The sequence below is a fragment of the Streptomyces hyaluromycini genome (assembly GCF_002217755.1).
GTDB classification, from domain to species: Bacteria; Actinomycetota; Actinomycetes; order Streptomycetales; family Streptomycetaceae; genus Streptomyces; species Streptomyces hyaluromycini.
Map to the genome: position 1 here is coordinate 322090 of NZ_BCFL01000024.1, position 57671 is coordinate 379760.

Consider the following 57671-nt stretch of genomic DNA (forward strand, 5'->3'; position numbering starts at 1 on the left):
GACGTCGACGGACGCCTCGGTCGGGCCGTAGAGGTTGTGGAGTTCGGCGTCGAGCACCTCGTGGAAGCGGCGGGTGAGGGCGGCCGGGAGCGCCTCGCCGCTGCACAGCACGCGGCGCAGGCCGGTGCGGCCGGCGGCCGTCGGCTCCTCCAGGAAGAGCCGCAGCATGGACGGCACGAAGTGGACGGTGGTGACGTCCTGTTCGCGGATCAGCGCGGCCAGGTAGGCGGGGTCGCGGTGGCCCTCGGGCCGGGCGACGACCAGCGTGGCGCCGGTGATCAGCGGCCAGAAGAACTCCCACACCGACACGTCGAAGCTGGACGGCGTCTTCTGCAGCACCCGGTCGTGCGCGCCGAGGCGGTAGGTGTCCTGCATCCACAGCAGGCGGTTGACGATGCCCTCGTGCGGGACGACCACGCCCTTGGGGCGGCCGGTGGAGCCGGAGGTGTAGATGACGTACGCCGGATGCCGGGGGTCGTACGACGTCGGCAGCTCGCCCTGCGGGCCGGTGGGCAGGACGTCGCGGATCACGCACACCGGGCGGGCGTCCTCGACCATGAGGGCGAGCCGGTCCGCCGGGTAGTCCGGGTCCAGCGGCAGGTAGGCGGCACCGGCGCGGTGCGCGGCGAGGAGGGCCACGACCAGGTCGGCCGAGCGCGGCAGGGCGACGGCGACGGTCCGCTCCGGACCCGCGCCGAGACCGGCCAGCACCCGGGCGGTGTGCTCGACCCGGGCGTCCAGCTCGGCATAGGTGAGCCGCTGCTCCTCGAAGACGAGGGCGGTGGCGTCGGGGGTGCGGGCAACCTGGGCACGGAACAGCTCGGGGAGCGTGCGGTCCGGGACCGTCCTGGCGGTGTCGTTCCAGCCGGTGAGGACACGGGCCCGCTCGTCCTCGTCGAGGATGTCCAGGTCCCCGAGCAGGGCGTCCGGTTCGGCGGCTGCGTGTGCGAGGAGCCGGGCGGCGCGGCCGGCCAGGGCTTCGGCCGTGCTGTGGTCGAAGAGGTCGGTGGCGTACTCCAGGAGCAGGACCACGCGGTCGGACTCGTCGACGTAGGTGAAGTGCAGGTCGAACTTGGCCATGCCGGTGTCCATGTCGGTCCACTCGGTGGCCAGGCCGAGCACGTCGGGGTCGCCGTCGGGCCGGTGGTGGTAGCCGAGCATGACCTGGAAGAGCGGGTTGCGGCCGGCCGCCCGGGGCGGGTTGAGGGCCTCCACCACCCGGTCGAACGGCAGGTCCTGGTACTCGAAGGCGGACAGCGACGACTCCCGGACCCGGCCGAGGAGTTCACGGAACGTCAGCCCGTCGCCGGACAGGTCGGTGCGCAGCACCAGGGTGTTGACGAAGAAGCCCACCAGGTCGCCGAGCGCCTCGTCGGTGCGGCCCGCGATGGGCGCGCCGAGGGGGATGTCGTCGCCCGCGCCGAGCCGGTGCAGCAGGGCGGCGGTGGCGGCCTGGAACAGCATGAACATGCTGGTGCCGGTGGCCGCCGTGAGGTCGCGCAGGGCGAGGCCGGTGGCAGCGGGCAGCTCCAGCCGGACCTTGCCACCGCGTCCGGTCGGCTCGGCGGGGCGGGGCCGGTCGGAGGGCAGCGTCAGCTCGTCGGGCAGCCCGCGCAAGGCGTCCCGCCAGTAGGCGAGTTGGGTCTCACCACTGGTCGCGAGCAGCTCCCGCTGCCAGAGGGTGTAGTCGGCGTACTGCACGGGCAGCGGCGCCCACTCCGGGGCCCGGTCCGCGCGGCGGGCCGCGTAGGCGGTGTCGAGGTCGGCGAGGAACGGCCGGTCGGACCACTCGTCGGTGGTGATGTGGTGCAGGACGACCGCCACCACGTGGTCGCCGTCGGCCAGCCGGAACACCTCGCAGCGCAGCGGGAGTTCGGCCGTGAGGTCGAAGGGACGGCGCTGGGCCGCCTCGATCAGCGCGGGCAGCGCCTCCTCGGTGGCCGCTGCGACGGTGAGGGCCGGGTGGGCCTCCTCGGCGGGGACGATCCGCTGGTACGGCTCGCCGTCGTGGGCCGGGAACACGGTGCGCAGCGCCTCGTGGCGGGCGGCCACGTCCCGCAGGGCGGCGCGCAGGGCCTCGGTGTCGAGGTCGCCGCGCAGCCGGAAGACCAGCGGGAAGTTGTAGGCGACACCGCTGCCGGTGATCTGCTCGACGAGCAGCAGCCGGCGCTGGGCCGGGGACAGCGGGATCCGGGCGGGCCGGTCGGTCACCGGGGTGACGGACGGCCGGGCGGGGTTCGCCGCGCCGACGCGGGCGGCGAGCCGGGCCGGGGTGGGGGCCTCGAAGAGGTCGCGGATGGCGAGTTCGGCGCCCAGTTCGGTGCGGGCGCGGCTGACCAGCCGGGTGGCGAGCAGCGAGTGGCCGCCCAGGTCGAAGAAGTTGTCCTCCGCACCGGCCGCGGGCAGCCCGAGCACCTCCGCGAACAGGCGGCAGAGCACCTCCTCCTGCGGGGTGCGGGGGCCGCGTCCGCCGCCGAGGGCGACGGCGGGTTCGGCCTCGGGCAGGGCGCGCACGTCCAGCTTGCCGTTGGCGTTCATGGGCAGGCCGTCGACGGTGACGAAGGCGGCCGGGACCATGTACTCGGGCAGCTCCCGGCCGAGGTCCTCGCGCAACCGCCGGACCAGGGCGCTGGTCTCGCGGGCGGCGGTGGGGTCGTTGGCGTAGGGGGCGGTACCGCCGCCGGGGCGGAACAGGCCGCCGGCGAGCCGGTGTCCTGCGGTCAGGAAGACCGCGTCGTAGGTACCGGTCCGCGCCGACCAGGTGGTCAGTACCCGGTATCCGGCGTCCGCGCCGAGCGCGTGCAGGGTCTCCGGGTCGACGCCGTCCTCGACGGTGCGGCCGTCCGGAATGCCGGTGACGCGCAGGGCGGCGGGCCGTTCGACGCGCGGGCGGTCGCCGATCCGGCCGGTCAACCGGCCGGTCGAATCCAGCAGTTGGCCGACAGCCTCGGAGGTCCAGCCGCCGCGGGCGAGTTCGCCCACGGTGTGGGCGGTGGTCCACTCGACCGTCGGCGCGTCGTCCAGGCGGACGTCCGGCTCACCGGCGTACAGGACGACGTCGTAGCGGTGCCGGGTCAGCTCGTTGTGGTGGCGGCCGCGCTTGGTGCGCAGGTCGACGCCGTAGCCGAGGGTGGTGAAGTAGTCGGGGTCGACCAGGAGTTCCTTCTCCAGGCGCAGCCCGCGCTCCACCGCCCGCTCCAGGTCGGCCGCCGCCGTTCCGCGGGCGCACTGGATCTCGGTGTGGAAGGTCCGGGCGAGCCGCAGGTTGCGGACGTCGCCGACGAACAGGGCGCCGCCGGGCGCGAGCAGCTCCATGGCGCCGTCGATGACGGCGGTGAGGTACTCGATGCTCGGGAAGTACTGGATGACGGAGTTGACGACGATCGTGTCGAAGTGGCCGGCGGGCAGGCCGCTCAGGTCGTCGGCGGGCCGGCACCGCAGTTCCACTCGGGAAGCCAGCTCGGGGTCCCGGGCCCGCAGCTCCGCGCCGATCTTGCGGATCACCGGGGCGGCGAAGTCGGTCGCCCAGTACTCCTCGGCGTCCGGGGCGAGCCGGGAGAGCAGCAGGCCGGAGCCGACGCCGATTTCGAGGATGCGGCGCGGCTTGAGGGCGCGGATGCGGGCGACGGTGGCCTCGCGCCACTCGTGCATCTGCTCGAAGGGGATGGGCCGGCCGTCGTAGGAGCTGTCCCAGCCGTCGTACTGCTCGGTGAAGACGGCGGTGCCGATCTCCTCGTACTCGTCGGAGTAGATCTCCTGCCACTCCCCCACCTGCGCGGCCTCGGCGGCGGTGCGGTCGGCGGGGTCGGCGCCGGAGGGCACGACGTAGCCGACGAGACGTTCGTCGCGGACCACGACCGCGGCCTGGGAGACCAGCGGGTGGCGGCTGAGGGCGGTCTCGATCTCGCCGGGTTCGACGCGGTAGCCGCGGATCTTGACCTGGTCGTCGGTGCGGCCGAGGAAGTCGAGGTTGCCGTCGGGGCCCCGGCGCACCAGGTCTCCGGTGCGGTACATGCGCTCGCCCGGCTCGCCGAACGGGTCGGCGACGAACCGCTCCGCGGTCAGGGCGGGCCGGTCGAGGTAGCCGCGGGCGAGTCCGATGCCCGCGATGTACAGCTCGCCGGGGACGCCGTCGGGCACCGGGCGCAGCCAGGCGTCCAGGAGGTGGGCGCGGGTGCCGCGGATCGGCTTGCCCACGGTGGGGGTGTCGGAGTCGAGGGTGCCGCCGCCGAGGGTGTTGATGGTGTACTCGGTCGGCCCGTACAGGTTGTAGCCGTAGGTACCCTCGGTGTCGCGCAGGGCCGCCCACACCGTCTCCGGGACCGCCTCGCCGCCGAGCAGGACCAGCGGCGGCACATGCCCCTCCAGCAGGCCCTGCTCGATCAACAGCCTGGCATACGTGGGCGTCACGTTGACGACGTCGACGCGGTGCTGCTCGCAGTAGGCGACCAGCGCCTCCGCGTCGCGCCGCAACTCCTCGTCGCAGACGTGCACTTCATGGCCCTCGACCAGCCAGAGCAGTTCCTCCCACGACATGTCGAAGGCGAAGGACACGGTGTGCGCGATCCGCAGCCGTCGGCCGCCCGCGGCGGCGATCGCCGGCTCGAAGATCTCCTTCTGGTGGTTGAGCTGCATGTTCGTCAGACCCCGGTAGGGGGTGACGACGCCCTTGGGGCGGCCGGTGGAGCCGGAGGTGTAGATGACGTAGGCGGGGTGTTCGAGGCTGAAGCGGCGGCGGACGGGGGTGTCCGGCAGCCCGGCCAGTTCGTCCTGCACCGCCCGGTCGTCGAGCAGGACGCGCGGCAGGTCGTCGCCGTCGAGGGTCGCGGAGACGGCGGCGGTGGAGAGCAGGAGCAGCGGGCGGGCGTCGGCCAGCATCAGGGAGAGCCGGTCGGCCGGGTGGTCCAGTTCCAGGGGCAGGTAGGCGGCGCCGGTGCGCAGGACGGCGAAGAGCGCGACCACCATGTCCAGGGATCGGCCCAGGCCGAGCGCGATGACCCGCTCCGGACCGGCGCCCCGCTCGATGAGCAGCCGGGCCATCCGGTTGACGGCCGCGTCGAGTTCGGCGTAGGTCAGCGCGCGCTCGCCGAGGACGAGGGCACGGGCGTCCGGGGTGCGCGCGGCCTGGGCGGTGAGCAGGTCGGCGACGGTCTCCTCGGGGACCTCGACCCGGCCGGCCGCCCGCTCCTCGCGCAGCGCCGCGTGCTCGGCGGGCAGCAGCGGGTCGAGGGAGCCCACGGGTGCCGTGATTTCGGCGGTGAGCCGCTCGACGAGGAGGGTGAAGCGGTCGAGCAGGGCACCGGCCCGGTCGGCCGGGACCAGGTCGGGCCGGTGGGTGAGGGTGACCGTGATCCGCTGCCCGGGGGTGATGACGAGGTTGGCCGGGTAGTGGGTGGCGTCGACGTTGGCGACGGCGGTGGCGCCGTGCCGGGTGCGCAGCTCCGCCAGCCGGTCCTCGGTGTCGTTGTTGCGCAGCACGAACAGCGTGTCGAACAGCTTGCGGTGCCCGGTCTCGGCCTGGAGCACGCCGAGGCTGAGATGCTCGTACGGCATCAGGTCGAGGCGCTCGCCCTGGATGCGGCGGAGCAGGTCGAGGACCGGCTCGGCGGGGTCGAAGGCGATCCGGGTGGGGACGGTGTTGAGGAACAGGCCGATGATGTTCCCGACGTCGTGGACCTCGCTGGGCCGGCCGGCGACGGTGGTGCCGAACACGACGTCGGTGCGGCCGGTCGCGGCGGCGAGGGTGAGGCCCCAGGCCGCGTTGAGCAGGGTGTTCAAGGTGAGGCCGTGGACGCGGCCGGTCTCCCGCAGCCGGTCGCCGAGTCCGGCGGTGAGGCGTACGTCGAGCTGGTCGGGGATGACCGGTTCGAGGCCGTCGGCGGCCGTCGGGGCGAGCAGGGTGGGCTCCTCCAGACCGGCCAGCGCGGTGCGCCAGGCGGCGGTGGCGGCCGGGTCGTCCTGCTGGTCCAGCCAGGTCAGGTAGTCCCGGTAGCTGCCGGGGCCGGGCAGCGCGGAGGCGTCGCCGCCGGTCTCGTACAGGGCGAACAGTTCGTCCAGGAGGAGCCAGGCCGACCAGCCGTCCCAGAGGATCAGGTGGCGGCCGATGACGAGTCGGTCGCCGCGCCCGGCGCCGAGGCGCAGCAGGAGCAGCCGGAACAGCGGGGGTGCGGACAGGTCGAACCGCCGGTTGCGTTCGGCCTCGGTCAACACCCGCACCCGCTCGTCCTGTTCGGCGGCCGGGAGGTGGGAGAGGTCGACCTCGTCGAGCGGGATCTCCGGGGTTTGCGGGGTCTCGACGATGAACTGCACCGGCTGGTCGAGGCCTTCGCTGGTGAAGCCCGCGCGGAGACCCGGATTGCGGTCGAGGAGCGTGCGCGCGGCGGCGCGCAGCCGGGCCGGGTCCAGGCCGGCGGCGAAGTCGAAGGTCTCGTGGACGGTGTAGACGTCCAACGCGCCCTGGTCGTAGGCCGAGTGGAAGAACAGGCCCTCCTGGAGGGGGGCCAGCGGCCAGACGTCGGCGACGGCGGCCGGGGCGGCGAGCGCGCGGATCCGGGCGTGTTCGGCGTCGGTGAGGGTGAAGGCGGCAGCGGCGGCGGGCGCGGTGGCCGTGGTGGTACCGGCGGTGGCCGCGAGGGCGGCGGGCGTGCGGTGGGTGAAGACGTCCCGTGGGGTGAGGTCCAGGCCGGCCGCGCGGGCCCGGCCGGCGACGCCGATGGAGCTGATGCTGTCGCCGCCGAGCCGGAAGAAGTCGTCGTCCGGGCCGACGTCGGCGATGCCGAGGACGGCCGCGAAGATCTCGGTGAGCCGCCGCTCCGCCGGTCCCGCGGGCTCGCGGCGGGCGGCGCGCTCGGCCTCGGGGGCGGGTAGCGCGGCCTGGTCGAGCTTGCCGCTGGGGGTGAGCGGCAGGTCGGCGAGGACGACGTAGTCCTCGGGGACCAACGGTGCGGGCAGTGCCTCGGCGAGGGCGGCGCGCAGGGCGGCGGGGTCGGCGACGGCACCGGCCGCCGGGACGGCATAGGCGACCAGGCGCTGGTCGCGGACGACCACGGCACCGCGCGCCACCGCCGGGAGCCGGGTCAACGCGGCCTCGATCTCGCCGAGTTCGATGCGGTTGCCGCGCAGCTTGACCTGCCGGTCGGTGCGGCCGAGGTAGTCGAGGGTGCCTCCCCCAGCCTCCGGCCGGGGGGACCCCCAGGGGCGGCGGCGCACCAGGTCGCCGGTGCGGTACATGCGCGCGCCGGGCACAGCCGCGTACGGGTCGGCGACGAAACGGTCGGCGGTGAGCGCGGGGCGCCGGTGGTAGCCGCGGGCCAGCTGGACGCCGGTCAGGTACAGCTCGCCGGGCACCCCGTCGGGCACCGGGCGCAGGCAGGCGTCCAGCACCCGCAGGCCGGTGTTCCACACGGGCCGTCCGATGGGCACGGTGGTGCCGGGCGCGCCGTCGTAGGCGTGGTGGGTCACGTCGACGGCGGCCTCGGTGGGGCCGTACAGGTTGTGCAGCGGTACGCCGGTCAGGTCGCGCCAGCGCCGGGCCGCCGCGCCGGACAGGGCCTCGCCGCTGCTGAAGACGCGGCGCAGACCGGCCGCCCAGGTCGGATCGGCGGTGACCTCTTCGGCGGCGAGGAACGCGTCCAGCATCGACGGCACGAAGTGCATCGTCGTCACGCCCTCGGCCCGGATCAGCCGGGCCAGGTAGGCGGGGTCGCGGTGCCCGTCGGGCGCGGCGAGCACGACCGCGGCGCCCTCGTGCAGCGCCCAGAAGAACTCCCAGACGCTGACGTCGAAACTGGACGGGGTCTTCTGCAGCACCCGGTCGTCGGGGGCCAGTCCGTACGCGCCCTGCATCCAGGCGAGCCGGTTGCCGATCGCGCGGTGGGTGACGACGACGCCCTTGGGGCGGCCGGTGGAGCCGGAGGTGTAGATGAGGTAGGCGGGGTGGTCGGGGGTGAGGGGTGCGGTGTCGGGTACCTCCTCGGGCACGTCGCCTTCGTCCTCGACGTGCACGACCTCCAGTCCGTCCACCGCGGGCAGGCGTACGGCGTCCCGTGCCGTGGTGACGACGGTCCGGGCGCCGGAGTCGGTGAGCATGTACGCGATGCGGTCGGCCGGGTAGTCGAGGTCGACCGGCAGGTAGGCGGCGCCGGACTTCAGCACCCCGAGCAGGGCGACCATCAGCTCGGCCGAGCGCGGCACGGCGACGGCGACGAACCGGTCGGGCCCGGCGCCGCGGGCGCGCAGCCGGCGGGCCAACCGCTCGGCACAGGCGTCGAGTTCGGCGTAGGTGAGGGCGGTGCCCTCGTACACGACGGCGGTGGCGTCGGGGGTGCGGGCGGTCTGCGCGGCGATGGCGGCGGGCAGGGTGGTCGCGGGTACGGCGCGCCGCTCGCCGTCGAGGTGTACGTGCTCGCCCTCGATGAGCAGGTCGAGGGCGGCCACCGGGCGTGCCGTGTCCTCGGCGAGGGCGTCCAGGACCCGGGTGAGCCGGTCGGCGAGCAGTCGCACGGCCTCGCCGGAGACCCGGTTCGCGTGGTGCTTGAGGCGCAGGTCGAGTCGGCGGCCGGGCTTGACGATCAGGGCCAGCGGATAGTGCACGGCGTCGTGGAAGGCGTGCCCGGCCAGCCGGACCGTGCCGGTGGGGTCGGCGAGGTCCGGTTCGGCGGGATAGTTCTCGAACACCACCAGGGTGTCGAAGAGTTCGCCGCCGCCCGCGTGCCCGGCGGCCCGCTGGATCTCGGCGAGGCCGAGGTGCTGGTGGTCCAGCAGGGCGCTCTGCTCCTGCTGGAGGCGTTCCAGGACGGCGCCGAGGGGGTCGACGGGGGCCCAGTTCAGCCGGGTGGGCAGGGTGTTGATGAACAGGCCGACCATCGACTCGATGCCGGGCACGGCGGCGTCGCGGCCGGAGACGGTGGTGCCGAAGACCACGTCCTGGCGGCCGGTCAGCCCGGCCAGCAGCAGGCCCCAGGCGGCCTGGACGACCGTGCCGAGGGTGACGCCGTGTTCGCGGGCGCGGGCGGTGAGCCGGGCGGTGGTGCGCTCGGGCAGTTCGACACGGAGCTGGGCGGGCTCGATCGGCCCGGCGGCCGGGGTCTCGACCAGGCGGGTGGGCTCGTCGATCCCGGCGAGGGCGGTCCGCCAGGCGTCCCGGGCGGCCTGGCGGTCGGCGCGCGCGACGCGGGCCAGGTAGCCGCGGTACGGGGCGACTTCGGGCAGCGGGGCGGGCTGCTCGCCGTAGAGGGCGAGGAGTTCGCGGTGCAGGACCGGCAGGGACCAGCCGTCGGCCACGATGTGATGGAAGGTCAGGATCAGACGGCTGCGCTCCTCGCCCAGCCGGACCAGGGCGCAGCGCAGCAGCGGCGGCCGGGCGAGGTCGAAGCGGCGGGCGCGTTCGTCGGCGGCGACAGCCTCGGCGAGGCCCGCGCGGACGGCGGTGTCCTGGGCGGACAGGTCGACCTCGCGCCACGGCACGTCGAGGCCGGTGGCGACGAGCTGGGCCGGGCGGCCGCCGGGGAACTGGCGGAAGCAGGCCCGCAGCGGGGCGTGCCGGTCGAGGAGCCGCTGGGCGGCCTGCCGCAGGAGGCCGCCGTCGACGGGTCCGGCGAGTTCGACCACCTGCTGGACGACGTAGGCGTCGTGCTCGGCGCCGTCCACGAGGGCGTGGAAGAAGAAGCCCTCCTGGAGCGGGCCGAGCGGCAGGACCTCGGCGACCGTGAGCGGGTCGTCGCCCTGGAGCGCGGCGAGTTCGCCGGGGGTCGGCGGGTCCCAGGGGGCGGCGGCCTGGTCCTCGGCGGCGTCGGCGGTGCGGGCGACGCCGGCGAGCTGGGCGACCGTGCGGTGCCGGAAGACGTCCCGCGGGGTCAGCTCCAGACCGGCCCGGCGGGCCAGGACGAGCAGCTGGATGGCGACGATGCTGTCCCCGCCGAGCGCGAAGAAGTCGTCGTCGACGGTCACCGAGGGCACCCGCAGGGCGCGTGCGTACAGGTCGCACAGCAGCCGCTCGCGTTCGGTGCGCGGGGCCCGGCCGGAGCTGAGCAGGCCGTAGTCCGGGACCGGCAGGGCGGCGGAGTCGAGCTTGCCGCTGGGGGTGACGGGGAGCCGGTCCAGCGGGACGAGGGCGGCCGGGACCATGTACTCGGGCAGGAACTCGGCCGCGTGCGCGCGCAGCCCGGCCATCAGCGCGGTGACGTTGCGGAACGGCGCCGGGCGGTTGGCGTGCGGGTGGGCCTGGCCGGTGACGTACAGCGGGCCGAGCGGGGTGTCGGCGCCGCGTGCGAACACCGCGTCGAGGCTGCCGTCCTCGGCGTCCGCGGTCCAGGTGAGGGCGGCCCGGTAGCCGTGCCGGGCGGCGGTCTCGTGCAGGGCCTCCGGGTCGACGCCGGCGCTGCCGGTGCGGCTGCTGTCGTCGAGGGCGCCGAGCACGGCCAGGTCGGGGGCGAGGCGGGCGTTGGGGATGCCGGTGACGCGGAGGCGGGCGGGGCGGTCCGCGGAGACGAGGTAGGTGTCGAGGGCCTCGGGGGTACCGAGTGCGGACCACCGAAGGTTCTGTGCGGCGAGGGCCGGCAAGTGGGTGCCGGGCCGCAGCACGACGTCGTACCGGTACCGGGTCAGCTCGTTGTGGTGGACGCCCCGCTTGACGCGTATGTCCGCCGTGAAGCCGTCCAGGGTCGCGAAGTAGTCGGGGTCGACAAGGAGTTCGCCCTCCCAGGCCACGGCCCGGTCGACCGCGGCGCGCAGGGCTTCCTTCTCCTCGGTGCGGGCACGGCCCGACTCGATGGCGGCGGCCAGCGTCCGCAGCAGCCGGAGGTTGCGCACGTCGCCGATGAACAACGAACCGCCGGGCGCGAGCAGTCGGGCCGCCGACCGCAGGACGTCGGTGAGGTAGTCGGCGCCCGGGAAGTACTGGACGACGGAGTTGACGACGATCGTGTCGAAGTGGCCGGCGGGCAGTCCGGTCAGCTCGTGTGCGGGACGGGCGTGCAGAGTGACCCTGCCGGCCAGTTCCGGAACGGCATCGACCTGGGCGCGCAGCGCGCGTACCGCCTCCTCGGAGAGGTCGGTGCCGACGTACTCGGCGCAGTCGGGGGCGATCCGGGAGAGCAGCAGGCCGCTGCCGACGCCGATCTCCAGGACGCGGCGGGGCCGCAGTTCGCGGATCCGGGCGACGGTCGCGTCCCGCCACTCGCGCAGGTCGGCGAGCGGGAGGGGCAGGCCGTCGTACATGCTGTTCCAGCCCGCGAAGTTCTCCTCGAAGCCGTCGGATCCGGCGGCGGAGTAGAGGAGTTCGTGCAGGTCCTTCCAGTCGGCCACGGCCTCGGTGGCCTCGGCGGCGGTGTCCAGGGAAGGTACGACGTAAGCGGCCAGGCGACGGTCGCCGGGGCGGTCCTCGCGGACCACGACGGCGGCCTGGTCGACGGCCGGGTGGGCGCGCAGCACCGACTCGATCTCGCCTGGCTCGATGCGGAAGCCGCGGATCTTGATCTGGCTGTCGACGCGGCCGTGGAACTCAAGGCGCCCGTCGGACTTCCAGCGGACCAGGTCGCCGGTGCGGTACAGCCGTTCGCCGGGCGCGCCGAACGGGTCGGCGACGAACCGCTCGGCGGTCAGCGCGGGCCGGCCGAGGTAGCCGCGGGCGAGTCCGGCGCCGCCGAGGTACAACTCGCCCACCACACCGGCGGGTACGGGCCGCAGCCGCTCGTCGAGGACGTAGGCGCGGGTGCCCGGGTCGGGAACGCCGATGGGCACGATGGTGCCTGCCGGGGTGTCCGGGTCGCAGCGGCCGAGGGTGGAGTTGGTGGTGGCCTCGGTGGGTCCGTAGGCGTTGAACATCATCCGGCCGCGCGCGTAGCGGCCGACCAGTTCGGGCGAGACGCGCTCGGTGCCGGCCAGCAGGGTGGCGGTGGGCGGGAGTCGCACGTCGTCGGGCATGGCCGCCAGCAGCGCGGGCGGCAGGATCATGAAAGTGATGCCGTGCTCGTTCGCGTAGTCGGCGAGAGGCGCGCCGGGCACCCGGCGGTCGGCGGGTACGACGACCAGCCGGCCGCCGGAGAGCAGACCGAGGCACAGGTCCCAGAAGGCCACGTCGAAGCTGGGCGAGGCGAACTGCAGGACCCGGCTGTGCGGGCCGATCCCGAACCGCTCGCGCTGGGTGGCGACCAGCTTGGCGACGCCCGCGTGGGAGAGCACCACGCCCTTGGGGCGGCCGGTGGAGCCGGAGGTGTAGATGACGTACGCCGCGTGCGCGACCGTCAACGCGTCGGCGGTGGCGGGGTCGTGGGCCGGGTGGGCGGCCAGCTCGGCGACGGTCTCCGGGGCGTCGAGGACCAGCGTCGCCGTGCCCGGCGGCAGGTCGGGGACGATCTCGGCGGTGGTGACGAGGCAGACCGGGCGGGCGTCGTCGAGCATGTAGGCGATGCGGTCGGCCGGGTAGTCGGTGTCGACCGGGAGGTAGGCCGCGCCCGTCTTCAGTACGGCGACCTCCGCGACGATCATGTCGGCGGAGCGGGGTACGGCGAGCGCCACGACCTGCTCGGGACCGGCGCCCCGGGCGACCAGGGCGTGCGCCAACCGGGCGGCTCGGGCGTCGAGTTCGGCGTAGGTGAGGCGGACGTCCGCGTGGATGAGTGCCACTTCGCCGGGGCGGGCGGCGACCTGGTCGGCGAACATGCGCGGCCAGGTGAGCGCGGGCACGTCGTGCGCGGTGTCGTTCCAGTCGGCGAGGATCCGCTGCCGCTCGTCGGCGCCGAGGAGCCCGAGGTCGGCGACCGGGGTGCCGGGCCGGTCCAGGGCGTCGGCGAGGAGCGTGGCGTAGTGGCCGAGGACGCGGTTCACGGTGGCGGGCTCGAAGAGGTCGGCGGCGTAGTCCGCGTGCACCTGCCCGTCGGCCACGGAGAGCGCCAGGTCCAGCGGGCCGCCTTCGCCCCAGGGCGCGGTGCCGAAGCCGACGGCGCACAACAGGGCGCCGCCGCGGCCGGGTTCGGGGGCGAGCAGGCGTAGCAGCTCGGCGGTCGGCAGCCGGTGGGCGGCGGCCTGCGCGCGGACGCTCGTGACGTGCTCGCGCAACTCGGCGAACGGCATGGCCCCGTGCACCACCAGCCGCAGCGCCAGCCCCTCGTGAGCGACCGTCAGGTCCTGGGCCGCGCCGCCGCCGTACCGGTGCAGCAGGGCGGCGAAGGCGGCGAGCAGGGTGGGCTCGTCGGCCGTCCCGGCGAGCGCGGCCGTGCGGACGGCGCGCGGCCGCGGCTCCTGCGGGTGCGCCGGATGCGGGTGGTCGAACGGCAGTGAGGTCTCCGGTGCCGGTGCGGCGAACCGTTCCCGCCAGTAGTCCTCCGTGGGTGCCGTCCGCGCCGTCGAAGCAGAAGCCGAAGCCGCAGAAGAAGGTGCGGAAGAACGCGTGTTGCCCGACACAGCTGCCCGTGCCTCCCCATAGGTGTGGAACGGCTCAGCGGAGCCGCGACCGCTCGCATAGTAAGGTAAGGATTGCCTAACTCAACAGGGTCAATCCGACTTCAGCGGCCCAAGTCACAGCAGCTGAGGTTATGCTCACCTAACCTGCTATCAGGACTGTTCGCGGACCACCGGACGACGGCATGGAGACCGGCAAGTGGCTTCAGGCAGAAGGCTTCGCACCACGGTGCTGGTGACACTGATCATCGCCCTCCTGGTCCTTTTGTCCCTTCTCTCCGTGGCCCTGGGCGCGTTGAGCATCCCGCTCGACCAGGTGGTGCGCTCGGTGCTCGGGCATCCGCCGAGCCGGCTGGTCGACAACGTGATCTGGTCGGTGCGCGTCCCCCGCACCCTGCTCGGCCTGACCACGGGTGCCGCGCTCGGCATGTCCGGCGCCCTGATGCAGGCCCTGACCCGCAACCCCCTCGCGGACCCCGGCATCCTCGGGGTGAGCGCGGGCGCCTCCTTCGCGATCGTCGTGTCGGTCGCGGTGTTCGGGGTCGGATCGCTCTACGGCTATGTGTGGTTCGCGTTCGCCGGGGCGCTCGCCGCGAGCGTCCTGGTCTTCCTCCTCGGACGGCTGGGCCGCTCCGGGGCCACCCCGGTGAAGCTGGCGCTCGCCGGAGTGGCCGTCACCTCGCTGCTGTCGTCGCTGACCAGTGCCGTGGTACTCACCGACCAGGACGCGCTGGACCGTTACCGCTACTGGTCCGCCGGCACCCTGGCCGACCAGGACTCCGGCGACCTGGTACGCATCCTGCCGTTCCTCGCGGTCGGCGCCGTCCTCGCCCTGTCCTGCGCCCCGGCCCTGAACAGCCTGGCGCTCGGCGACGACGTGGCCGCCTCCCTGGGGCGGCGGCTGGGTCTGGTACGGCTCCAGGGGGTGACCGCGATCGTGCTGCTGACCGGCGCGTCGGTCGCCGTCATCGGTCCGGTGGTCTTCCTCGGCCTGGTCGTCCCGCACATCGCCCGGCTGCTCGCCCAGTTCGCCGGCATCGGCCCCGACCACCGCTGGCTGCTGCCGCTGTCCGCCGCGCTGGCGCCGGTCCTGCTGCTGTCCGCCGACATCGCGGGCCGGATGGTGGCCCGGCCCACCGAGATCCAGGCCGGTGTCCTCGTCGCCTTCCTCGGCGGCCCGTTCTTCATCGCCCTGGTCCGCCGCCGGAAACTCGCGGAGGTGTGAGCGTGCCCGCACAACCCTCTCCCGCTCCATCTCCCGCCCCTGCTCCCGCTCCCTCCGCTTCCGCCCGGCCCGCGCTGCGCGACCGGCCGTTCCGGCTGGCCGTGCCCCCGGTCTCCGGCATGCTGCGGCCGCGCCTGGTGCTGACCGGAGTGCTCGTCGGCGTGGGCGCGTTCGCGCTGTTCTGCTGGGGCCTGGCCCTCGGCGACTACCCGGTGAGCCTGCCCGACGTCGTCAAGGCCCTGTTCGGCGTGGGCGACCCCGGGACGCTGGTCGTCGTACGGGACCTGCGGCTGCCCCGCGCCCTGACCGGCCTCCTGGTCGGCCTCGCCTTCGGGGTCTCCGGGGCGGTGTTCCAGACGATGACCCGCAATCCGCTGGCCAGCCCCGACATGATCGGGCTGACCGAGGGCGCCGGCACCGCCGTGGTGGCGGCGGTGGTGTTCGGCTGGGCCGGCGGGCTCGGGCTGTCCACCGTCGGGCTGTTCGGCGCCCTGGCGACCGCGCTGCTCGTGTACGCGCTGGCCTGGAAGGGCGGGGCCACCGGCTACCGCGTCATCCTCGTCGGCATCGGCGTCTCGTGGATCTGCACCAGCGCCACCGACTTCCTGGTGGCGCGGGGCAACCGGTTCCAGGCCGAGGAGGCGCTCGGCTGGCTGGTCGGCAACCTCAACGGCCGTACCTGGGGCCAGGTGGACTCGCTGGCGATCGCCCTGGCCGTGCTGCTGCCCGTCACCCTGGGCCTGGGCCGCTGGATGCGCACGCTCCAGCTCGGCGACGACGTGGCCGCCGGGCTCGGCACCCCCGTCCAGCCGGTCCGGCTGGCCCTGCTGCTGACCGGGGTGGGCCTGGTCGCCTTCGGCACGGCGGCGGCCGGACCGGTGGCCTTCGTGGCCCTGGCCTGCCCGCAGATCGCGCTGCGGCTGGCCGGCACCTCGGCACCGCCCCCGCTCGTCTCCGGTCTCACCGGCGCGTTCGTCGTCCTCGGCGCCGACCTCCTCGCCCGCGAGGCGGTCCCCGGGACGGAACTGCCGGTCGGGATCGTCACCGGCGCCCTCGGCGCGCCGGTCCTGCTGTGGCTGCTCGTCCGCGCCAACCGCGCGGGATCTGGAGGCTGATCCCATGTCGACCACCGACCCGCACCCGCCGGGCATCCCCGAACCGTCCGCCAGGGGACCCGAGTTGCGGGCCCGCGGTCTCCATCTCGCCTACGACGGGCGGCCGGTGGTGGCAGACCTCGACCTCACCGTGCCCACCGGCCGGATCACGGCCATCGTCGGCGCCAACGCCTGCGGCAAGTCGACCCTGTTGCGCGCCCTCGCCCGGCTGCTGGCCCCGCGCCAGGGCGTCGTCGAACTGGACGGCACCACGCTGCGCTCCATACCGACCCGCGAACTCGCCCGCACACTCGGCATCCTGCCGCAGACACCGGTGGCGCCGGAGGGGCTGACCGTCGCCGACCTGGTCAACCGCGGGCGCTCCCCGCACCAGACCTGGTGGCGGCAGTGGTCGGCGGCGGACGAGGAGGCCGTGCGGGCCGCGCTGGCGGCGACCGGCCTGACCGAGCTCGCGGACCGGCCGGTGGACGAGCTCTCCGGCGGCCAGCGGCAGCGCGCGTGGATCGCCATGGCCGTCGCCCAGGGCACCCCCGTGCTGCTCCTGGACGAGCCGACGACCTATCTCGACCTCGCCCACCAGATCGACGTGCTGGACCTGGTCACGGACCTCAACCGGCGCGAGGGCCGCACGGTGGTGATGGTGCTGCACGACCTCAACCAGGCCTGCCGGTACGCCGATCACGTCATCGCCATGAAGGCCGGCCGCATCGTCGCCCAGGGCGCACCGGCCGAGGTGGTCACCGAGGCGACTGTCGAGGACGTCTTCGACCTGCGCTGCCGGATCACCCCCGACCCGGTCAGCGGCACCCCGATGGTCATCCCGCTGGGCCGCCACCACCACGACGGCGGCGACGGCCCCCGCGAGGCCGAGTCCGAGGCCGAGTCCGAGTCCGAGGACGCGGTACCGGCCTCGGTCGACTGAGCGGCCGATCGGGACTGCGGCCGGGAGAGCGGCCGGAAGGGGGCAGGTCCGGTGTCCCCCGAACCACCCCCGCGCGCCCGGGAAAGCGGCCCCAGCCGGTGCCGGGGTCCGCTCGGCGTGCCGCCCCGGGGGCGGGCGTCCGGCTCAGGGACGGGACGTCAGGTAGCCCCCCATGGTGCGGAAGTAGTCCGCCGCCGCGTGCTCCGTGCCGTCGTCCGTGCGCACCCGCCGGACCAGCAGCCCCGGGCAGCGCCCGGTGTGGGCGTCGGGGCCCGCCACGACGACCACGCCGTCGCCCTCGCGGATGAAGATCCGGCCCGGGGTGCCGCCGTAACGGCCCTCGGAGACGGCGGCGGAGACGATCCTGAGCCGCTCGCCGCGGTGGAAGGCGTAGGCGTTCGGGCACGGGTCCGACTGGGCCCGGACCAGGCGCTCCAGGCGTTCCGCGGGCCAGGTCCAGTCGATGCGGCTGTCCTCCGGGGACCGCTTGTGGAAGAAGCTGGCGCGGGTGCGGTCCTGCGGCACCCACTGGCCGGCGTCCCGGCCGGCGGCGATCAGGTCGAGCGACTCGCGCACGATGGGCGCGATCAGGTCGACGGTACGGCGGAACAGATCGGTGGCCGTGTCGGTAGGCCCGACCGGTACCGAGCGCTGTACCAGGACGTCTCCGGCGTCGAGTTCGGCGTTCATGCGGTGCGCGGTCACCCCGACCCGCTCCTCGCCGTTGATCAGCGCCCAGATGATCGGGGAGAACCCGGCGTAGGCCGGCAGCAGGGAGTCGTGGATGTTGAGGGTGCCGTGCGGGGGCAGGTCGAACAGCTCCGGGGGCAGCCAGGTCCGCCAGTTGTTGGCGACGATGATGTCCGGCCGGGACTCCCGTACGGCGGCGAGGAGTTCGGCGTCGTCGGGGCGGTTGCGGAGCAGTACCGGGACATCGTGCTTCTCGGCAAGCTCGGCGACGTTGTCGTCCCAGATCTTCTCGTAGGCGTGCTCGCTCCTCGGATGGGTGACGACGAGGACCACCTCGTGACCGGAATCCAGCAGCGCCTGCAGCGTGCGGTGACCCCAGGTCTGGTAGCCGAGCATGACGACCCGCATGACGGTCCTTCCCTTCACAGACTCCATTGCTAGGTAAGCCTTACCTTATCTAGCATGGGTCTGCCTGAGGGAGGCGATGCCAAGGTGAAATCACCGGTCATGGGTTCCGACGTCGTCCACGACATCATCGGAATCGGTTTCGGCCCGTCAAATCTCGCTCTTTCCATAGCAGTCGAGGAGCACAACGCGGGTCTCGCGGCGGACAGCCGTCTCAACGCCCTGTTCCTGGAACGGCAGCCGCGGTTCGGCTGGCACCGGGGCATGCTGATCGACGACGCCACGATGCAGGTCTCCTTCCTCAAGGACCTCGTCACCCTGCGCAACCCGACCAGCGACTACAGCTTCCTCTGCTTCCTGCGCGAACAGGGCAGACTGATCGACTTCCTGAACCAGAAGACCCTCTTCCCGCTGCGGATGGAGTTCCACGAGTACTTCGAGTGGGCGGCCGCGCGGGTCGGGCACCAGGTGTCGTACGGCAGCGAGGTGATCGCGGTGGACCCGGTGCGCGACGACGCCGGCCGGGTGACGTTCTTCGACGTCACCTGCCGCGACACGGCCCGCCCGGCGACCGCCGTGACACACCGCACGCGCAACATCAGCGTGGCGATGGGCCTTGAGCCGCATGTGCCGCCGGGGCTGGAGCTCGCCGAACGGGTCTGGCACAACAGCGAGTTGATACCGCGGGCCGAGCAACTGGCCGCGACGGGTGCGCCGGTGCGGCGGGCGGTCGTCCTCGGGGCCGGGCAGAGCGCCGCCGAGACGGTGGACTACCTGCACCGCACGTTCCCGGACGCCGAGGTCTGCTCGGTCTTCGCCAAGTACGGCTACACGCCCGCGGACGACAGCCCGTTCGCCAACCGGATCTTCGATCCGGAGGCGGTCGACGTCTACTTCTCCGCGCCGTCCGCGGTCAAGCAGTCCCTGCTGGACTACCACCGCTCCACCAACTACTCGGTCGTCGACATGGATCTGATCGAGTCGCTGTACGCCACCACGTACCGGGAGAAGGTGGCGGGGCGGGAGCGGCTGCGGTTCCTCAACGTCTCCCGTGTCCGCGACGTGGCGCCGGGCGGGGACGGCGCGGACGGCGGTCTCGACATCACCGTCGAGTTCCTGCCCACCGGCGACCAGCAGACGCTGCCCGCCGACGTCCTGGTGCTCGCCACCGGCTACCGGCCCCGGGACCTGACCGCGCTCCTGGGCGACGCGGCCAAGCTGTGCCTCAAGGACGACGGCGACGCGATCCGGGTCGGCCGGGACCACCGCGTCGAGACGGCGCCGGAGGTCGCGGCCGGCATCTACCTCCAGGGCGGCACCGAGCACACCCACGGGCTGACCAGCACCCTGCTGTCGACCGTGGCGGTCCGGGCGCAGGAGATCCACCGGTCCGTGCTCGCCGACCGGGCGACGGCGACCTGACCCGCCGCAGCCCCCGCACTCCCGTGGCCCGGACGGTACGGTCCCGTCCGGGCCACGGGGTTTCCCGGTCCGGACAGGCCACGAGGCGCACCGGTGGGTTTCCCGGTCCGGACGGGCCACGAGGCGCACCGGTGGGTTTCCCGGTCCGGACGGGCCACGGAGTGTGCGGGTCCGGACCGGCCGCCCCGGCTCCGCCCCGCACTCCCCGACCGGTGCGGTCGGGCGGCAGCACGGCGGCTTCCGGCATGGCGTGCGGGACCTCCGTGCCGTGGGACGGCCTGTGCGGCTGCCTCCCGGAGACGGGCGGGGTCAGTACGGCCCGTGGGTCCAACGGCCGGCCGTCATCGTGGCGTGCACCGGCATCGCGCGCAGGGTGTCCGGGTCCGCCGTCAGCGGATCCACGTCCACGACCACCAGGTCCGCGGGGTCCCCGACCCTGATGAGCCGGCGTCCGCGGGCCGCCGCGGCCAGTGCGTCCCGTACCGGCAGGCGCTGTTCCGGGTGCCCGGCGGGGCGGTCGTCGTCGGTGCGGGCCACGGCCGACGCGATCGCGAGCCAGGGGTCGAGCGGTGAGACGGGGGCGTCCGAGCCGAACTCCAGCCGCGCCCCGGCGGCCAGCAGGTCGGCGTACGCGAAGGCACGGCCGGTGCGCCCGGCCCAGTACCGGTCCGCGACGTCACGGTCGTCCGTCGCGTGCCGCGGCTGCACCCCTGCCGTGACGCCCAACTCCGCGAAACGCGGCAGGTCTTCGGGGCCCAGCAGCTGCGCGTGCTCGATCCGGCCGCGGCAGCGCACGGCCTCGAAGGCGTCCAGGGCGACGGTGTCGGCCCGGTCGCCGATGGCGTGCACCGCAGGCTCGATGCCGTGGGCGGCGGCCCGGCGCATGAGCCGTACCAGCTCGTGCGGGGCCGTCTGCTCGATGCCGTGCGAGCCGTCCGTGCGCTCCAGACCCGGGTAGGGGTCGCGGCACAGCGCGGTACGGGTGTTGAGCGAGCCGTCGGTGAAGAGCTTGAGCGGGCCGACCCGCACCAGGCCGCCGGACGCGCCGATTTCGGATCCGGTGCGCAGTCCGCGGGCCACGGCCGCGTCCAGGTGGCTCGGGTAGACGGCGGCGGACACCCGTACCGCCGACGCCTGCCGTGCCGAGCGCCGCTCCCAGGCGCCCCCGGTGTCGCCGTGCACCGGCCACCCGGTCCCGGCCGTCACGGCCGCCGGTCCGCCCGCGGAGCCGGGGCGCGGTCCGCTGATCGGAACGGCACATGACGGACCACGTCCGCCCTTTCACTCTGGTCATCCAGACATGAACAAAGGGTCTGGGCGCCGCCGGCCGATCAACCGGCGGCCGCAACACGGGGAACGGGGAACGCCCCATGGCCTGGAGCGGCCGGCGGGCGCGCACGAGCCGCTCCACGAGAGCGCGCACCGCGCCTTGATCGCCGTGCACTTGACCGACACCACGAAAGGAGGCTGCGCCAGGTGTCCACATGCCGCGGAATCGACCTCTCCGTCTATCAGGGAGCCCAGGACTGGAAAGCCCGCGCGGCGGAGGGCGTGGTCTTCGCCTTCGCCAAGGCCAGCGAGGGTGAACACACCCACGACCAGCGCTTCGCCCTGCACATCACGGGCATCATCGAGGCCGGGCTCGTCCCCGGCGCCTACCACTTCGGCTGGCCCAACCAGGACGTCGCCACCGAGGCCGCCAACTACGTCGCCGCCGTACGGCCGTACGCCCGCCGGGGCTTCGTGCACTGGCTCGACCTGGAACGCAGGCCCGACGGCGCGAACTACGCGGGGACGACGGCGGCCGGGATCCGGGCCTACGCCACCGCCTGGACCGCCAAGGTGCAGGCCGCGTTCCCCGACCAGCGGGTCGGCGTCTACACCTCGGCGAGCGACCTGGCCGCCGGCCACGCGCCCGCCACCGTCCCCCTCTGGTACCCCGCCTATCCCTGGCCGGGAGCCGCGACCTACGCGCAGGCCGAGGCGCATCCGAAACCCGGCCCGTCCGGCAGATCGCCGCTGTTCTGGCAGTTCACCTCCACCCCCCTCGACCGATCCATCTGCTACCTGAGCGAGTCCGCGCTGCGCGCGTGGGCCGCAGGAACGGAGACAGACATGGCGCTCACCACGGACGACATCGACAAGGTCGCGGCCGCGGTCGTCGCGAAGCTGGTCGCGGGCGGCGGTGTGCTGGAGACGCAGGACATCAGCAACGTCGCGTCGGCCACCGCGAAGGCGGTCCTGACCATGGACGGGGTGATCGCGGCCCCCGCCGACGCCCCGGACGCGAAGACCAACCAGTACTGGGCCCTCCAGTCCTACGTGAAGGACACCAACGCCCGCCTGCGGCTGATACAGGCGACGGAGGCGGCGCAGAGCGCGGCCGTCGCCCAACTCACCACCGCCGTCGCGGCGTTCGACAAGTCGATCGACGTCGCCGCGCTGGTCGCCTCGGTCACCGCGGCGATCGAGGACGCCGTGCGCAAGGTCGTCATCCACCTCGACCCCGCGTCCTGACGTCCCGGACAGGCCTCTCATGAACCTCTTCACCAGTTTCATGCGCACCGTCGTGCCGATCGTGGCCGGACTGGTGCTGACCCTTCTGGTCCACATCGGCGTCCAGTTCGATTCGGCGTCCGTGGCGAGCGTGGTCACCACCGTCCTCACCGGCGCCTACTACACGGTCTTCCGGCTCCTGGAGAACCTCGCCCTGAAGATCCACTCCCGGCCGCTCGCCACCGTCGCCGGCGTCCTCCTCGGCTGGGCGACCCCGCCCGACTACCCGACGACGGAGCACCGAACGGCACCCGCGTCCGCACCCGCGCCGGCCACGGACGGCAGGGCGTGACCGCGCGCCGGCCGTAAGCCGCCGAGCCGACCGCCGGGCGCGATCCCCGCGCAGAAGGCGGAATCGCCCCCCGGGCCCCCGGGCCCCCGGCCCCCTGGCCCCCTGGCCCCCTGGTCCCCTGCTGCGCCATGCCCTGCACGACGGCGGCGAAGCAGAGGGCCAAGGCCCGGGTGTCGGTCCCCTCGGGGAGCGACACCCGGGCCTTGGCACTCTTCAGGTGATGCGGGCGCCGATCACATGCCCGATCCCGAAGACGGCCGCGGCGGCGAGGGCGCCCACGAAGAGCTGGCGGGCCCCCGAGGCCAGCGGGGCCCGGCCGTTGAGGACGCCGATCACCCCGCCGACGGCGAACAGGGCGCTGCCGGCCAGGGCGACGGCGAGCAGCAGGGCGGCCGTTCCGGAGAGGAAGAGGTAGGGCAGGACGGCCATCAGCGCGCCGACCGCGAAGGAGGCGAGGCTGGACAGCGCAGCCGACCACGGCGAGCCCAACTGGTCCGGGTCCAGGCCGAGTTCCTCGCGGACCATGGTGTTCAGGGCGGTGTTATGGTCCCGCATGATGGTCGTCGCGACATGCCGGGCGTCGTCCGCGTCCAGTCCCTTGTCCCGGTAGACCCGCACCAGTTCCGCCTCCTGCGCGTCCGGGTCCGCGTGCAGCTGGTCGGCCGCGACCGCTATCTCCCGCTCGTAGGCCTCGCGTTGGCTGCGCATGGAGATGTACTCGCCTGCGGCCATGGAGAACGCTCCGGCCAGCAGTCCCGCGACCCCGGCGAACAGGACCGCCGTGCCCGGAACGCCGGACCCGGCGAAGCCCATCACCAGGGCCGTGTTGGAGACCAGGCCGTCGTTGACGCCGAACACGGCGGCGCGCAGTGCGCCGGAGCGGTCGCCGCGGCGCGTCCGCTCGCCACGGTCGGCCGCGCGCCCGCCGGCCTCCTCGGCGGAGATCCCGGTCCCGACGCCCACCGTGCCCGGGTGAGCGGGATACGTCTGCTCGGATGAGGTCAGCGACATCGCAGTACTCCGATCCTCGATGGCCGTTATCGCCGATGATGAATACCGGCCCTCCGGTCATTCACCGTCGTACCTACCAACGCGCGGGGAGTTCTGCTCTATCCCGTTTGGGATGGATGGTCGTAGATGTTCGTTATCTCCAGAGGAGATAGGTCGTCGCTCCGGCGGTGCCCGGCGTGACTCCCGTCCGCGGCCGTGATGGCATACCGGCATGGAGTTGCGGGAGTTGCGGGCGTTCGTGGCGGTGGTGGAGGAGGGCGGCCTGTCGGCCGCCGCCCGGCGGCTGCATGTGAGTCAGCCCGCGCTGTCCCAGACGATCAGCGGACTGGAGCGGCAGCTGGGGGTGCGGCTGCTGGTGCGCGGGAGCAGCGGGGTGACGGCCACCGAGGCCGGGATCGCGCTGGTGGGCGAGGCACGGGCGGTGCTCGCCCGGCACGACCAGGCGGTGCGGCTGATGGCCGGGTACGCCGGTCCCGGCGGCGGGGCGCTGCGCATCGGGATCCCCCTGGAGCTGCCGCCCGGCCTGCTCGACCCGGCGCTCGCCGAACTCGCCGGGGCCCATCCGGAGACCCGGGTGCAGGCCCGGCACCTGTCCACGGCCGAGCAGCTGGCCGCGCTGCGCGCCGGTGAGCTGGACGTCGGCTTTCTGCGGGAGCGGCCGTCCGGCCCGGAGTTCGACGCGCTGCTCGTCGTACGGGAGAAGCTCGGCGTGCTGGTCGCCGCCGAGCAGGCCGCCGAACTCGCCGGGCCCGACGGCATTCCGCTCGACGCGCTCGGGGCCTTGCAGTGGGTCGGGTTCCCGCGCGCCGGCAGCCCCGCCTGGTACGACGAACTGACCGCGGTCCTGCGCGGCCATGGCCTCGATCTCGGCCCCGAGGCCCCCGAGGGGCAGACGCTGATCGCCGACGTGAAGCTGACCGCGGTCGCCTCCGGGCAGGCCTTCGCGCTGGCCCCGCCGGGCTGGCAGCAGCCGCTTCCCGACCGGGTGACCTGGTCGCCGCTGGTCGGGCAGCCGCTGGTGCGGCGTACCTGGGTGGTGTGGCCGGCCGACTCGCGCCGCCGGGATCTGGGCCGGTTCATCGCCGCACTGGACCGGTCGGTGCGGGAGTAGCAGGGGGCGGGGGCCGAGATACGGGCGCGGGCGCCGCCGAGGACCGTCGGCGCCCGCACTCCCCCTTGTGCGTCAGACGGCCGTACGGCCGCCGTCGACCGGCAGGATCGCGCCCTGCACGAAGCCCGCCGCGTCGCTCACCAGGTAGGCGATCGCCTCGGCGATCTCGCGCGCCTCACCGGGCCGGCCGGCGGGCGCCTGTGCGGCCAGGGCGTCCAGGTCGTCGCCCATGGCGGCCGTGCCCTCGGTGCGGGTCGGGCCGGGCTGCACGGCGTTGACCCGCACCCCCTGCGGGCCGAACTCGGCGGCCCACGCCTTGGTCAGCAGGTTGACCGCCGCCTTGCTCGACCCGTACAGCGCCATCCCCGCGACGCCGTACTCGGCGACCATGGTGCTGACGTTGACGATGGCGCCCTGCCCCCGCTCGGCCATGGCCGGGGCGAGCTCGCCCACCAGGTAGAACGGCGCCTTCACATTCAGGTCGTAGACGGCGTCCACCTGGTCGGCGGGCATCCGCGCCGTCGGCCCGAAGGGGAAGACGCCGGCGTTGTTGACGAGGATGTCGACGCGGCCGCCGCCCAGCGCGGTGGCCTCGCGGGCCAGACGCCGTACCGAGTCGGCGTCCCGCAGGTCGGCCGCCAGGAAGTCCGCCTTGCCGCCGCGCTCCCGGACGGCGGCGACCACCTGCCCGCCGCGGTCCGCGTCCCGTCCCGCGACCAGTACATGCGCCCCCCGCTCGGCGAGCAGTGTCGCGGTCGCGGCGCCGATACCGCTGGTCGCGCCGGTCAGCAGGGCCACGCGTCCGGTCAGATCAGCAGAACTCATGAGGTGTCCTTAAAGTATGGAAAGTGGGGCGAATCCATCGTCCCGCCGCCTCGTCCGTGAGGCGACGGGAGTCCACAGCGGCCGGAGCGCCTCCGCGATTCCGTTCTCCCCATCGGCGGATCCGATGGCCGCCATAAGCAAGCGGCCAGAGGCGGCGCGCTTATGGCGGCCATCCACCGGGCGCATGGCCGGACCGCGATCAACCGCACACGTCCCGCGGTTACCTGACCCGTACGGCTCGGGCCCCGCGGCCCGGAACAGTCCGGACCGGCACCGATCGCCATGTGAGGCAGCAATGAGCGAACCGAACACAGAACGGAACGCGGAACGGAACGCAGAAGCGCACACAGCGCCGAGCGAAGCACCGGGCGCGACCGAGGACGGCGGCACGTACGACGTGATCGTCCTGGGTGCGGGCCCGGTCGGGCAGAACGTCGCCGACCGGGCCCGGGCGGCCGGGCTCTCGGTGGCCGTCGTGGAGCGGGAACTCGTCGGCGGCGAGTGTTCCTACTGGGCCTGCGTCCCCAGCAAGGCCCTGCTGCGGCCGGTCCTCGTGGTCGCCGACGCCCGCCGCGTGGACGGTGCCAGGCAGGCCGTCACCGGACGGCTCGACGACGCCGCCGTCTTCGCCCGCCGCAACCGGTACGTCACCGACTGGGACGACAGCGGCCAGGCGCTGTGGGTCAAGTCCATCGGCGCCGACCTCTTCCGCGGCCACGGCCGGCTCGACGGGCCGCGCCGGGTCACCGTCACCCGGGACGACGGCGCCCGGCAGACCCTCGTCGCCCGGCACGCGGTGGCCCTCGCCACCGGCAGCCGGCCGGCGCTGCCCGCCGTCCCGGGGATCGAGGAGGCCCGGCCCTGGACCAACCGGCACGCCACCGACTCCAGTACCGTGCCCGGCCGGCTCGTCGTGGTCGGCGGCGGCGGGGTCGGCGTGGAGATGGCGACGCTGTGGCAGGGGCTCGGGTCACGGGTCACCCTGCTCGCCCGGCGGCGGCTGCTCCCCCGCATGGAGGCCTTCGCCGGCGAACTGGTCACCCAGGGGCTGACCGAGGCCGGCGCGGACGTACGGATCGGCGTGCAGGTGACCGCGGTGCGCCGCCCGGACCCGGACGGGCCGGTGACGCTCACCCTCGACGACGGCGGCGAACTGGAGGCCGACGAGGTCCTGTTCGCCACCGGGCGTACCCCCGGCACCGACGACATCGGCCTGGAGACCGTGGGCCTGACCCCCGGGTCCTGGCTGGACGTGGACACGACCTGCCTGGTCGACGGGGTCGAGGGGGCGTGGCTGTACGGCCTCGGCGACGTCAACCACCGCGCGCTCCTCACCCACCAGGGCAAGTACCAGGCGCGGACCGCCGGTGACGCCATCGGCGCCCGTGCCGCCGGGCGGCCGCTGGACGACGGGGACTGGGGCGACCACGCCACGACCGCCGACCGGCACGCCGTCCCCCAGGTCTTCTTCACCGACCCGGAGGCGGGCGCGGTGGGCCTGACCGCCGAGCAGGCGGCCGCCGCCGGGCACCGCGTCGAGACGGTCGACCTCGACCTCAACGCCGCCCAGGGCGCCAACCTCTACGCCGACGGCTACACCGGCCACGCCCGGCTGGTCGTCGACGTCGACCGGGACGTGCTGCTCGGGGTGACCATGGTCGGGTCCGGGGTCAGCGAACTGCTGCACGCGGCCACCGTCGCGGTCGCCGGCGAGGTCCCGCTGAAACGTCTCCGGCACGCCGTCGCGCCGTTCCCCACGATCAGCGAGATCTGGGTGTTCCTCGTCGCCGCGTACCGACGGCAGCGGGAGCAGACGGACGCGGGCTGACGACCCTGCCGACCGCGGGCTGACCACCCCGCCGACCGCGGGCTGACCATCCCGCCGACCGCGCGGGCCGGCGCCGGGCAGGGTCCGGCAGGCCCGGAGCACCGGCTCCGGACGGCCGCCGGGAGACACCGGGAGACACCGGGACAGGCCCCCGCCCGAGGCCCACGACAGAGCGGGCGGCCGCATGGCGGCTACCGGAAGCCGACCGCCGCCCGGACGGTGGTGCCGACCTGCTCGGCGACCTTCTCGGGGCTGGACGCGTCGAGCTTGCCGTCGAGGTGCAGGAACGCCAGCCCGTGCACCAGCGCCCACACCGCGGTCGGCAGTCCCTCCCGGTTCCCGCCGGGAAAGGTCTTCCGGACGAGGGTGTCGACGTATGCGGAGAGTACGGCGGTCGCCTCGACGCGTTCGGCACTGCCGGGGTCGCAGGGCTCCGCGAACATCGCCCGGAACAGGGCCGGGTGGTCGAGGGCGAACCGGACGTAGGCCACGGCGACGTCGACCAGGTCGTCGGGGGTCGAGGGCGCGGGATGGGCGGCCGCGAGGCTTCCGGCGAGTTCGCGGTAGCCCTCCGCGGCGACGGCGGAGACCAGTGCGTCGCGGTCCGCGTAGTGGCGGTAGGGGGCCGTGGGCGAGACCCCGGCCCGCCGTGCCACCGCCCGCAGCGACAGCGCCCCGCTGCCGTCCTCCTCCAGCAACTCCCGGGCGGCGCGCAGGCAGGCGGCCCGGAGATCGCCGTGATGGTACGAGTCACTCGGTGGTGGCATGGGGCACCCTCGGGGAAATTTGCGCTGCTGACATGACCGGCCCGATGCGATCGCCGTACACATCATGGGCGCCGCCCATATTTTACGGCCGGGGCGAGAAGCCCCCGGATGCCGAGCCCCAGCCCCCGCTCCCGCTCCCGCTCCGGCTCTCGCTCCCGCTCCCGCTCCCGGTGACGAGGGGCCGGTCTCACACCGCCAGCGCACACACCACCGACGGGACGGCCGCCGTGGCGACCGGTTCGCCGAGGGCGCCCGAGTCCAGGACCGGCAGTGCGGCCAGGGTGCCGCTGTGCTGGTTGGCGACGAGGAGACGGCCCGGGACCGCGGTCAGACCGCGCGGCCAGCTGCCGCCGCTCCGCGTCTCGCCGATCGGCACCAGGGTGGTGCCGTCGACACGGAAGGCGGCCACGGTGTCGGCGCCCCGGTTGGTGACCCAGACGGACCCGCCGGAGACGACGATCCCGCCGGGCTGGTTGGGCACCCCGGCGGCCGTGGCGGGCACCCGGGACAGCTCGGCGAGGGTCCCGGTCTCCGGGTCGTAGCGATGGCAGGTCACCGTCGAGGAGAGTTCGTCGGCGCTGAACACCAGGTCGCCGGCGGGCGAGAACGCGAGGTGCCGGGGCCCGGAGCCGGGCCGCAGCCGGTTCACGGCCGCGCGGTGCAGGGTGCCCCGCGCCGGGTCCAGGCGGTAGGTGAACACCGCGTCGGCGCCGAGGTCGGTGGCGAGGACGAACCGGCCCGCCGGGTCGACGAGGACCTGGTGGGCATGGCTGCCCTCCTGCCGCCCGGCGACCGGCCCGGAGCCCTGGTGCTCGGCCACGTCGGTGCGGCCGGTGATCCGGCCGGCCGCGTCGAGCCGGTGCACGGCGACGGTGCCGGGCAGGGTGTCGGTGCCGTAGTTCGCCGTCAGCAGCCAGTCGCCGCCGGGGTGGACGGCGAGGTGGCAGGGGTTGGCGCCACCGCTGCCGACGGGCGCGCCGAGGGCGGTGACCCCGGCGGCGCCGACGGCGAAGGCGGAGACGGCCCCCTCGGTGGACTCATGGGTGGTGTAGACCACGGGGAGGTTCGGATGGGCGGCCAGGAACGAGGCACCGCTCGCGGGAACCGGCGGTGCCTCGGTGGTCAGCACCGGGCCGGCCAGGCGCAGCGGGGTGAGGCCGACGCCTTCACCACCGGTGTCGGGGGTGTAGGAGCCGGCGAGAACTGTGAGCATGGGTGTTCCTCGGGTCGGTCAGCGCAGTACGTGGGTCGAGCGCGGTATGCCGGTCGGCGCAGTACGTGGGTCGAGCGCGGTATGCCGGTCGGCGCAGTACGTGGGTCGAGCGCGGTATGCCGGTCGGCGCGGTCGCGGGTCGAGCGCGGCACGTCGGTCAGCGCAGTCGCGGGTCGAGCGCGGCACGTCGGTCAGCGCAGTACGTCGTCGTGGTGGTCGAGAAGGGCGAGTTCGGTGCGCCGGGGCAGGCCCTCCCAGTCCCCGGTGGTGGCGACGGCGAACGCGCCGAGCCGGGCGGCGGTGCGCAGCCGGCGCTCCGGCGGTTCACCGGCCAGCAGTTCGGCGAGGTAGCCGGCGACGAAGGCGTCCCCGGCCCCCACGGAGTCGTGCACGCGCACGGGCAGCGCGGGCTGCCGGTAGGGCACCCCGTCCAGGAGCGCGTACGCCCCCTCGGCTCCGAGTTTCACCACGGCACCGGCCGGCCCCAGCTCGCAGAGCCCCTTGGCGAGTTCCTCGGGCTCGCGCAGGTCGGGCACCGCGAGCCGGGCCTCGTGCGGCCCCGCGAACACCAGGTCGCTGTCGCGCAGCAGCGGCAGGACGGCCCGCCGGGCGTCCTCCTCGCTCCACAGCAGGGAGCGGAAGTTGATGTCGAAGGAGACGAGGACACCGGCGTCCCGGGCGATCCGCACCGCACGCCGGACCGCGCTCGCGGGGGCGTCGCCGAGAGCCGGGGTGATCCCGGTGAGGTGCAGGACCGCGGCGCCGGCGACGACCTGCTCCGGGATGTCCTCGGGCGCGAGCCGGACCCCGGCGGTGGCGGTGCGGTAGTAGCGCATGCGGTGGTGGGTGCCGGTGCGCCGTTCCTTCAGGAGGAGCGAGGTCGGTGCGGGGTCGCGGACGGCCAGCGCGGTGACGCCCTCGGCGCGCAGCTCGCGCAGCACGAGTTCGCCGAGCTGGTCCTCGCTGACCCGGCCGATCCAGGTGGCCCGCCCGCCGAGCCGGCTCACCCCGACGGCGACGTTGGACTCGGCCCCGGCGACCCCGAGGCGCAGCGCGGCGCCCACGGCGAGGGGGCCGGGCTCGGCGGCGGAGAGGACGGCGAGGGTCTCGCCCACGGTGACGAGGTAGGGCTGCTGCGACGCCTCCGGGGCATGCGCGTCGTTGGCGGAACCGTTCACAGGTCGCCCTTCCCGGCCCGCGGCGCGGGCCTGACCGTCTCCAGCAGGGCGCGTGCTCTCCCGGTGAGCGCGTCGAGGGCGGCCGGGTCGCCGGGGGTGCGGTCCGCGCCGCGCAGCAGCGGGTTGCCGACGCCCACGGCACGGGCTCCGGCGGCGATGTAGTCCGCGGCCTCGCCGAGGCCCACGCCGCCGACCGCGACGAGCGGGATCTCCGGGAGCGGCGCGCGGAGTTGCCGCAGGTGTGCGGGGCCGCCGGTGCAGGCGGGGAAGAGCTTGACGGCGGCGGCGCCGGCCCGCCAGGCGGCGGCCACCTCGGTGGGCGTCCAGGCACCGGGATAGAAGGCGACTCCGAGGTCGGCGGAGGCACGGACGACCTCGGGTTCGACGTTCGGGGCGACCAGGAACTGCGCGCCCGCGGCCACCGCGTCCCGCAGGTCGGCCCGGGTCAGGACGGTACCGGCGCCGACCGCGACCGTGGAGCCCAGCTCCTCGCGGATCCGGGCGAGCGCGTCCAGGGCGCCCGCGGTGGTGAGGGTGACCTCCAGGCAGGTGATACCGCCGGCGGCGAGCGCGCGGGCCACGGCGGGCAGCCCGGTGGCGTCGGCGGAGCGGAGGATGGCCATGGCGCGGGTGTCGGCCAGCTGGGGGGTGAGGGCGGGGCGCAGGGTCACTTGACCGCTCCCGCGGACATGCCGGCCACGACCTGGCGCTGGAAGAACACGAAGATGACCAGCAGCGGCAGCACCCCGAGCAGGGCGGCCGGGAACAGGGTGGTCGGCTGCACGGTGTGCGGGTCGATGAAGGAGTAGGCGTTCACCATGACGGTGCGCTTGCCCGGGTCCTGGAGGAACACCAGCGGCACCAGCAGGTCGTTCCAGATCTGCAGGGCGACGAACGTTAGCAGGGTGCTGGTGACCGGCCGCAGCAGCGGCAGCACCACGACGAAGAAGGTGCGGAAGGCGCCGCAGCCGTCGAGCGCGGCGGCCTCCTCCAGGTCGACCGGGATGGCGCGGATGAAGCTGGTGTAGAAGAACACGGCCAGCGGCAGGTTGATCGCGGTGTAGATGAAGACGACGCCCGCGTAGGTGTCGAGCAGGTTCATGTCCCGCATCAGCAGGTACAGCGGCGCCACCACCACGAAGACGGGGATGGAGGTGCCGAGGATGAACAGCCGGTACACCGTCGTCGACCAGCCCGCGGTGATCCGGGCCAGCGGATAGCCGGCCAGCGAGCCCAGCACGGTGATGCACACGCACGAGAGCCCGGTGATGAGAAGGGTGTTGAGGGTGCTCGGCCCGTAGTGGATCTGGGTGAAGGCGTCGCTGAAGTTCTTCAGGGTGAAGGAGTGCGGGATGCCCAGCGGGGCGCGGGCGACATCGGCCGCGGTGCGCAGCGAGGTGACGACCGTGAAGAGGAACGGCAGCACGAACAGCACGGTGCCCAGCCACAGCAGGGCGGTGCCCAGGCCGCTTCCCAGGCGGCCCGTCCGGCGCGGCTTCCGGGGACTGGTGAGGTGCGCGGTTGCTGGAAGTCGGGAGGTCTCAGAGGTCATGGTGGCGATCCGTCCGGTTCGATCAGGTGCGGTACGACGTCACGCGGGCCGACGTCAGGGGCGTACGACGTGACGGGCGCCGTCAGATGCGCCGTTCGCGCAGCCTGAGCAGGGAGTTGGTGGCGCTGGACAGGACGACCACGGTCACCAGGAGCAGCACCGACAGCGCGACGCCGAGGGCGAACTTCCCGCCGCCGAAGATGTTCCGGTACACCAGCAGGGTCAGGGTGTCGGTGGCGCCGGCCGGGCCGCCGTTGGTCAGGACGAGCGGGAACTCGAAGACCTTCAGCGAGCCGATCAGGCTGAGGGTGACGTTGACGGTGAGGGCGGGGGCGAGCAGCGGCCACTCGATGCTGCGGAACCGCCGCCAGCCGCGGGCGCCGTCCAGGGCGGCCGCCTCCAGCAACTCGGTGGGCATGTTCATGTAGCCGGCGAGGAAGATCGCGCACGAGTAGCCCGTGAACATCCAGATGTTGACGGCGGCCACCGCGTACAGCGCGGTGTGCGGGTCGCCCAGCCAGACGTGCTGGAGGCTGCCGAGGCCGACCGCGTCGAGCAGACCGTTCAGCCCGCCGCCGGGTGCGAGGAGGTACGACCAGATGAAGGCGGCCATCACCGGGGAGATCAGGGTCGGCGTCAGCAGGACGACGTTGAGCGCCTGCCGGACCCGGGGCCGGCGGAACAGCATCGACGCGAAGAGCAGCCCGAGGCCGTTCTGCACGACGACGACCACCAGGGCGTAGAGCACGGTGTGCCACAGGGCCGCCGAGACGGCCGGGTCGTCCGCCATGGCGCGGTACTGCTGGAGCCCGACGAAGTGGGCGACCGGGCCGCCGAGGCTGTCGGTGAAGCTCAGGTACAGGCCCCGGACCAGCGGATACAGCATGAAGACGCTGTACACGGCGATCGCCGGGAGCAGGAAGGCGGCCATGGTGGCGCGCCGGCGGTGGAACACAGGGATCGATCCTCCTGGGCCAGGGGCCGCGGTGAGGGCGGGCGGAAAGAGGCGGGGAAGCGGGCCGCACCCGCACCGCGGCGGTCCCGGGACGGGACTGGGCGGCCGGTCTACTTGGCGGAGGCCGCCGTCTGGATGTCCTTGAGGGTCTGCGCCTCGGAGGCCTGGCCCAGCAGATAGGCCTGGATCTTGGAGCCGACGGTGGTCTCGGCGGTCGCGCCGTACCAGGAGTTGGACGGCAGGACCCGGTAACGGCCCTCGCCGAAGGCGGCGTTGAAGGTCTTGGTCTCCGTGGCGTCCGGGGTCGTACCGCCGGTGAACGGGGACTCGGCGTGTTCGGCGTCCAGGTACTTGGCGAGGTTCTCGCTCTGCGACCAGAAGTTCACGTACTCCTTGGCCGCGTCGGCGTGCTGCGACTGGGAGTTGACGCCCCACATGGTGCCGGAGAAGAGCATCGCGTTGGGCTTGGTGCCGGCCGCGCCGCCCGGCCAGGGGGCGAACTGGACCGGGAAGCCGGCCTTGGCGACGTTGGAGACCTGCCAGGCGCCCTGGTACCAGAAGGCGCTCTTGCCGGCGCTGAAGTCCTGCGGGCCCTGCGACCACTCGTCGACGCCGAGCTCGTTCTTCCAGCTCACGTACCCCTTCGCCTCAAGGGTCTTGAGCTGCTCCAGCGAGGACTTCCAGTCGGTGCCGAAGGAGGTCTTGCCGGCCAGGAAGTCGGCGTCCCACTGCTTGTTCTTCTGGTAGACGAGCGTGGAGCCGATCGCCTGGAAGGTGGAGCTGCCGGTCCAGCCGGACTTGTCGGGCAGCGCGATCGGGGTGATGCCGGCCTTCTTGACCTTGGCGAGGTCGGCGAGGAACGTCGGCCAGTCCGCGGGGACTTCGGTGATGCCGGCCTTCTTCAGCAGGTCCATGTTGGCGTACAGGCCGATGCCGATCAGCTCCATCGGCATCGCCAGGACCTTGCCGTCGCTGGTCGCGAACGGCTTGGCGGAGTCGGAGATGTTGCCCGCCCAGGACTCCTTGGAGAGGTCGGCGAGGTAGCCGGAGGCGCCCCACTTGTTCATCTTGTCCGTGTCGACCATGATCACGTCGCCGGCCTTGCCGCCCAGCAGCTCGGGCTGGAGCTTCTGGGTGTAGGTGTCGTTCGCGGTGATGTACTCGAAGTCGACCTTGATGTCGGGGTGGGCCTTCTCGAAGGCCTTGTTGATCTCCGCGACGTTCGCGGGCTCCGCGCCGCCGCCCTTCCACGCCTCGACCTTGATGTGCACCTTCCCGTCCGCGGAGGACGAGCCGGAGCCACCGCCACAGGCGGCGAGCGTCGTCGCCAGGGCGGCGACCGTGGTGGCGACTGCGAGCAGTCTCCCGGAGCGCTTCATTGCACACCTCACCCATTCGTCGGCACGGGCCGACATCTCATTGTTGATTGCAGGACGACCAAGGCTGGTCGATATTTCGAACCAGGTCTGGGATTACGAACACAGTGGGGGGAAGCGGGGGAGCAGGAGAGGGGGACGTCGGACGGTCGGACCTGTCGGGTTTCGCACGGTCCGGAGGGTCGGGCCGGTCGGGGTTTCGAACCGGTCGCCGATGGCGAGTTTCAGCCCTGTCGTTTCGGTCGGGTCTGCATGGATATATCACTGATATCCACTTGAGGAAACCGGTTGACCAAGACTTCGGCGAACGCTAGGTTGCGGCGCCAGAAGGTGTCAAGAGGCCAAACACAACAGACCGCTTGGAGGAATCCCAGTGCCCGATCAACCAGTACGGGCCAGGCTGGTGGATGTCGCCAGAGAAGCCGGCGTCTCCAAGGCGACCGTGTCCAAGGTGCTCAACGGACGCCAGGACCTGTCCGTCCGCCCCGAGACCAGAGCGCGCATCCACGAGGTGGCCGAGGCCCTCGGCTACCGCCCGCACTCCGGCGCCCGCGCCCTGGCCGGCGCGAGCACCCACGCCCTGGCCCTGCTGGTGCCCTCCCTCGGCAACCCGACCTACGTCACCATCTCCCGCGGCGCCTACCAGCGCGCCCGTGAGCTGGGCTATCTCTCCCTGCTCGCCGAGGACTTCGACGGGCAGGAGGCCGACGAGACCTTCAACGACCTGGTCAAGGAGGGCCGCGTGGACGGGCTGCTGATCGCCTCCGCCCGCCCCGGCCATCCGCTGCTGGAGACGCTGCGCCGCAGCCCCGTCCCGCATGTGTTCCTCAACCGCGCGGTCGAGGGCTCGGGACGCAACGTCACCATGGACGTGGCCCGTTCCAGCGTCACCGCGCTCGACCACCTGCACGAGCTCGGCCATCGCGTGGTGGGCCACATCGCGGGGCCAGCCGGCATCACCCCCAGCGAGGAGCGCAAACAGGCGTTCCTCGACCGCGCCGGCGAGCTGGGACTGCTCGCCGTGCCGGTCGCCTCCGGTGACTTCACCGAGGAGGGCGGCGCCGTGGCCGCCCGCGCCCTGCTCGCCCCCACCGACACCCGGCCCCGGGTCACCGCGCTGTACACCAGCTCGCTGGCCCAGGCGATCGGCGCCCTGCACGCGATCGGCGAACTCGGCCTGCGGGTACCGCAGGACGTCTCGCTGGTCGGCAACGACGACCTGCCGGTCGCCGGCTACCTCACCCCGCCGCTCACCACGGTCGCGATGCCCCTGTACGACCTGGGCACCGCAGCCGTCGACGCCCTGGTCGCCGAGATCGAGGGCAAGTCACCCGGGGACGTGGTCGTCCCCACCGAGCCACGGCTGGTCCGCCGCGGCTCCACCGCTCCCCCGGCCGAGCCGGGCGGAAGACCCGACTGACGAACCTAACGGGATGACCGAGCCGCCGGTCGCACCGAGAGGAACCCCATGAGCCGCACCATCGCCACCCGCTTCGCCGGGCGCACCGCCCTGCTCACCGCCGCCGCCTCCGGCATCGGCGCCGCCACCGCCCACCGGCTGGCCGGCGAGGGCGCGTCCGTCCTGGTCACCGACGTGGACGAGGAGGGCGCCGCCCGGGTCGCCGAGGAGGTCCGCGCCAAGGGCGGCGACGCCCGCCACCGCGCCCTGGACGTGACCGACCCCGAAGCCTGGCCGCACGCGGTCCGGGCCGCCGAGCAGTGGACCGGCCGCCTGGACCTCCTCCACCTCAACGCCGGCCGCAACCTGCCCGGCGCGATCCACGAACTCGACGACGCCTCCTGGCACAGCCATCTGCGCCTCGCCCTCGACTCGGTCTTCTACGGCTGCCGCGCGGCCGTACCCCTGCTCTCCGCCGCCCGCGGCGCGATCGTGATCACCTCGTCGGTGCACGCGGTCCTCGGCTTCAGCGGCTTCCCCGCCTACGCGGCCGCCAAGGGCGGAGTCACCGCGCTGGTACGGCAGTTGGCAGTGGAGTACGGCGGCCGGATCCGCGTCAACGCGGTCGTCCCCGGGGCCGTGGACACCGGCCTGTGGGTGAACGCCCCGGCCGACTACCGCGACCGGACCGCCGCCCGCACCCCGGTCGGCCGCATCGGCGAACCCGAGGACATCGCCGCCGCCGTCGCCTTCCTCGGCTCCGCGGACGCGGCCTTCATCACCGGCCAGAACCTGGTGGTGGACGGCGGCCGCAGCATCAGCGCCCACGAGTAACGCGCAACTCCCCTTCCTCGTACGTCACCACCCCGGGCCGCCGTGCCCGCGGACCCGGAGGTCCCGCACCATGAAAATCACCGGATACGAGCTGTTCTTCGTCGAGCCGCGCTGGCTGTTCCTGCGCGTCGACACCGACGAGGGCATCTCCGGCTGGGGAGAACCCGTCGTCGAGGGCAAGGCGCACACCACCGCCAAGGCCGTCGAGGAGATGTTCGACTACCTCCTCGGTCAGGATCCGGCCCGTATCGAGGAGCACTGGCAGATGCTCGCCAAAGGCGGCTTCTACCGGGGCGGCCCGGTGCTCAGCAGCGCCCTCGCCGGCATCGACCAGGCCCTGTGGGACATCGCCGGCAAGACCCACGGCGTCCCCGTGCACCAGCTCCTCGGCGGCCATGTCCGCGACCGCGTCCGCATCTACGGCTGGCTGTACGGCGAGACACCCGAGGAACTCGCCGAGTCGGCGGCGGACCAGGTGGCCAAGAGCCTGACGGCCGTGAAGATGAACCCCTGCGCACAGCTGGAGCCGCTGGCGACACCGGCCGCGATCGCCGCGATCGTGGACCGGGTGACGGCGGTCCGCGAGGCGATCGGCCCCGACCGGGACCTGGCGCTGGACTTCCACGGCCGGTTCAGCGGAGCGATGTCGCGGCGCGTGCTCCCGTTCCTGGAACCGCTGCTCCCGATGTTCGTGGAGGAACCGGTCCTGCCGGAGTTCACGCGCGACCTCGGCGAGGTCGTCCGCGCCACGTCCATCCCCATCGCCACGGGCGAACGCCTCTTCTCCCGCTGGGACTTCCGGGACGTCCTCGGCGACGGGATCGCGGTGGCCCAGCCCGACATCAGCCACGCGGGCGGCATCTCGGAGACCCGCCGGATCGCTGCGCTGGCGGAGACCTACGACGTCCTGGTCGCCCCGCACTGCCCCCTCGGCCCCATCGCCCTCGCCGCGAGCCTCCAACTCGACTTCGCCGTCCCGAACTTCCTGATCCAGGAACAGTCCCTGGGCATCGGGTACGGCGACAGCAGCGGCCTGCTCGGCTATCTGGCCGATTCCTCGCCGTTCGAGGTGAAGGACGGCTACATCGACCGGCTCACCGGGCCCGGTCTCGGCATCGAGATCGACGAGACGGTGATCAGGGAGGCGGCGGAGAAGGGCCACCGCTGGCGCAACCCGGTATGGCGGAACAGGGACGGTTCGCTGGCGTCCTGGTAGCGACGGCAGTGGGGCGGCTGCGGCCCGGTGGGGGTTGTTCGCGCAGTTCCCCGCGCCCCCAAGAAAGGTGGGCCCACTGGTCCTGCCTAAAAGGGGCGCGGGGCTGTATCGATTTGCGGCTCCGCCGCGTGGGCGCGACAAGCCACAGCGCACCCGCACCCGAAAACGGTCCCGCACCCCCTGTTGTTCTGCCCCCACAGATTCCGGACGGGTCCGCGGCAACGGACCCGCCCGGCTTTCGGAGGACACTCACTCTCACCAAGGAGCGCCGCAATGAAGCGTCGCAGATCAACCGCGAGTCCGGCCAGTCGAACAGCCCGCGTGCTGACTCTTCTGGCCACCCTCGCCGGAGCCCTGCTCGTCCCGGCCACCGCCGCACACGCGGCCGGCACCACCTACTACGTCGACTGCTCGGCCGCCGCCAACGGCACCGGCACCCAGTCCAGCCCCTGGAACGCGGTCGGCAGCGTCAACGGCACCACCTTCACCGCAGGCGACAGCATCCTGTTCAAGGCCGGCACCACCTGCACCGGCCAGCTCTCCCCGGGCGGCTCGGGAGCCTCGGGCAGCAACATCTCGATCGGCTCCTACGGCTCCGGCGCCAAGCCGGTCGTCGACGCGGCCGGCGCCACCGGCGCGGTCATCAAACTGCTCAACCAGCAGTACTGGGACATCGGCGGCCTGGAGCTGATCGACAACGCCTCCTCGCCCGCCTACCGCTCGGGCGTGCTCGCCGAGAACAGCTCCGGCGGCGTCCTGCACCACATCCGCGTGCACGACATGTACATCCACAACATCGCGGGCTACGGCGGCGGCTGGTACTCCACCAACGCCGGCGTCGGCGTCCAGACCGACCACACCACTCCGGTCTCCACCTGGGACGACGTCGTCGTCGAGAACAACACCTTCGACCACGTCGACCGGATCGCGGTCGCCGTCACCCCGGACGGCGACGGCCAGGGCACCGGTCTGACCACGAACACCGTCATCCGGGGCAACACGATGACCTACGACGGCGCCGACGACATCCTCGTCGTGAAGAACGACGGCGCCCTGATCGACGGCAACAAGGCGGGCTACGGCGGCGCCAAGTCCACCTGCCCGCCGTCCGGCCAGTACTGCAACGGCGCCTCCGCCGGTATCTGGATGTCCGGCAGCAGCAACACCGTCGTCCAGAACAACGAGGTCTACTGCCACGTCAACGGCGCCGACGGCACCGGCTTCGACGTGGACTGGGGCAACCACAACACCACGTTCCAGTACAACTACAGCCACCAGAACCTCGGCGGCTTCCTGCTGGTGATGCCGCCCTTCACCATCGCCAACGAGCCCACCTCGACGGTGCCCAGCGACGGCACGGTGGTGCGCTACAACATCAGCGAGAACGACGGCAGCAACTCCGGCTGCCCCACCTCCGGCACCCAGACCCACGGCGCCGGAGTCCTGCACTTCGTGGGCGGCGTCCCCAACCAGAGCGGCAGTTCCTCCGCCGTCCCGCTCTTCTACAACAACACATTCTCCGTCCGGGACGGCCTGAGCACCCCGATCCTGTACTCCCGCGCCGGCACGTCCATCAGCGGCGCCCTGTCCTTCCAGAACAACGCCGTCTTCAACTACGGCTCCGGCAACTACTTCACCACCACCGGCACGTCGACCTACTCCAACAACCTCTTCTACGGCAACCACCCCTCCCGTGAGCCCGCCGACGCCGCGAAGGTGACCGCGGACCCCGAGTTCCGCAACCCGGGCAACACCAACACCTCGTCCTCGTACACCGGCAAGAACGCCTACCAGGTGCACGCGTACTCCCCGGTGATCCGGGCCGGCACGGTGATCAGCTCCAACGGCGGCTACGACGCCTTCGGCAACGCCGTCTCCGCGACGGCCGCCCCCAACATCGGCGCGTACAACGGCACCGGCGGCAACCTGCTCTCCAACGCGGGCTTCGAGACGGGTGCGTTGAGCCCCTGGACCCAGGCCAGCGGCAACTCGTCCTCCGTGACCGCGGCCAACTCCCGCACCGGAGGCTACGCGCTCACCACGACCGCGAGCAGCAGCGGCGCCAACCAGGCCCTGACCGGCCTCAGCCCCGGCACCACCTATCTGCTGACCGGCTGGGCCAAGGTCGCCACCGCGGGCGAGACCCTCGCGATCGGCGTGAAGAACTTCGGCGGGACCGAGACGTACACCAACATCGCCACCACGTCCTACAGCCAGGCGGCGGTGCTGTTCACCACCGGGTCGTCGAGCACCACGGCCACCGTCTACTGCTGGAAGAACGCCGGCGGCAGCGGAGCGGGCTACTGCGACGACCTCGCGGTGGAGCCCCTGTCCTCCGCCGCCAACGCCGTCACCAACCCCGGCTACGAGACCGGCGCCCTGACCCCCTGGGCCCAGTCGACCGGTACGGCGTCCAGTGTGGTCGCCTCCAACGCGCGCTCCGGCACCTACGCGCTCCAGACCGGGGTCAGCGCCAGCGGCGCCATCCAGACCGTCAGCGGTCTCACCGCCGGCGGCACCTATCTGCTGGTCGGCTGGGCCAAGGCGGCCACCGCCGGTGAGGAGGTCGCGGTGGGCGTGAAGAGCTTCGGCGGTACGGAGACGTACCTGCGGACCTCGACCACGTCCTACGCCCAGCAGCCCGTCTTCTTCACCACGGGCGTCTCCACCACCTCCGCCGGTGTCTACTGCTACAAGAACTCCGGTTCGGCGGCCGGTTACTGCGACGACTACTCACTGATCAAGCTGTCGTAACGACAACGCCCGGGGGCGGGCCGGATCCAACCGGCCCGCCCCTCCCGTCATCTGCGGAAGAGCTCGCTCGGACATGTTGGCCGGCTGCCGGCGAGCTGCCGGTCCACGCCCGTCAGAAGTACGGGAACGGGGCCGGCTTCCAGTGATACCGGCGACGGGTGGGGCACGGTGGATGGCGCCGGGCCTGCGCGCTCCGGTCCGTTCGGAAAGCCGTGAAGGCCTCGTTGTCAGTGGTGGGAGGCAGGATGCGGGGCATGACAACACCTGCAGCAGAGATCGTGGATGCCGCCGCCTACGCACAGGCCGTCCAGGACGCCGTCGGTTCGGCGGCCGCCTACTACGCGGGCGGCACGTCGCCGCTGGACGACGACGCCTACGACCGGCTGGTGCGCGGGATTGCCGCGTACGAGGCCGGACACCCCGAGCAGGTGCTGCCCGACTCCCCCACCGGGAAGGTGGCCGGCGGCGCCGTGGAGGGCGATGTCCCCCACACAGTGGCGATGCTGAGCCTGGACAACGTGTTCTCCGCGGAGGAGTTCACCGCCTGGACCGAGTCTCTGGCCCGCCGTGTCGGGCACCAGGTCACCCGCTTCCACGTCGGGCCGAAGCTGGACGGCCTAGCGGTCGCCGCCCGCTACACCGAGGGCCGGCTCACCCGGCTGATCACCCGCGGGGACGGAACGGCCGGGGAGGACGTCTCGCACGCGATCGGCACCATCGAGGGACTGCCCGAGCAACTGGCCGAGCCGGTCACCGTGGAGGTGCGCGGCGAAGTCCTCATGACGACCGCCCAGTTCGAGTACGCCAACGAAGTCCGCACCCAGCACGGCGGGCAGCCGTTCGCGAACCCGCGCAACGCCGCCGCGGGCACGCTGCGGGCCAGGGAGCGCCTCTACACGGTGCCGATGACCTTCTTCGGCTACGGGCTCCTCCCCCTGCCCGGCGCCGACCCGGTACTCGCCGAGCGGCTGAACGCGTCCGCGCACAGCGACCTCATGCACCTGGTCGCCGGCTTCGGCGTGCACACCAGCACCGGCACCCCGGTCCCGGACACCGTCGCCGAGACCGTGGAGCAGGTCCTCGCCCGGGTGCAGGAGATCGCCGCGGCCCGTGCCGGGCTGCCGTTCGGGATCGACGGCATCGTCATCAAGGCCGACCTCGCCGCCGACCAGCAGGCCGCCGGATCCGGCTCACGCGCACCCCGGTGGGCGATCGCCTACAAGCTCCCGGCCGTGGAGAAGATCACCCGGCTGCTGGCGGTGGAGTGGAACGTCGGCCGTACCGGGATCATCGCCCCGCGCGGCGTCCTCGAACCGGTCGTCATCGACGGCTCCACCATCACCTACGCCACCCTGCACAACCCGGCCGACATCACCCGCCGCGACCTGCGCCTGGGCGACCAGGTCATGGTCCACCGCGCCGGCGACGTCATCCCCCGCATCCAGGCCCCCGCCGCCCACCTGCGCACCGGCGACGAACAGCCCATCGCCTTCCCCGAGGTCTGCCCGCGCTGCGGATCGGACATCGACAGACGCGAGGAACGCTGGCGGTGCACGCAGGGCCGCAACTGCCACCTGGTCGCCTCCCTCTCCTACGCCGCCGGCCGCGACCAGCTCGACATCGAGGGCCTCGGCATCACCCGCGTCGTCCAGCTCGTCGACGCCGGCCTCGTCACCGACCTCGCCGACCTGTTCACCCTCACCCGCGAGCAGTTGCTCGGCCTGGACCGGATGGGTGAGACCAGTACCGACAACCTGCTCGCCGCGATCGCGGTGGCCAGGCAGCAGCCGCTGTCGCGGGTGCTGTGCGCGCTCGGGGTGCGCGGCACCGGCCGGTCCATGTCCCGCCGCATCGCCCGCCACTTCGCCACCATGGACAACATCCGTGCCGCCGACACCGAGGCGATGCAGCAGGTCGACGGGATCGGTGTGGAGAAGGCCCCTTCGATCGTCGCGGAACTGGCCGAACTCGCCCCGCTCGTCGACAAACTCGCCGCCGCGGGCGTCAACATGACCGAGCCCGGCGCCACCCCGCCCGTCCCCGCCGACGAGGCGAGCACCGACGGAGAGACGCCCGTAACCTCCGCGGAGACGGGTCCGCTGGCCGGGATGACCGTCGTCGTCACCGGCGCGATGACCGGAGCCCTGGAGAAGCTCTCCCGCAACGAGATGAACGAACTCATCGAACGCGCCGGCGGACGTTCCTCCTCCAGCGTCTCCAAGAAGACCACCCTCGTCGTCGCAGGCGACGGCGCCGGCTCCAAGCGCGCCAAGGCCGAATCCCTCGGCACCCGCCTCGCCACTCCCGCCGAGTTCGCCGCCCTGGTCGCCGACTACCTCGACTGACGCCTCCCGGGCACGGCATGTTCCGCAGCTCACAACGGTCTGCGCGACGTGAACGGGAACAAAGCCACGGCGGTTGACCGTTCACCTACACGTGACCGCGGAGGGGACAGTGTCCCCGGGCCTCACCTATAGCCCATGGGGACGATCGTCCGGCTGAAGCCCCATGGAGCCTGCCGCCGCGAGGCGACCGCCCTCCGCATGTCACCGCCCACGGCCCCGGCTGGTCTCCCCCGTCCAGCCGGGGCCCGTTCACACCTGACGGCCGGCGGGCCCACACCGTGCCGTTCAGCGCAGGTTGGCCGCTGTCAGTCAACAACGGGCCTCCCCGGGCTGCGAGGTCACACCTTGTCCGTGGGACTCGCCTCTCCGCTCAGCCCTGCGCGCATGGCGAGCAGCCCGGCCTGTACCCGGCTTTCGCAGTGCAGTTTCTCCATGATCCGCGAGACATGGGCCTTCACGGTCGGTACGCGCAGGCCCAGCCGCCGGCCGATCTGGGCGTTGCTCAGCCCGTCCGCTATCGCAGTCAGCACCTCCCGCTCGCGTGGTGTGAGCGAGCGCAGCCCGGGCGACACGACCGGCGGTGGCTCGGCGGCCGCCCGGGCCACCAGGTGGTTCACCGCCTCGGGGGCGAGGGCGTGGAGGCCGGCCGCGGTGTTCCGTACCGCGTCGAGGACCTGGCCCGGCTGGGCATCCTTGAGCAGGAAGCCATGGGCACCGGCCTGAAGCGCCGGCAGCAGATAGGTTTCGGCGTCGAACGTGGTCAGCATCAGGATCCGCGGCGGTGCGGGCAACGCGGACAGTTCCCTGGCGGCGCCCACCCCGTCCAGGCCGGGCATCTGCACGTCCAGCAGCACCACGTCGGGGGTCAGCCGGGCGCAGGCCTCGACCGCGGCTCGCCCGTCGTCGGCCTCGGCGACCACCGTGATGTCGGGGGCGGTCTGCAGCAGCAGACGCAACCCGGTGCGGACCAGGGCCTCGTCGTCGGCGAGCAGGACCCGGATCACCGGGCCTCCCCGGCGGGTTCCGCCCTAGGGCCTGTCGTTTGGATCATGCCGGCGTCGCGGGGTGTGGCACGCGCATCTGCGGCGTTGTCGTCGGTTGTCGACGCTCCGCGTCGCCGCCCTCCTCCGCCTTGCAGCTGCACGCGCCACGCCCCGCTCGGGTCGGCCGACAAGGCACCGTGAGCCAGGCCGGCCTGATCCAAACGACAGGCCCTAGCCGTCTCCTGCTCCCCGTTCGGCGCGGGTGACGCGACGGACAGCCGGACCCGGACCCGGAACACGCCGTCCCGGTTCTCGACGTCCAGGGTTCCGCCGAGGAGCGCGGCCCGCTCCCGCAGACCGCGCAGGCCCAGGCCCGCTCCCTCGTCGGCGGCCTCGCCGGGCAGGCCGGTCACCGGGTTGGTCACCTCGCACTCCAGCATCTCCCCGTTCACCCGCAGCCCCAGCGTGGCGCGGGCGCCGCGGGCATGTTTGCGGATGTTGGTCAGCGCCTCCTGGACGATGCGGTAGACCGTGTGCTCCGCCGCCGGCGGTATCGGCCGTGCTCCGGCCACGACTTCCGTCACCGTCGCGGACCACGGTGCCCAGTCCACGGGCACGCCCGCTGCCGCCGAGTCGGCCAGCAACCGGGGCAGATCCCGCAGTGCCGGGCCGGGCTGGAAGGAACCCCCGACGGCCTCCGGGTCGCGCAGCACATCGAGGATCTGGCGCAGCTGAGCCAGCGCGCGCCTGCCGGTGACTCTGACCAGTTCGCCGGTCTCGCGGGCTCGCTCCGACTCCTGCGGGTCCACACTCAGCGCGCCCGCGTGCAGCGTGATCAGGCTCACCTCGTGAGCCACCACGTCGTGCATCTCACGCGCCAGCGCGGCCCGCTCCTCCGCACGGACCCGGCGGGCGATCAGCAGCGCCTCCCGCTCGGCCTGCTCGGCGCGCTCGGCCAGCTGCTCCAGCCTGGTGTGCCGGTACCGGATCACTGTGCCGCGCCAGGCGGGCGCGCCCACCAGCAGGACCGCCCCCATGACGCCCACCACCGGGACGCCCGTGGTGAACGGGCTGAGCGCCGCGGTGGCGTAGACGCCGTACCGTAGGGGGCTCGTCGCCCGCCGTCTGGCCAGCGAGTACATCGCGAACGGCAGGGCGGCCTGAACGGTCAGCAGGCTCGCTCCGGCGACCACGGCCGCCACCAGAGTGGGGCGGTCGCGCCGCCAGGCCAGCAGGAGCCCGGTGGCGCACTCCAGGACGGCGGAGACAGCGACCGGCAGCGGCAGCAGGGACCGCGGTGCGGCGGCCTGCAGGAGTCCTCCGGAGGCGATCAGCGCCGCCAGCACCCAGGCGACCGGCTCGGAGGGCCACTGGATCCGGGCAGGGCGGGCCGTCACCGGGGCCGGCGCAGAGGATACGGACACGCGTGCCACGGTAAAGGACCTTTCGGGTGATCGTTCCGGGAACCGCCGCCGACCGGCGCACGGTGGCCACGCTCCGCCGGGACGGGCGAGCACCGGTGGGGAGAGCGAGCGGCTCAGGGCTTGGCGCTCTCAGTGCTCTTGCCCTTGTCCTGGGCGGCCTCGTCCTCGGCGGACGGCAGGGCCTTGGTGGCGGCGACCTTCCCGTCCCGGTAGCAGATCTGAAAAGTCCGCTTCTTCTCCAGGATCACGCCCTTCTGCAGGTAGTAGTCACAGGTGGTGCCGGCCGGCGGCTCGGGCTTGTCCTGCGGCTGGAGGCCGCCGGGCTCGCCGAGTCGCTCGCGCACGGCGTCCCGGCTCTCACCGTCGTGAACGCCCTTGAACTGGGCCGCGGTGATCATGTGTGAGCTGATGTCGCCCGCGACGTGCCTGATCCCGGACCAGATACCGACTCCGGCGAGCACGGCGACTCCCAGGATTCCGAGCAGGACCTTTCCGACAACGCTCATGACAGAACTCCTTGGCTGTGGGGGTGCCGACGTCGTCCGACGTCGCCCCAGCAGTCTGTTCCGGCGCTCCGCGCTGATCGTCGCCCTGGACGAGGAACCCGACCCCCGACTTTCGTATCCCCCGCGTCCTCCTGTACGGAAAAACCGCTGGGCCCGTCGACCGGCCTGACGGTCGACGGGCCCACACACGTGAACTGGTCCGGGGAACGACCTGCCCACCCGGTCGACCCCGATTCGACCCCGCGGGGGCCTCATCAGCTCCCGGCGAGATCCAGGGCGATGTCGGTGATCATGTCCTCCTGCCCGCCGACGAGTTTGCGGCGGCCCACCTCGACCAGGATCGCGCGGGTGTCGAGGCCATGGCGCCGGGCGGCGGCCTCGGCGTGCCGCAGGAAGCTGGAGTAGACGCCGGCGTAGCCGAGGGTGAGGGTCTCGCGGTCCACCCGCACCTCGCGGTCCTGCAGCGGTCGTACGACGTCGTCGGCCGCGTCCATCAGCGGGAACAGCTCGCAGCCGTGCTCCCAGCCCATCAGGTCGGCGACCGCGATGAACGCTTCCAGGGGGCAGTTGCCGGCCCCGGCGCCCTGCCCCGCGAGGGAGGCGTCGACGCGGGTGACGCCGTTCTCGACGGCGACGACCGAGTTGGCCACGCCCAGGCCGAGGTTGTGGTGGGCGTGGATGCCGAGTCCGGTGGCCGGGTCGAGGACGTCCCGGTAGGCGCGGACCCGGTCGCGGACGCCGTCCATGGTCAGGCGGCCGCCGGAGTCGGTGACGTACACGCAGTGCGCGCCGTAGGACTCCATCAGCCTGGCCTGGCGGGCGAGTTCGGCGGGTTCGGCGAGGTGGGACATCATCAGGAACCCGGCCACGTCCATGCCCAGTTCCCGGGCGGCGGCGATGTGCTGGGCGGAGATGTCGGCCTCGGTGCAGTGGGTGGCGATGCGGACCGAACGGATGCCCAGGGAGTGGGCCTGCTTCAGGTCGTGGACCGTGCCGATGCCCGGGAGGAGCAGTGTGGTGGGGATCGCCTGGTGCACGGCGCCCACGACCGCCTCGATCCACTCCCAGTCGGTGTGCGCGCCGACGCCGTAGGTGACGCTGGAGCCGGACAGGCCGTCGCCGTGGGCGACCTCGATGGCGCGGACCCCGGCGGCGTCGAGGGCGCCGGCGATGGTACGGGCCTGGTCGACGGTGTAGCGGTGGCGGACGGCGTGCATGCCATCCCGCAGGGTGACGTCCTGGACGTACAGACGGGGACCGGTCATCGGGACGCCACCTCCGGGGCACGGTGAGCGGCCATGCGTTCCGCGGTACGCAGCGCGGCCGAGGTCATGATGTCGAGGTTGCCGGCGTAGGCGGGCAGGTAGTGGGCGGCGCCCTCCACTTCGAGGAAGACGGAGACCTTCACGGCGTCGCCGGGGGCCAGGGTGCGCAGCGGGTCGTCGGCGGCCACCCGCTCGAACTGCACCTTCTGCTTGAGGCGGTAGCCGGGGACGTATGTCTGGACGCGCGCGACCATCGCCTCCACCGATTCCGTGACCGCCGCGTCGTCGCAGTCCCCGACCAGGCAGTGCACGGTGTCCCGCATGATCAGGGGCGGTTCGGCGGGGTTGAGCACGATGATCGCCTTGCCGCGGGCCGCGCCGCCGACCTTCTCGATGGCGGCGGAGGTGGTCTCGGTGAACTCGTCGATGTTGGCGCGGGTGCCGGGACCGGCGGAGCGGGAGGAGATCGAGGCGACGATCTCGCCGTAGTGGACCGGGGTGACCGCGTTGACCGCGGCGACGACCGGGATGGTGGCCTGGCCGCCGCAGGTGACCATGTTGACGTTCGGGGCGTCCAGGTGGGCGTCGCCGTTGACGGGCGGGACGACGTACGGGCCGAGCGCGGCCGGGGTGAGGTCGACGACCGTACGGCCGAGGGCGCGCAGCACCTCGTCGTGGCGGCGGTGGGCGCCGGCGGAGGTGGCGTCGAAGACGATCGACACGTCCTCGAAGGCGTCCAGCGCCACCAGCCCGTCCACACCCTCGTGGGTGGTGGCCACCTTGAGGCGGCGGGCGCGCGCCAGGCCGTCCGAGTCCGGGTCGATGCCCGCCATGGCGACGATCTCCAGCGACTCGGAGAGCCGCAGGATCTTGATCATCAGGTCGGTGCCGATGTTCCCGGACCCGATGACGGCGGCCTTCGTGGTCATGCTGCTCCCTCGGTTCCCTCGGTGGCGAAGGTGACCCCGACCGTGCCGAGGCCCTCGATGTGCGCGGTGAACTCGTCGCCCGCGGCGGCGACCGCCATCGGGCCGAGCGCTCCGGTGAGGACGATGTCGCCGGCCCGCAGCGGGTCGCCGAGCCCGGCCAGGGTGGCGGCGAGCCAGCGGGCGGCGGTGAGCGGGCTGCCCAGGCAGTCGGCGCCGGTGCCCTGCGAGACGGTCTCGCCGTTCTTGTCCAGGGTCATCCGGACGCCCCGCAGGTCGACCCGGTCCAGCGGGACCGGTGTGCCGCCGAGGACGAACAGGCCGCTGGAGGCGTTGTCGGCGACGGTGTCGACGATCGTGATGTCCCAGCCGGCGATCCGGCTGTCCACGATCTCCAGCGCGGGCAGCGCGAAGGCGGTGGCCCGCAGCAGGTCGGCGACGGTCGGGTCGCGGTGCGGCAGGTCGGCGGCCAGGACCAGGGCGACCTCGGCCTCGACCTTGGGCTGGAGCAGCCGCCCGGCCGCGACCGGCTCGCCCTCGGCGACCGCCATGTCCGCGAAGAGGGCCCCGAAGTCGGGCTGTCCGACGCCGAGCTGCCGCTGCACGGCGGGCGAGGTCAGCCCGATCTTGCGGCCCACCGGCCGGCGGCCCGCGGCCACGCCCCGCTCGACGTGCAGCCGCTGCACCGCATAGGCGGTCTCGATGTCGCCTTCGGGGAGGAGGGCGCGCACGGGGGCGCAGGGGATGCCGGTGCGGGTGGCTTCGTCGAGGACGTCGGCCACCTTGGTGACGAGGTCAGGGCTCATGCCGACAGGTATAGGCGGGCGCCGGGAAACGAGGCAAAATATGTTCCGTGGTACGGAACAGCAATCAGGGAAACATGCTCGACAAGGCAGTGGCGGTGCTGGACTGCTATCGCCCGAACGGCGGCGCGTTCCGTCTGACGGAACTGGCCGAGCGGTCCAAGCTGCCCAAGACCACCGTGTTCCGGCTCTGCGCCGAGCTGGTCCGGCTCGGCCTGCTGGAGCGGGAAGCGGAGACCTACCGGCTGGGCGGCGCCCTCTTCGAGCTGGGGTCGCTGGTGCCGCGCCGGCAGGATCTGCGGGAGGCCGCGCTGCCGTTCCTCCAGGACCTCTTCGAGGCCACCCACGAGACCGTGCACCTCGGGGTGCGCGAGGGCCACGAGGTGGTCTACGTCGAGCGCATCCACGGCCACGACGTGCTGCGGCTGCCGTCCCGGATCGGCGGCCGGCTCCCGCTGACCTGCACCGGGGTCGGCAAGGCCCTGCTGGCGTTCTCGGGCGCCGAGCTGGTCGAGGAGGTGCTGGCCGCACCGCTCCCCCGTCTCACCCCGCACTCGGTCACGGACCCCGCCCGGCTGCGCACGGCCGTCGAGCAGGCACAGGTCGCGGGGCTCGCCTACGAGGAGGAAGAGGCCGCGGTAGGGGTCAGCTGCATCGCGGCACCCGTCTTCGACGGCCCCACGGCGGTCGCGGCGCTCTCGGTGGCCGTACCGTGCGACCGGTTCCGGCCCGCGCAGCTGGCCCCGGCGGTACGGACGGCGGCGCTGGGGCTGTCCCGGGCGCTGCGCGGGGTCAGGCGCCCAGCGGGATCGGCGTGAACATGGCCGGCTCCTGGTCCGGGGTCAGGGCGGTCGGGCCGTACTCCCAGTCGGTGAACCCGTAGTCGTACGTGTCCCGCGCCCGCATGACCGCGTTGCGCCGGAGGCGTTCCCCGCCTTCGAGGTGCCACAGCTCGCCCCAGGCGCGGGCGGTGGTCTGCACCCGGCGGCAGTGCTCGACCCGGACCGCCTGGTAGGCGGCGAGGGCCGCGTCCCGGTCCGGGGCGGTACGGGTGAGATGGTGGGCGAGCACCCAGCCGTCCTCGATCGCCATGATCGCGCCCTGGGCCATGTACTGCAGCGGCGGATGCGCGGCGTCGCCGAGCAGGGCGACCCGGCCGTGCACCCAGGTGTCCACCGGGTCCCGGTCGAGCATCTGCCACCAGCGGTCCCGCCACATGAGCGGGATGCCCCGGCGGACGGTGTCGCAGGTGGCCTCGAAGGCCGCGTCGAGCTCCTCGGGCCCGCCCCACCGCGCGTCGCCCGCGGCACCCGCGGGCGACGCATCGGCGGACGGCGACGCGAAGACGGCGACCTGGTTGAGCATCTCCCCGCCGCGCAGCGGGTACTGCACGAAGTGGCAGCGCGGCCCGACGTACACGACGACGTCCTTCTCCGCGACCCCGTTGCCCCGCACCCGCTCGATGGGCACGGCCGCCCGGTAGGCCACGTAACGCGAGCTGACCACGTCGTCGCCCACGAACTCCCGCCGCGCCACGGAGTGCAGTCCGTCGGCGGCGACGACCAGCGCGGCCTCGTCGGTACGGCCGTCCGCCAGCCGGATCCGCGCGCCGGCACCGGTGTTCTCGTACCCGACGACCTTCCGGCCGGTGCACAGCTCGACGCCGGCCGCCCGGCAGGCGCGCAGGAGGAGGGCGTGCAGGTCGCTGCGGTGGATGACCAGGTAGGGGTAGCCGTACCGGCGTTCCAGGTCGGACAGGTCGAGCCGGGTGAGTTCACGGGCGTCGAGGGCGTCGCGCATCACCATGGCCTCGGGGAGCACACCGAGGCTCCTGGCCTCGTCGAGCAGGCCGTAGTCGTCGAGGATGCGGGTGCAGTTGGGCGCGAGCTGGATGCCGGCGCCGACCTCGCCGAACTCCTCGGCGCGTTCGAGGACGCGCACCCGCAGTCCCGCCCGGGTGAGGGCGAAGGCGGTGCTGAGGCCGCCGATGCCGCCCCCGACGACGAGGACGTCGGGACGGTGCGGGCCGGTGGGGGGTGTGGGTGCGGTCATGGTCTCTTCCTTGCGTACCGGGGCAGGCTGCTCAGAGCCAGGGGGTCAGGACGGGCGCGCCGTCGAAGGGGGCCGGGCGGCCGGTGAGGTAGGCGGCGATGTCGGGGAGTTCGCCGGTGAGTTCGGCCGGGCCGCCCGGACCGGGCAGCTCCCAGCGGTGGCCGTCGGACCGCAGGACGAGGGCCGGGCCGGTGGCCGCGGCGGCCCGTCTGGCGACCACGTCGTCGCAGAGCGCGGCGAGGAAGCCGGCCGGGAGGTCGGCGAAGGACACTCCGTTGGCGAGGTCGACTGCGTGCACGTACACCTCGCGGGCGCGCAGCCAGGGTAGTTCGGTGGCCGCGACGGTACGGCCCTGGCCGGTCACGACCGGCGACCGCCACCGGACCTCGTCGAGCGCGTCCATGGCGTCGGCGAGGGTGCCGGCCGACCGCCGCAGCCATGCGGTCAGTTCGGTCGCGGGCCGCCGGGCACCGTGCTCGATGCCGGCGGCGCGTTCCTCGGGCGAGGCGTACATCGGGGTCGGCGAGCCGGTGGCGGCCCAGTGCACGAGGTTGCCCAACGCGTCGGCGTTGGCGGCCACATGGGCGACCAGGTGGCGTCGGGTCCAGCCGGGCAGCCCGCTGGGCGGGTCCAGGTCGGCGTCGGCGGCCCGGAGAAACAGCTCGGTGCCGGACCGTACCCAGCGCCGGGCGTCCGCGAGGGTACGGCTGGTGTGGCCGGTACGGCTGGTGTGGCCGGTACGGCTGGTGTGGCGAGTATGGCTGTTTTGGCTGGTGTGGCGAGTGTGGCTGTCTTGGCTGGTGTGGCTGTCATGGCTGGTGTGGCTGGTGTGGCTCATCGGGCCGACGTCTCCCGTACGACCCGGTTGACCAGCCGCCCGATGCCCGCGATCTCCGTGACGACGGTCTCGCCGCCCAGCAGGAAGCGCTGCGGCTCACGGGCCTGGCCGACCCCGCCGGGCGTGCCGGTGGCGATGAGGTCGCCGGGGTTGAGCCGGACCATCGTCGACACGTACTCCACCAGCGCGACCGGGTCGAAGAGCAGGTCTCCGGTGGAGTCGGACTGCATCACCTCGCCGTCGACGGCCAGCCGGATGTCGAGCACGGGCCGCACACCGCCCGGCAGTTCGTCCGGGGTGACGAGATACGGCCCGACCGGTGTGCTGGAGTCCCACGCCTTACCCTGCAGCCACTCCCGGGTGCGGAACTGCCAGTCCCGGCAGGTGATGTCGTTGAGGACGGTGAACCCGGCGATCGCCGCCGCGGCCTCGGCCCCGCGTGCCCGCCGCACCGTCCTGCCCACCACGACGGCGAGTTCGGCCTCCCAGTCGAACTGCCCGGTCTCCTCGGGCCGCACGATGTCGTCGCCCGCGCCGATCAGGCAGTCCGCGAACTTCGCGAACAGGGTGGGGTGTTCGGGCAGGTCGCGGCCCATCTCCTGGATGTGGTTGCGGTAGTTGAGGCCGACGCACACCACCTTGGAGGGGGCGGGGACGACGGGGGCGAAGTCGGCGCCGGCCAGCGGGTAGGCCGGGCCGGTCGCCGTGGCGGCGAACTCCCGCCAGCCGTCCTGGCGCAGCACGGCGCCCACGTCCGGGAGGCCGAGGTCGACCAGCACCCCGCCGGTCCCGCCGGTCCCGCCTGGCTCACCGCTCCCGCCGCTCTCGCCGCTCTCGCCGTCGAGGCGTACGGCCCGGGTGGTGGCGCCGGTGCGCAGGGTCGCGAGCTTCATCGGGTGGTTCCTTCCACGTGCGTGCGGTTGAGCCGGAGGGCCTCGAAGACCGGGGAGTCGCTGAACCGGAACAGGTCCAGCGCGCCGGAGTCGGAGTCGGTCGCCCCTGCCTCGGAGCGGACCGACAACGGCTGCCAGGAGGGCACGACGAACAGGTCGCCGCGCGTGACGGACCAGGACGTCTCCCCGACGGTGACCGTGCCGGAGCCGTCGAAGACCTGGTACACCGACGAGCCGGTCTCGCGGACGGGCGCGGTCTCGGTGCCGCGCGTGACGCGGTGCATCTCGGCGCGGACGGTGGGCAGCACGTCGGCGCCGGTCGCCGGGTCGGTGAAGCGGACGGCCGCGTGGCCGGGCTCGACGGTGCCGGCGAACCCCTCAGACTCCAGGGCGAGCTGGTCGGCGAGGGCGCGGTCGGTGTGCTCCCAGCGGTAGGCCAGGAGGGGGGTGCCGGGGGCGGCGGCCTCGGCTGCCTCGGCGGCCGCCACCGGCCTGAGGCCCGGATGCCCCCACAGGCGCTCGGAGCGCGAACGCTCCGGGGTGATCCGCTCGGCGTCGCTGATCTCGTCCCGGCCGAACTCGAAGAACTGCGACTCGGTGAGGTACTGGAACGGGATGTCCAGCCCGTCGATCCAGGCCATCGGCTCGGCGGTGGCGTTGTGGTGGGCGTGCAGGTGCCAGCCGGCCTGCGGCAGGAAGTCGCCGCGCCGCATCGCGACCGGGTCGCCGCCGACGACCGTCCACACACCCTCGCCCTCCACCACGAACCGGAAGGCGTGCTGGGTGTGGCGGTGCTCGGGGGCGTCCTCGCCGGGCATCAGGTACTGGATCGCGGCCCACAGGGTCGGCGTCGCGAAGGGCCGGCCGGCGAGCGCCGGGTTGGCGAGCGCGATGGCACGGCGCTCGCCGCCGCGGCCCACCGGGACCAGGTCGCCGGCCTGCGCGGCCAGGGCGCGCAGCTGCCGCCAGCGCCATACGTGGGGCACGGCCCGGGAGCGCGGGTGGGCCGGCATGAGGTCGCCGATCTCGGTCCACAGCGGGACGAGGAGCTCCCGCTCGAAGCCCCGGTACAGCTCTTCGAGGGCCGGGGTGACCTCGGGCTGCCCCGGCGCCGCGGTGGCCCGGAGGCGGACCGGGGAGTCCGTGGCCCGGTCTGGGGTAAAGGTCTGCGTCACACCCCTCAGGGTGCGCCGTGTCCACCTGGAAGACATGGAGATTCTGGACAGCAGAATTCCGTGTCACCCTGGAGAGATGGACAAGCCGCTGAAGAATCCGCCGCCCTACGCCATCGCGAGTGTCGACCACGCGCTGCGCGCCGCGGCGATGCTCCAGCTGGAGGGCGGGCTGACCGTGTCGCAGATCGCCGAGCGGCTGGGCGTGGCCCGGTCCACCGCGCACCGGCTGCTGGCCATGCTCGTGTACCGGGACTTCGCCGTCCAGGACGAGGACCGGGTCTATCGCGCCGGGCCGGTCCTGGAGCTGGCCGCGCACTCGCAGTCGCAGGTGTCGCGGCTGCGGGCGGTCGCACTGCCGCATCTGCAGCGGCTGGTCGAGCTGCTGGAGGAGACGGCCAACCTCGTCATCCGCACGGGCGACTCCGTCCGGTTCATCGCCAGTGCGGAGTGCGCGCGGGTGCTCCGGGTGGGGTCCCGGGAGGGGATGGTGTTCCCGGCGCACCGGACCACGGGCGGACTGCTGCTGCTGGCGGATCTGCCGGAGGAGGAGCTGGCGGAGGTGTACGCGCAGGAGCGGTACCGGGACCGGCCGGCCGAGCGGCCGGACCTCGCCGGGCTGCGGCGGGAGCTGGCGCGGGTGCGGCGGGGTGGCTTCGCCGTGAACCGGGAGCGGTCGGAGCGGGGGCTGGTCGCGGTGGGGGTGCCGGTGCGGGGGGCCGACGGGCGGGTGGTGGCGGGGCTTTCGGTCTCGCTGCCGAGCGTGCGGTACGAGAAGGGCCGGCTGGGGGAGTTGGTGGCGGCCTTGGGCGGAGTGGCTCGGGGGATCGAGGGTGAGCTCGTCTAAGGGGGTGGGGGGTGTTGTGGTGTCACGGCTGCGGGCTATCTGTGGCTGGTCGCGCCCACGCGGCGGAGCCGCATATCGACGACGCCCCGCGCCCCTGACGGGGCGCGTTAAGCTGGCCCCGCAGCTGGTTCGTCCCGTTCGCCAGATGGGATGTCGTAAGAGGGAACCCGGTGTGAGTCCGGGACTGCCCCGCAGCGGTGAGCCTGGCCGCCGTCGGCGGGCTGCCCGGAAAGCGGTGCTGGTCGCCGGTGTCGTCAACGGCCGCAACATCTGGGTCAACGACCTGACGGCGTCCCTCACCACCCTCGGCACCCTGCTGGGCCTCGCCGGCTGGGTCGACGTGGCCGCTTCCTGCTCCCTCCTCCACGTGCTGCTGGACACGGCCGCCGAGCGGGACATCGCACCGCAGATCCTGCGCTGGCTGGCCTTCGCGAAGCAGAAGACCGCCGAGATCGTCACCCTCGCCAGGGGCCTCGCCCAGGGCCCCGACACCATCGCCGCCGAACTCGCCGCCAACCGCGCCGACCTGGCCTCCCGGGCGGGTTCACCGATCACCCGCGATCCCGCCGTCCGCGCCCGGTGCGCCGCCGTCACCCCGACCGACGCCCGCCGCCGCCAGCCGTACGGCGAACGCTCCGCCGCCCAACGCGCCCACCTGCGGCTGTCGTTGCTGCCCACGACGACCATCGGCTCGTTCCCGCCGACCGGCGAACTGCGCGCCGCACGGGCGGACTTGCGGGCGGGCCGGACCGACACGGCCGGATACGAGGAGCGGGTGCGGGCCGCGTTCCGGGAGGTGGTCGCCTTCCAGGAGAAGGCCGGTCTGGACGTCCTGGTGCCGGCGAACCCGAACGCAACGACATGGTCCAGTACTTCGCCGAGCAGCTGACGGGGTACCTGGCCACCCAGCACGGCTGGGTCCAGTCGTACGGCACCCGGTACGTGCGCCCGCCGGTCCTGGCCGGTGACATCTCCCGCCCCGAGCTGATGACGGTGCGCTGGACGTCGTACGCCCAGTCCCTCACCGACCGCCCGGTCAAGGGCATGCTGACCGGGCCGGTGACCATGCTGGCGTGGTCGTTCGTCCGGGACGACCAGCCGCTCGGCGACACCGCCCGGCAGGTCGCCCTCGCCCTGCGCGACGAGGTGAACGGCCTTGAGGCCGCGGGCACTTCGGTCATCCAGGTCGACGAGCCCGCGCTGCGCGAGACCCTGCCGCTGCGGGCCGCCGACCGGGCCGGGTATCTGGCGTGGGCGACCGAGGCATTCCGCCTGACGACCGGCGGAGTCCGGCCGGAGACCCAGATCCACACGCACATCTGCTACGCCGAGTTCGGCGACATCGTCCGGGCCATCGACGACCTCGACGCGGACGTCATCAGCCTGGAGGCGGCCCGCTCGCACATGCAGGTCGCCCGCGAACTCGCCGCGCACGGCTATCCGCGCGAGGCGGGACCCGGGGTCTACGACATCCACTCGCCCCGGGTGCCGAGCCCGGCGGAGGCCGCCGGCCTGGTGCGGACCGGCCTGCGGGCCATCCCCGCCGAACGGCTCTGGGTCAACCCCGACTGCGGGCTGAAGACCCGCGGCTGGCCGGAGGTCCGGGCCTCCCTGGAGAGCCCGGTCGCGGCGGCACGTTCGGTGCGCGCGGAGCTGTAGCCGGGTCCTGGTGCGGGTGCCGGACGGCGTACTGTCGTGCGCGTCCGGCGCCCGCCGCCGGCACCTGACGGACGACCATGGAGAAACCGCCCCGTGACCTGCCGAGTCATCCTCATAGCCCCGGCCTTCACCCCCTCGCTGCGGCGGGCCCGCTTCTACGACGGCGACTCGATCGAGAACCCCGGGGCGGTGGCACTGTCCCTGCCGGCCGCGGGCGAGGTGGTGCACTCCCCCAGCGTGCGCTGCCGGGAGACGGCGGCCGCGCTGGGCCTCGACGCCTCGGCGGAGCCCGAGCTGTCGGGCCTGGACGCGGGCCGTTGGCGGGGCCGGACGCTGGAGGAGCTCGGCGCCGCCGAACCCGACGCGCTGCTCCGGTGGCTGACCGACCCGGAAGCCGCGCCGCACGGGGGCGAGTCGGTACGGGAGTTGTGCGGGCGGGTCACCGGGTGGCTGGACCGGACGGGCCTGACCATCGGCAGGACGATCGCCGTGGTGGAGCCGGAGGTGGTGCGGGCCATGGTGCTGCACGTGCTGGGGGCGCCCGAGGCCGCGTTCTGGCGCGTGGACACCCCGCCGCTGTCGGCGACGGAGATCACGGGCGGGCCCGGCCGCTGGAACCTGCGGCTCGGCCAGGTCGGCGGGTAACCCCGGCGGGGCGCCGGAAATGCGGTGGAGCGGTGTGCCGCGTCCTGCCTAGGGTCGCGCCATGACCACCCGCATCTTCCGCGTCACCGTCCGCGGCGTCTTCGACGGCCTCGGTGCCGCACAGCGCGCCGAACTGCTCTCCCGGGCCGCCGAGCACGACGTGCTGCGCGCGGCCTTCACCCCCGAGGGCCACCTCAGTTACGACATCGCCGCCCGCCCCGCCTTCACCTTCCGCTTCCAGGACAGCGGGGAGGAAGAGGAGGACATCCTGGAGGCGACCGAGCGCGCCGAGGAGGCGGCCAGGGCGTGGCTGACCGAGCGCGGCTACGGCTACAAGAACCTCAGGTCCAGCGCGGAGGACCTCTCCCAGGCGCCCCTCGGCAAGCGGCAGCGCAGGGCGGCCGCGCAGCAGCAGGGCTGACGGCTCACGGAAACGGCCACGGCGGCCTGAAGTCGCCGTGGTTCAGGTCACGTCGGGTTGTGGCCGGATTGTGGGGACCCTGTGTCGCGGGCATGGCATGCTCGGGGCCGCACCGGGTTACCGACCAGTTCTACCCGTCGGTAACCACGGGTGCCTCTTCGCCACCCCCACCCTCAGGACCGACCTTGCGCAGACGCACGAGGCCAGGGCATGCCCTCATGCCCGCCTTCGCCGTGACCGCCCTTCTCCTCGCCGTCGGCTGTTCCTCGCCGCAGCACCAGACCTCCACCGGCGGCGACTCCCGGGAGACCGCCCGGGTCTCCGACGGCGCCACCGCCGCCGCCCGCACGGACGGCCGGGCACTCGCCATCGCCGCCGCACCCGCCGCCACCGCGACCACGGCCGCCGGCTCGGCGGGTACGAACCGGCCGGCCCACCGCACCACGCTCACCGTCAGCTCGTACGACGGCAAGACCCGACGTGCCGTCATATCGAGCGTCGCGAAAGGGAATTCGGCGGGAACGGGGAGTCCGACTGCCCCGGCCGTCTCCTCCAGCCCCACGCCATCGACCTCCGCCTCGACCTCCGCCTCGACCTCCGCCTCGGCCCCCGCCCGGCGGGCCGCCGTCGGTGACGTCATCGCCAGTACCCCCGCGCCCGGCGCCCCGGACGGGCTGCTCGCCAAGGTGACCAAGGTGCTCGGCGAGACCGGCGCGGGCACCGAGGTGCAGACCGAGCCCGCCACCCTCGACACCCTCCTCGGCGACGACACCGCCAAGGGCACCGTGCCCGTCGACCCGGCCGCCTTCGACGTCGACAAGCTGCTGCCCGACGTCAAGGTGTCCTGG

At 73.3% G+C, this 57671-nt stretch carries 39 protein-coding genes, 2 pseudogenes and 1 riboswitch (1 of these 42 running past the window's edge); of the genes and pseudogenes, 19 read left to right on the forward strand and 22 right to left on the reverse strand.

What is annotated here, in order from left to right; genetic code table 11:
• Positions 1-13401 (reverse strand): non-ribosomal peptide synthetase (locus tag SSP29_RS56795; RefSeq protein WP_123060338.1); only part of this gene is annotated, 13401 nt, incomplete at its 3' end.
• A gap of 196 nt (positions 13402-13597) precedes the next feature.
• Between SSP29_RS56795 and SSP29_RS32195 the strand changes: the two genes are divergently transcribed.
• Genes SSP29_RS32195 through SSP29_RS32205 form a run of 3 tightly spaced genes read left to right on the forward strand, consistent with a single transcriptional unit; the run spans position 13598 to position 16660 of the window.
• Entirely contained in the window at positions 13598-14623 is a 1026-nt protein-coding gene (locus SSP29_RS32195; RefSeq protein ID WP_150135313.1) for a FecCD family ABC transporter permease, read from the forward strand.
• The gene (locus SSP29_RS32200) at positions 14620-15738 is read left to right on the forward strand and encodes a FecCD family ABC transporter permease (protein ID WP_089104369.1); all 1119 of its coding nucleotides are present in this window, start codon (positions 14620-14622) and stop codon (positions 15736-15738) included. Before SSP29_RS32195 ends, SSP29_RS32200 begins: the two co-directional genes overlap by 4 nt.
• Before the next feature lie 4 nt (positions 15739-15742).
• Positions 15743-16660, forward strand: a complete 918-nt coding sequence (locus SSP29_RS32205) for an ABC transporter ATP-binding protein (protein WP_089104370.1) — start codon at positions 15743-15745, stop codon at positions 16658-16660.
• 144 nt (positions 16661-16804) lie between these two features.
• Here SSP29_RS32205 and SSP29_RS32210 read toward each other — a convergent pair whose 3' ends face one another.
• On the reverse strand, positions 16805-17758 hold the full coding sequence (locus tag SSP29_RS32210) for a methionyl-tRNA formyltransferase (RefSeq protein WP_089104371.1): 954 nt from the start codon (positions 17756-17758) through the stop codon (positions 16805-16807).
• A gap of 99 nt (positions 17759-17857) precedes the next feature.
• On the opposite strand from SSP29_RS32210, the gene SSP29_RS32215 reads away from it, so the two are divergent.
• Entirely contained in the window at positions 17858-19177 is a 1320-nt protein-coding gene (locus SSP29_RS32215) for a lysine N(6)-hydroxylase/L-ornithine N(5)-oxygenase family protein (RefSeq protein ID WP_438363821.1), read from the forward strand.
• A 309-nt stretch (positions 19178-19486) separates the two neighbouring features.
• On the opposite strand, the pseudogene SSP29_RS32220 reads toward SSP29_RS32215, so the two are convergent.
• Positions 19487-20353: pseudogene (locus SSP29_RS32220) on the reverse strand (amidohydrolase family protein); the annotation flags it as partial.
• A gap of 300 nt (positions 20354-20653) precedes the next feature.
• Between SSP29_RS32220 and SSP29_RS59285 the strand changes: the two are divergent.
• On the forward strand, positions 20654-21694 hold the full coding sequence (locus SSP29_RS59285) for a glycoside hydrolase family 25 protein (RefSeq protein ID WP_089104373.1): 1041 nt from the start codon (positions 20654-20656) through the stop codon (positions 21692-21694).
• A 19-nt stretch (positions 21695-21713) separates the two neighbouring features.
• Positions 21714-22025: a hypothetical protein gene (locus tag SSP29_RS32230; protein WP_089104374.1), complete on the forward strand. Its 312-nt coding sequence runs from the start codon at positions 21714-21716 to the stop codon at positions 22023-22025.
• A 213-nt stretch (positions 22026-22238) separates the two neighbouring features.
• On the opposite strand, the gene SSP29_RS32235 is transcribed toward SSP29_RS32230, so the two are convergent.
• Positions 22239-23036, reverse strand: a complete 798-nt coding sequence (locus SSP29_RS32235; RefSeq protein ID WP_089104375.1) for a VIT1/CCC1 transporter family protein — start codon at positions 23034-23036, stop codon at positions 22239-22241.
• A 211-nt stretch (positions 23037-23247) separates the two neighbouring features.
• Here SSP29_RS32235 and SSP29_RS32240 point away from each other — a divergent pair, with 211 nt between their 5' ends.
• Positions 23248-24147: a LysR family transcriptional regulator gene (locus SSP29_RS32240; protein ID WP_089104376.1), complete on the forward strand. Its 900-nt coding sequence runs from the start codon at positions 23248-23250 to the stop codon at positions 24145-24147.
• Positions 24148-24219: 72 nt separating this feature from the next.
• On the opposite strand, the gene SSP29_RS32245 is transcribed toward SSP29_RS32240, so the two are convergent.
• Positions 24220-24972, reverse strand: coding sequence for an SDR family NAD(P)-dependent oxidoreductase (locus SSP29_RS32245; protein WP_089104377.1), 753 nt, complete (start codon positions 24970-24972; stop codon positions 24220-24222).
• Between the two features lie 295 nt (positions 24973-25267).
• Here SSP29_RS32245 and SSP29_RS32250 point away from each other — a divergent pair, with 295 nt between their 5' ends.
• Positions 25268-26800, forward strand: a complete 1533-nt coding sequence (locus SSP29_RS32250; protein WP_089104378.1) for a dihydrolipoyl dehydrogenase family protein — start codon at positions 25268-25270, stop codon at positions 26798-26800.
• Between the two features lie 191 nt (positions 26801-26991).
• Here SSP29_RS32250 and SSP29_RS32255 read toward each other — a convergent pair whose 3' ends face one another.
• The 7 genes from SSP29_RS32255 to SSP29_RS32285 all read right to left on the reverse strand — a co-directional run bounded on the left by SSP29_RS32255 (position 26992) and on the right by SSP29_RS32285 (position 33844).
• A complete protein-coding gene (locus SSP29_RS32255; protein ID WP_089104379.1) occupies positions 26992-27567 on the reverse strand; it encodes a TetR/AcrR family transcriptional regulator in 576 nt (191 codons plus the stop codon).
• 187 nt (positions 27568-27754) lie between these two features.
• Positions 27755-28780, reverse strand: a complete 1026-nt coding sequence (locus SSP29_RS32260; RefSeq protein WP_089104380.1) for a lactonase family protein — start codon at positions 28778-28780, stop codon at positions 27755-27757.
• Positions 28781-28971: 191 nt separating this feature from the next.
• Positions 28972-29958, reverse strand: coding sequence for a sugar kinase (locus tag SSP29_RS32265; protein ID WP_089104381.1), 987 nt, complete (start codon positions 29956-29958; stop codon positions 28972-28974).
• A complete protein-coding gene (locus SSP29_RS32270) occupies positions 29955-30629 on the reverse strand; it encodes a bifunctional 4-hydroxy-2-oxoglutarate aldolase/2-dehydro-3-deoxy-phosphogluconate aldolase (protein ID WP_089104382.1) in 675 nt (224 codons plus the stop codon). Before SSP29_RS32270 ends, SSP29_RS32265 begins: the two co-directional genes overlap by 4 nt.
• Complete coding sequence (locus SSP29_RS32275; RefSeq protein ID WP_150135321.1) at positions 30626-31510, reverse strand: carbohydrate ABC transporter permease; 885 nt, start codon at positions 31508-31510, stop codon at positions 30626-30628. The genes SSP29_RS32270 and SSP29_RS32275 overlap by 4 nt, the downstream gene beginning before the upstream one ends.
• An 82-nt stretch (positions 31511-31592) precedes the next feature.
• The gene (locus SSP29_RS32280; protein ID WP_089104383.1) at positions 31593-32465 is read right to left on the reverse strand and encodes a carbohydrate ABC transporter permease; all 873 of its coding nucleotides are present in this window, start codon (positions 32463-32465) and stop codon (positions 31593-31595) included.
• A gap of 110 nt (positions 32466-32575) precedes the next feature.
• Positions 32576-33844, reverse strand: a complete 1269-nt coding sequence (locus tag SSP29_RS32285; RefSeq protein ID WP_089104384.1) for an ABC transporter substrate-binding protein — start codon at positions 33842-33844, stop codon at positions 32576-32578.
• A gap of 370 nt (positions 33845-34214) precedes the next feature.
• Between SSP29_RS32285 and SSP29_RS32290 the strand changes: the two genes are divergently transcribed.
• From SSP29_RS32290 to ligA, 5 genes are all read left to right on the forward strand, one after another.
• The gene (locus tag SSP29_RS32290) at positions 34215-35261 is read left to right on the forward strand and encodes a LacI family DNA-binding transcriptional regulator (protein WP_150135323.1); all 1047 of its coding nucleotides are present in this window, start codon (positions 34215-34217) and stop codon (positions 35259-35261) included.
• A gap of 48 nt (positions 35262-35309) precedes the next feature.
• Positions 35310-36074 (forward strand): SDR family NAD(P)-dependent oxidoreductase, encoded by a 765-nt coding sequence (locus SSP29_RS32295; RefSeq protein ID WP_089104385.1) that lies wholly within the window; start codon positions 35310-35312, stop codon positions 36072-36074.
• A 70-nt stretch (positions 36075-36144) separates the two neighbouring features.
• Entirely contained in the window at positions 36145-37290 is a 1146-nt protein-coding gene (gene dgoD, locus SSP29_RS32300; RefSeq protein WP_089104386.1) for a galactonate dehydratase, read from the forward strand.
• A gap of 321 nt (positions 37291-37611) precedes the next feature.
• Complete coding sequence (locus tag SSP29_RS32305; protein WP_245883321.1) at positions 37612-40044, forward strand: carbohydrate binding domain-containing protein; 2433 nt, start codon at positions 37612-37614, stop codon at positions 40042-40044.
• 254 nt (positions 40045-40298) lie between these two features.
• Complete coding sequence (gene ligA, locus SSP29_RS32310; protein WP_167450046.1) at positions 40299-42389, forward strand: NAD-dependent DNA ligase LigA; 2091 nt, start codon at positions 40299-40301, stop codon at positions 42387-42389.
• Positions 42390-42727: 338 nt separating this feature from the next.
• Here the strand turns inward: ligA and SSP29_RS32315 are convergent, their stop codons facing one another.
• From SSP29_RS32315 to SSP29_RS32340, 6 genes are all read right to left on the reverse strand, one after another.
• Entirely contained in the window at positions 42728-43393 is a 666-nt protein-coding gene (locus SSP29_RS32315) for a response regulator (RefSeq protein ID WP_089104389.1), read from the reverse strand.
• Entirely contained in the window at positions 43390-44796 is a 1407-nt protein-coding gene (locus tag SSP29_RS32320) for a sensor histidine kinase (protein WP_145968975.1), read from the reverse strand. Before SSP29_RS32320 ends, SSP29_RS32315 begins: the two co-directional genes overlap by 4 nt.
• Before the next feature lie 113 nt (positions 44797-44909).
• Positions 44910-45302 (reverse strand): hypothetical protein, encoded by a 393-nt coding sequence (locus SSP29_RS32325; RefSeq protein WP_089104391.1) that lies wholly within the window; start codon positions 45300-45302, stop codon positions 44910-44912.
• A 254-nt stretch (positions 45303-45556) separates the two neighbouring features.
• Positions 45557-46567: a 4-hydroxy-2-oxovalerate aldolase gene (dmpG, locus tag SSP29_RS32330; protein WP_089104392.1), complete on the reverse strand. Its 1011-nt coding sequence runs from the start codon at positions 46565-46567 to the stop codon at positions 45557-45559.
• On the reverse strand, positions 46564-47496 hold the full coding sequence (locus SSP29_RS32335) for an acetaldehyde dehydrogenase (acetylating) (protein ID WP_089104393.1): 933 nt from the start codon (positions 47494-47496) through the stop codon (positions 46564-46566). Before SSP29_RS32335 ends, dmpG begins: the two co-directional genes overlap by 4 nt.
• Positions 47493-48299, reverse strand: a complete 807-nt coding sequence (locus tag SSP29_RS32340) for a 2-keto-4-pentenoate hydratase (protein ID WP_089104394.1) — start codon at positions 48297-48299, stop codon at positions 47493-47495. Before SSP29_RS32340 ends, SSP29_RS32335 begins: the two co-directional genes overlap by 4 nt.
• A gap of 74 nt (positions 48300-48373) precedes the next feature.
• Between SSP29_RS32340 and SSP29_RS32345 the strand changes: the two genes are divergently transcribed.
• Positions 48374-49114, forward strand: coding sequence for an IclR family transcriptional regulator (locus SSP29_RS32345; protein WP_089104395.1), 741 nt, complete (start codon positions 48374-48376; stop codon positions 49112-49114).
• Here the strand turns inward: SSP29_RS32345 and SSP29_RS32350 are convergent.
• The 4 genes from SSP29_RS32350 to SSP29_RS32365 are packed head-to-tail and all read right to left on the reverse strand — an operon-like array spanning position 49089 to position 53254.
• Positions 49089-50348: an FAD-dependent oxidoreductase gene (locus SSP29_RS32350; RefSeq protein ID WP_089104396.1), complete on the reverse strand. Its 1260-nt coding sequence runs from the start codon at positions 50346-50348 to the stop codon at positions 49089-49091. The two genes, SSP29_RS32345 and SSP29_RS32350, sit on opposite strands and share 26 nt — an antisense overlap.
• A 31-nt stretch (positions 50349-50379) precedes the next feature.
• Positions 50380-51186 (reverse strand): maleylpyruvate isomerase family mycothiol-dependent enzyme, encoded by an 807-nt coding sequence (locus SSP29_RS32355; RefSeq protein ID WP_089104397.1) that lies wholly within the window; start codon positions 51184-51186, stop codon positions 50380-50382.
• The gene (locus SSP29_RS32360) at positions 51183-52079 is read right to left on the reverse strand and encodes a fumarylacetoacetate hydrolase family protein (protein WP_089104398.1); all 897 of its coding nucleotides are present in this window, start codon (positions 52077-52079) and stop codon (positions 51183-51185) included. The genes SSP29_RS32355 and SSP29_RS32360 overlap by 4 nt, the downstream gene beginning before the upstream one ends.
• Positions 52076-53254 (reverse strand): cupin domain-containing protein, encoded by a 1179-nt coding sequence (locus SSP29_RS32365; protein WP_368669271.1) that lies wholly within the window; start codon positions 53252-53254, stop codon positions 52076-52078. Before SSP29_RS32365 ends, SSP29_RS32360 begins: the two co-directional genes overlap by 4 nt.
• Positions 53255-53330: 76 nt before the next feature.
• Between SSP29_RS32365 and SSP29_RS32370 the strand changes: the two genes are divergently transcribed.
• From SSP29_RS32370 to SSP29_RS32395, 5 genes and pseudogenes are all read left to right on the forward strand, one after another.
• A complete protein-coding gene (locus SSP29_RS32370; RefSeq protein WP_089104400.1) occupies positions 53331-54098 on the forward strand; it encodes an IclR family transcriptional regulator in 768 nt (255 codons plus the stop codon).
• A gap of 108 nt (positions 54099-54206) precedes the next feature.
• A riboswitch (cobalamin riboswitch) is annotated at positions 54207-54341 on the forward strand.
• Positions 54299-55757: pseudogene (gene metE / locus SSP29_RS60175) on the forward strand (5-methyltetrahydropteroyltriglutamate--homocysteine S-methyltransferase); the annotation flags it as partial. It overlaps the preceding riboswitch by 43 nt.
• A 93-nt stretch (positions 55758-55850) precedes the next feature.
• On the forward strand, positions 55851-56402 hold the full coding sequence (locus SSP29_RS32385) for a histidine phosphatase family protein (protein ID WP_089104402.1): 552 nt from the start codon (positions 55851-55853) through the stop codon (positions 56400-56402).
• A 61-nt stretch (positions 56403-56463) separates the two neighbouring features.
• Complete coding sequence (locus SSP29_RS32390) at positions 56464-56823, forward strand: DUF6204 family protein (RefSeq protein WP_089104403.1); 360 nt, start codon at positions 56464-56466, stop codon at positions 56821-56823.
• A 218-nt stretch (positions 56824-57041) separates the two neighbouring features.
• Positions 57042-57671 carry the start of a hypothetical protein gene (locus SSP29_RS32395; RefSeq protein ID WP_089104404.1) on the forward strand. It continues 816 nt past the right edge of the window, so the window shows 630 of its 1446 coding nt (coding positions 1-630); it begins with the start codon at positions 57042-57044; its stop codon lies beyond the right edge, outside the window.

Bases quoted from the DNA above. Each gene is read 5' to 3' on its own strand.
- SSP29_RS32205 (WP_089104370.1), top strand. From the start codon at position 15,743: ATGTCGACCACCGACCCGCACCCGCCGGGCATCCCCGAACCGTCCGCC.
- SSP29_RS32210 (WP_089104371.1), bottom strand. From the start codon at position 17,758: ATGCGGGTCGTCATGCTCGGCTACCAGACCTGGGGTCACCGCACGCTG.
- SSP29_RS32215 (WP_438363821.1), top strand. From the start codon at position 17,858: ATGGGTTCCGACGTCGTCCACGACATCATCGGAATCGGTTTCGGCCCG.
- SSP29_RS32230 (WP_089104374.1), top strand. From the start codon at position 21,714: ATGAACCTCTTCACCAGTTTCATGCGCACCGTCGTGCCGATCGTGGCC.
- SSP29_RS32235 (WP_089104375.1), bottom strand. From the start codon at position 23,036: ATGTCGCTGACCTCATCCGAGCAGACGTATCCCGCTCACCCGGGCACG.
- SSP29_RS32240 (WP_089104376.1), top strand. From the start codon at position 23,248: ATGGAGTTGCGGGAGTTGCGGGCGTTCGTGGCGGTGGTGGAGGAGGGC.
- SSP29_RS32245 (WP_089104377.1), bottom strand. From the start codon at position 24,972: ATGAGTTCTGCTGATCTGACCGGACGCGTGGCCCTGCTGACCGGCGCG.
- SSP29_RS32250 (WP_089104378.1), top strand. From the start codon at position 25,268: ATGAGCGAACCGAACACAGAACGGAACGCGGAACGGAACGCAGAAGCG.
- SSP29_RS32255 (WP_089104379.1), bottom strand. From the start codon at position 27,567: ATGCCACCACCGAGTGACTCGTACCATCACGGCGATCTCCGGGCCGCC.
- SSP29_RS32260 (WP_089104380.1), bottom strand. From the start codon at position 28,780: ATGCTCACAGTTCTCGCCGGCTCCTACACCCCCGACACCGGTGGTGAA.
- SSP29_RS32275 (WP_150135321.1), bottom strand. From the start codon at position 31,510: ATGACCTCTGAGACCTCCCGACTTCCAGCAACCGCGCACCTCACCAGT.
- SSP29_RS32285 (WP_089104384.1), bottom strand. From the start codon at position 33,844: ATGAAGCGCTCCGGGAGACTGCTCGCAGTCGCCACCACGGTCGCCGCC.
- SSP29_RS32295 (WP_089104385.1), top strand. From the start codon at position 35,310: ATGAGCCGCACCATCGCCACCCGCTTCGCCGGGCGCACCGCCCTGCTC.
- dgoD (WP_089104386.1), top strand. From the start codon at position 36,145: ATGAAAATCACCGGATACGAGCTGTTCTTCGTCGAGCCGCGCTGGCTG.
- ligA (WP_167450046.1), top strand. From the start codon at position 40,299: ATGACAACACCTGCAGCAGAGATCGTGGATGCCGCCGCCTACGCACAG.
- SSP29_RS32325 (WP_089104391.1), bottom strand. From the start codon at position 45,302: ATGAGCGTTGTCGGAAAGGTCCTGCTCGGAATCCTGGGAGTCGCCGTG.
- dmpG (WP_089104392.1), bottom strand. From the start codon at position 46,567: ATGACCGGTCCCCGTCTGTACGTCCAGGACGTCACCCTGCGGGATGGC.
- SSP29_RS32335 (WP_089104393.1), bottom strand. From the start codon at position 47,496: ATGACCACGAAGGCCGCCGTCATCGGGTCCGGGAACATCGGCACCGAC.
- SSP29_RS32340 (WP_089104394.1), bottom strand. From the start codon at position 48,299: ATGAGCCCTGACCTCGTCACCAAGGTGGCCGACGTCCTCGACGAAGCC.
- SSP29_RS32345 (WP_089104395.1), top strand. From the start codon at position 48,374: ATGCTCGACAAGGCAGTGGCGGTGCTGGACTGCTATCGCCCGAACGGC.
- SSP29_RS32350 (WP_089104396.1), bottom strand. From the start codon at position 50,348: ATGACCGCACCCACACCCCCCACCGGCCCGCACCGTCCCGACGTCCTC.
- SSP29_RS32355 (WP_089104397.1), bottom strand. From the start codon at position 51,186: ATGAGCCACACCAGCCACACCAGCCATGACAGCCACACCAGCCAAGAC.
- SSP29_RS32360 (WP_089104398.1), bottom strand. From the start codon at position 52,079: ATGAAGCTCGCGACCCTGCGCACCGGCGCCACCACCCGGGCCGTACGC.
- SSP29_RS32370 (WP_089104400.1), top strand. From the start codon at position 53,331: ATGGACAAGCCGCTGAAGAATCCGCCGCCCTACGCCATCGCGAGTGTC.
- SSP29_RS32390 (WP_089104403.1), top strand. From the start codon at position 56,464: ATGACCACCCGCATCTTCCGCGTCACCGTCCGCGGCGTCTTCGACGGC.